Source organism: Streptomyces sp. AB3(2024) (assembly GCF_041862025.1).
In the GTDB taxonomy this organism is placed as follows: Bacteria; Actinomycetota; Actinomycetes; order Streptomycetales; family Streptomycetaceae; genus Streptomyces.
Genome location: NZ_JBGWAB010000008.1, coordinates 56,525 through 114,195, shown reverse-complemented (window position 1 = coordinate 114,195; position 57,671 = coordinate 56,525). Strand labels below are relative to the sequence as shown.

Genomic DNA, 57,671 nt, shown 5'->3' with positions numbered 1-57,671 from the left:
TGCGCAATCTCCTCTGACCACCCTCCTCTGACCACCCTCCTCTGACCGCCCTCCTCTGACCGTCCTCCTGCGACTGTCCTTCTTCGGCCGTCCTTCTCCACCAGTCCTTCCCCGATCACCGCGCCGCGTCCGGTGGTTCAACGCCTCTCCCTTCGAAAACTCTGCGTCACGCAGCAAAGTTCCCGATCCCGAGGAGTCCCGTGCCGAGTTTCCCCGCAGCCTCCGACTCCGCCGAGCCCGTCCTGCCCCCGTCGCCGCAACATCCCTGTACGCCGCCCGAAATCAACCGTCCGACCTGGGACTTCGCCGCCCGCCGCCTGCTCGCCAAGATGATCGGCGAGTTCGCGTACGAGGAGATCGTCAGCCCCGTCCCCGCCCAGGCCGCCGCCGGGGACGCCTGGACGCTGGCCCTCGACGACGGAAGTGCCCTCGGCTTCCGGGCCCGCCGCCGCGCCTACGGAAGCTGGAACGTCACCCCGGACACCATCACCCTCACCCCGGCGCCCCCCTCCACGGAGCCCCCGGCCGCCTACGGGGACCCGTACGACTTCCTCGTCCGGGCCCGCACCCTCCTGCGCCTCGACGGCCCCACCCTCGGCCACCTCGTTCACGAGCTCAGCGCCACCCTCGCCGCCGACGCGCGCCTCGACCACCACGCGCTCACCGCCGACGTCCTCGCCGACCTGGACTACGCCGACCTCGAAGGCCACCAGACCGGCCACCCCTGGCTCGTCCTGAACAAGGGCCGCGTCGGATGGTCCGCAGCCGACGCCGCGGCCTGGGCGCCCGAGGCCCGCAACCGTCAGCGCCTGCCGTGGCTGGCGGCCCACACCTCCCTCGCCGAGTACCGCGGCACCGCCGGCCTCGAAGACCCGGCACGCCTGTACTCGGCCGAACTGGACCCCGTCACCCGCACAGCCTTCGACCAGGCCCTCCGCGACCGGGGCCTCGACCCCCGCGGCTACCTCTACCTCCCGGTCCATCCCTGGCAGTGGGACGAGATCGTGCTCCCCCTCTTCGCCCCCGCCCTCGCCTCGGGTGCACTGGTCCCACTCCCCGCCGACCTCGACACACGGCTCCCGCAGCAGTCCATCCGTACGTTCCTGAACCTCACCCGCCCCGACCGCCACAGCGTCAAACTGCCGCTGTCCGTCTTCAACACCATGGTCTGGCGCGGCCTGCCCAGCGACCTCACCCTCGCCGCACCCGCCGTCACCGCCTGGATCCACTCCCTCCGCGACGCCGACCCCTTCCTCAGCCGCGAGTGCGGGGTCGTCCTGCTCGGCGAGGTCGCCTCCGTCACCGTCCGCCACCCCGTCTACGACCGGCTCCCCGAGGTGCCCTACCAGTACAAGGAACTCCTCGGAGCGATCTGGCGCGAACCCCTGACCGGCCACCTCGCCCCCGGCGAACGCGCCCGTACCCTCGCCTCGCTCCTCCACATCGATCCCCGCGGCCGCGCCTTCACCGCCGAACTCGTCGCCCGGTCCGGACTCACGCCCACCGCCTGGCTGCGACACCTCTTAGCCGCCCTGCTGCCCCCGCTCCTGCACTTCCTCTACCGCTACGGCACCGTGTTCTCCCCGCACGGCGAGAACACCATCGTGATCTTCGACGAGCAGGACGTGCCGGTCCGCCTCGCGGTCAAGGACTTCGTCGACGACATCAACATCAGCAGCGAGCCGCTGCCGGAGCACGCCTCCATGCCCGACGAGGTCCGGGCGGCCCTCCTCACCGAGCCCCCCGGCTACCTCACCCAGTTCATCCACTCGGGACTGTTCGTCGGCGTCTTCCGCTACCTCTCCGCCCTCTGCGAGGACAGGCTCGGCCTCCCGGAGAGCGACTTCTGGTCCCTCGTACGGGCGGAGATCCTGCGCCACCAGAGCCGCTTCCCGGAGCTCAAGGACCGCTACGAGCTGTTCGACCTGCTCACCGAGCGGATCGACCGGCTCTGCCTCAACCGGAACCGACTGCACGAGGACGGCTACCGCGACCGCCCCGACCGCCCGCACGCCGTCACGCACGGCACGGTCGCCAACCCCCTGCACCACCCGTGAGTGATGATCGATGCGTCCGCTGTCGGTGGCGCCCCGTAGGGTTGGCACTGCTATGACGAAGCCCTCCCTCCCCGACCTGCTGCACGCCGCCGTCTCCGCCGTCGGCGGCACGGAGCGGCCCGGCCAGGTGGCCATGGCCGAAGCCGTCGCCGAAGCGATCGACGACAACTCCCACCGGCTGATCCAGGCCGGCACCGGCACCGGCAAGTCCCTCGGCTACCTGGTGCCGGCCCTCGCCCACGGCGAGCGCGTGGTCGTGGCCACCGCGACGCTGGCCCTGCAGCGCCAGCTCGTCGAGCGCGACCTGCCGCGCACGGTGGAGGCCCTCCACCCGCAGCTGCGCCGGCGACCGCAGTTCGCCATGCTCAAGGGCCGGTCGAACTACCTGTGCCTGCACCGCCTGCACGAGGGGGCGCCGCAGGACGAGGAGGAGGGCCTCTTCGACCAGTTCGAGGCGGCCACCCCCACCAGCAAACTCGGCCAGGACCTGCTGCGCCTGCGCGACTGGGCGGACGAAACGGAGACCGGCGACCGCGACGACCTCACGCCCGGAGTCTCGGACAAGGCCTGGAGCCAGATCTCCGTCTCCTCCCGGGAGTGCCTGGGCGCCACGAAGTGCGCGTACGGCGCCGAATGCTTCGCGGAGGCGGCCCGGGAGCGGGCCAAGCTGGCCGACGTGGTCGTCACCAACCACGCGCTGCTCGCGATCGACGCCATCGAAGGTGCCCCCGTCCTGCCGCAGCACGAGGTGCTGATCGTGGACGAGGCCCACGAGCTGGTCTCCCGCGTGACGGGGGTGGCCACCGGCGAACTCACCCCCGGTCAGGTCAACCGGGCCGTGAAGCGTGCCGCCAAGCTGGTCGACGAGAAGACGGCGGACTCCCTCCAGACCGCCTCCGAGACCTTCGAACGGGTCATGGAGCTGGCGCTCCCGGGCCGCCTGGAGGAGATTCCCGAGGACCTCGGCTACGCGCTGATGTCTCTGCGGGACTCCGCCCGCAGCGTGATCTCCGCGATCGGCGCCACCCGCGACAAGTCCGTCCACGACGAGGACGCCGTCCGCAAGCAGGCACTGGCCGCGGTCGAGAACGTCCACACTGTGGCGGAGCGGATCATGAACGGCTCCGAGTACGACGTCGTCTGGTACGAGCGTCACGACCGCTTCGGCGCCACCCTCCGGGTCGCACCGCTCTCGGTGTCCGGGCTGCTGCGCGAGAAGCTTTTCGAGGACCGCTCGGTGGTCCTCACCTCGGCCACCCTCAAGCTGGGCGGCGACTTCAACGGGGTCGCGGCCTCCTTGGGCCTCTCCCCGGAGGGCGTCGAGGGGGACGACGTACCCGTGTGGCGGGGCCTGGACGTCGGATCGCCCTTCGACTACCCCAAGCAGGGCATCCTCTACGTCGCCAAGCACCTCGCCACCCCGGGCCGCGAAGGCACCCGCGGCGACATGATGGACGAGCTGGCGGAACTCATCGAGGCGGCCGGCGGTCGCACCCTCGGTCTCTTCTCCTCCATGCGCGGTGCCAAGGCGGCCGCCGAGGAGCTGCGCGGCCGGCTGGAGAACCCGATCCTGCTCCAGGGCGAGGAGACGCTGGGCGAGCTCATCAAGTCCTTCGCCGCCGACCCGAAGACCTGCCTGTTCGGAACGCTGTCGCTCTGGCAGGGCGTGGACGTCCCCGGACCCAGTTGCCAGCTCGTGATCATGGACCGGATCCCGTTCCCGCGTCCCGACGACCCGTTGATGAGCGCCCGCCAGAAGTCGGTGGAGGAGCACGGGGGCAATGGCTTCATGGCGGTCGCGGCCACCCACGCCGCCCTGCTCATGGCGCAGGGAGCGGGACGCCTCGTACGGGCTTCCGGAGACCGGGGCGTCGTCGCGGTGCTGGACCCCCGGCTGGCCACCGCCCGCTACGGGAGCTTCCTGAGGGCCACCCTGCCGGACTTCTGGTACACCACGGACCGCAACCAGGTCCGCCGCTCGCTGGCCGCGATCGACGCGACCGCCAAGGCCGACGGGAAGTAGTACGCGCGGCACCGGGCGTACCGGCACCTGGGCATGGAACAGCTCCGGGACCGGCGCAGTGGGTCCCGGAGCTGGCTGAGGGGCGGCCGGGTCTCAGACCCGGCGCAGTACCGCGACGACCTTGCCGAGGATGGTGGCCTCGTCGCCGGGGATCGGCTGGTAGGCGGCGTTGTGCGGGAGCAGCCAGACGTGGCCGTCTTCGCGCCGGAAGCGCTTGACGGTGGCCTCGCCGTCGAGCATCGCGGCGACGATGTCGCCGTTCTCCGCGACGGGCTGGCGGCGGACGGTGACCCAGTCGCCGTCACAGATGGCGGCTTCGATCATCGAGTCGCCGACGACCTTGAGGACGAACAGTTCGCCGTCGCCGACGAGCTGGCGGGGGAGCGGGAAGACGTCCTCGACCGATTCCTCGGCGAGGATCGGGCCGCCGGCCGCGATCCGGCCGACCAGGGGAACGTAGGAGGCGGCGGGCTTGCCGGTGGTGTCGGTGGGCTGCGAGCTCGGCTGGTCCGAGCCGCGCACCTCGTAGGCGCGGGGACGGTGCGGGTCGCGGCGCAGGAAGCCCTTCCGCTCCAGGGCCATCAGCTGGTGCGCCACGGAGGAGGTGCTGGAGAGGCCCACGGCCTGGCCGATCTCGCGCATCGACGGCGGGTAGCCGCGCCGCTGCACGGAGTCCCGGATGACCTCGATGACCCTCCGCTGCCGGTCGGTGAGCCCGGAGCTGTCGGCGCGGATGCCTGGAGGTCGCCCTGGCAGCGAGCGTGCGGGGCGTACGGGCTCCGCCTCCGGGTTCAGGCTTGCGTCGTTCATGGCATGCACCGGCTCGAGTCGGCTCTGGGAGCGGTTCTGGGCAGTGATGGTGGCACTGTCTGCGGTGGTGGTCACGTCGGCCCCTCTCGAAATGTTCTCCCTAGCTGGACAACGGTAGTAGCTTTCGAAAGGTTGCGCCAAACACACGTTCGAGTGAAAAATTGCGGATCCCCCACCTGGGCTAGATCGGTGGGTGTATGGACGGTCGTCCCGGAGGTCGGTCACAGGGGTGTCCCGCCGGCCGGTTTCCCGAACGCGGGTTCGGCTCCGCACCTGCTGCTTACGGTACCCTTCCCGGTCGGACCGCCACCTCTCGGGCCCGCGTCCAGTGTGGCAGCGGGAGGCCCCTTCTCCGGTCATCGGACACCGCGACACGCGGAGCGGCGTAAATCCGCCGCAACCCAAGATCTAGTGGTTGGATGAGCGGCGCCGCCCAGAAGTTGTGGTCCTCGGTCCGCTGGGGGTCTCGACATCGCATATGCTTGTGGCTGCTTCACGAGCCCCCGGCAGCGCCTGGCCCCTGTCGTTCAGGGGCTCCGTGAGGTGATCCAGCCGTGCCAAAACGAAGGGTGAGGGAACCATGCACTGCCCCTTCTGCAGGCACCCCGACAGTCGCGTCGTCGACAGCCGCACCACGGACGACGGGACGTCGATCCGTCGGCGCCGTCAGTGCCCCGACTGCTCCCGTCGCTTCACGACGGTGGAGACGGCCTCCCTGATGGTGATCAAGCGCAGTGGAGTGACCGAACCCTTCAGTCGCACCAAGGTCATCTCTGGCGTCCGCAAGGCGTGCCAGGGGCGGCCGGTCACCGAGGACGCCCTCGCCAAGCTCGGCCAGCGGGTCGAAGAGGCGGTGCGCGCCACCGGCAGCGCCGAGCTGACCACCCACGACGTGGGTCTGGCCATACTCGGCCCGTTGCAGGAGCTCGACCTGGTCGCGTACCTGCGCTTCGCGTCCGTTTACAAAGCGTTCGACACCCTTGAAGACTTCGAGACCGCCATCGCGGAACTGCGCGAGCCGCGGCCTCACCCCCATGAGCGCGAGCCCGGAGGGACCGCTCCGGTCGTCCCCGTGCCCGCCTCCGCCGCCGACTGACCGGCGGGGCCGCGTCCCGGCGCGGTCCGGCCTGCCTCGGCAGGGCGACATTCGCAGAACAAGACACACAGCACCGTGCCGCGGAATATCGCTGGCACTTTAGGGCGTTTTTGCCCGCATATGGGAGGAAGCGGCATGACAGAGACGGCGAGCGGCTCGGCACGAGGTTCCCGCGCCAAGGGGACCAAGACTGCCAAGAGCGGCCTTCGGATCGAGCGCATCCACACCACGCCCGGCGTGCACCCGTACGACGAGGTGAGCTGGGAGCGCCGTGACGTCGTCATGACCAACTGGCGCGACGGCTCGGTCAACTTCGAGCAGCGTGGCGTCGAGTTCCCCGACTTCTGGTCGGTGAACGCGGTCAACATCGTCACCAGCAAGTACTTCCGCGGCGCGGTCGGCACCCCGCAGCGCGAGACCGGCCTGAAGCAGCTCATCGACCGGATCGTGAAGACGTACACGAAGGCCGGCGAGGACAACGACTACTTCGCGTCCCCGGCCGACGTGGAGATCTTCGAGCACGAGCTGACCTACGCCCTCCTGCACCAGGTCTTCAGCTTCAACTCGCCGGTGTGGTTCAACGTCGGTACGCCCCAGCCGCAGCAGGTCTCCGCCTGCTTCATCCTGGCCGTCGACGACTCCATGGAGTCGATCCTCGACTGGTACAAGGAAGAGGGCATGATCTTCAAGGGCGGCTCCGGCGCCGGCCTGAACCTCTCCCGCATCCGCTCCTCCAAGGAGCTCCTTTCCTCCGGCGGCAACGCCTCCGGTCCGGTCTCCTTCATGCGCGGCGCCGACGCGTCCGCCGGAACGATCAAGTCGGGCGGCGCCACCCGCCGCGCGGCCAAGATGGTCGTCCTGGACGTGGACCACCCGGACGTCGAGGCCTTCATCGAGACCAAGGTGAAGGAAGAGGAGAAGATCCGCGCCCTGCGCGACGCGGGCTTCGACATGGACCTGGGCGGCGACGACATCACGTCCGTCCAGTACCAGAACGCCAACAACTCCGTCCGCGTGAACGACGAGTTCATGACGGCCGTCGAGAACGGCACCGAGTTCGGCCTCCGGGCCCGCATGACCGGCGAGGTCATCGAGAAGGTCGACGCCAAGGCGCTCTTCCGCAAGCTCGCCGAGGCCGCGTGGGCCTGCGCCGACCCGGGCATCCAGTACGACGGTGTGATCAACAACTGGCACACCTGCCCCGAGTCCGGCCGCATCACCGCGTCCAACCCGTGCAGCGAGTACATGCACCTGGACAACACGTCCTGCAACCTCGCCTCGCTCAACCTGATGAAGTTCCTCGACGACGACGGCAAGGGCAACCAGTCCTTCGACGCCGAGCGCTTCGCCAAGGTCGTCGAGCTGGTCATCACCGCGATGGACATCTCCATCTGCTTCGCGGACTTCCCGACGCAGAAGATCGGCGAGAACACCCGCGCCTTCCGTCAGCTGGGCATCGGCTACGCCAACCTCGGCGCCCTCCTGATGGCGACCGGCCACGCGTACGACTCCGATGGCGGCCGCACCCTCGCCGCCTCGATCACCTCGCTGATGACCGGCACCGCGTACAAGCGCTCCGCCGAGCTGGCCGACATCGTCGGCCCGTACGACGGTTACGCCCGCAACGCCGACTCGCACAAGCGCGTCATGAAGCAGCACGCCGACGCCAACGCCGTCGCGCCGCGCACCGACGACCTCGACAACGTGATCTGGGCCGCGGCCACCGAGGCCTGGCAGGACGTCCTGCGCCTCGGGGAGAAGAACGGCTTCCGCAACTCCCAGGCCTCCGTCCTCGCGCCGACCGGCACCATCGGTCTCGCGATGTCCTGTGACACCACCGGTGTCGAGCCGGACCTGGCCCTGGTCAAGTTCAAGAAGCTCGTCGGCGGCGGCTCGATGCAGATCGTCAACGGCACCGTCCCGCAGGCCCTGCGCCGCCTGGGCTACCAGGAGGAGCAGATCGAGGCGATCGTCGCGCACATCGCCGAGCACGGCGTGGTCGTCGACGCCCCGGGCCTGAAGACCGAGCACTACGAGGTCTTCGACTGCGCCATGGGCGAGCGTTCCATTTCCGCGATGGGCCACGTCCGCATGATGGCCGCGATCCAGCCCTGGATCTCCGGCGCGATCTCCAAGACGGTCAACATGCCGGAGACGGCGACCGTCGAGGAGATCGAGGAGATCTACTTCGAGGCGTGGAAGATGGGCGTCAAGGCGCTCGCGATCTACCGCGACAACTGCAAGGTCGGCCAGCCCCTCTCCGCCAAGAAGAAGGAGGAGGAGGAGAAGGCCGAGGTCACCGAGAAGGCCGAGGAGACCATCCGCGCGGCGGTCGAGAAGGTCATCGAGTACCGCCCGGTCCGCAAGCGCCTTCCCAAGGGCCGCCCGGGGATCACCACCTCCTTCACGGTCGGTGGCGCCGAGGGCTACATGACGGCGAACTCCTACCCGGACGACGGTCTGGGCGAGGTCTTCCTGAAGATGTCCAAGCAGGGTTCGACCCTCGCGGGCATGATGGACGCCTTCTCCATCGCCGTCTCCGTCGGTCTGCAGTACGGCGTCCCGCTGGAGACGTACGTCGCGAAGTTCACCAACATGCGCTTCGAGCCGGCCGGTATGACGGACGACCCGGACGTGCGGATGGCGCAGTCGATCGTCGACTACATCTTCCGTCGCGTGGCGCTGGACTTCCTGCCCTTCGAGACCCGCTCGGCCCTCGGCATCCACTCCGCCGAGGAGCGTCAGCGCCACCTCGACACCGGCTCCTACGAGCCGCTGGAGGACGAGGAGCTCGACACCGAGGCCCTCGCCCAGTCGGCGCCGCTCGCGGCGGTTCCGGCGGCTTCCGCCCCGAAGCCGGTCGAGATCGTCTCCGTCCCGGCCCCGAAGACGGCGCACTCCAACGCCGAACTGGTCGAGATGCAGCTCGGCGTCTCCGCCGACGCCCCGCTCTGCTTCTCCTGCGGTACGAAGATGCAGCGCGCCGGCTCCTGCTACATCTGCGAGGGCTGCGGCTCCACCAGCGGTTGCAGCTGAAACGGAGCGGAACCGCGTCCGGCGCGACAGTGAGCAGCTGCCGCCGAGGGCGTTGATCCGCGCTTGAGAGAGGGTGCCGGCCATGGGCCGGCACCCTCTCCGGCGTTGTGGGTGCGCGCGGGACGGGCGCCCCGCGGCTGGTGGGCCGACGGGCTCCGTCCCGGGAAACCGCGTGGCGTTCCCGTGCTGCGGCTCCGAGAATCGTCCGATGACGGACGAGAAGAACCGCCTCATCCTCCGGGTCGTCGTGCCCGATTCTCCCGAGCCCGGCGCCAGAGTGGAGGTGCGGCCGGTGGTCGACGGCGTGGACATTCTGGCGGAGGCGTTCGCGGAAGAACCGGGCCAGGATCCCAAGTACCTCCTGCCGCCGGACGGACCCCTCACGGCCGGCGCAGAGCCGCGCGAGGTGCGGCTGGCCGAGGCACAGTGCACCGAAAGGTGCTGCGGGGCCCTCTACGTGACCGTTCGGCGTGACGGCGACGAGGTGATCTGGGGCGGGTGGCGCAATCCCGACGAGAACGAGGTCGACCTGCCCGAGTTCCGCTTCGACGCGGGGGAGTACCGGGCGGAGGTCGAGCGGGCCGCCGCGGACCACAGCTGGGAGTGGCCCGCGCGCACGGTCGCCCGCCTGCTGACGCGGCACCTCGCAGCGCGCACCGACTGGCTCCCGGCATGGGACTGCGAACTCGGCAGCGTGTCCGCCTGGCTGTGGGAACCCGACCGGATCAACCTCTTCTTCTTCCATCCGAGCAGCTCGGCCATCGGGGAGGACCGGCCCTGGCTGCAATTCCGGATGACGCTCGCCCTCTCCGGAGACGACCCCGCCGAGCAGGCGGAGGGACTCGCCGTACGGCTCACGGCCGGTGACCCGAGGCCGAGCGCCGAAGTGTGCGGCGGGTCACCCGAGTTCGCCCGGCAGCTCGGGTACGCCTGGCCGCGGCGGGGGTGACTCCGACTGCGCGCCGTCGGGGAGGGTGCAGGTCAGAGGGGTATGGGCCGGGGCGGAAATCGCTTCCCGTCAAAACGATCACCGGCTAGTCTCCCCCGGCGCGCATCGGACGCGTACGGGGAGGGGCGGGGACATGGGCGGCACAGCGGCCGGACCGGGCAAGGGCATGAACGCGGCGGCGCAGGCCGTCGCGGCGGTGGTGTTGGTCGGTGGCCTCGGCGGCGCGGCATGGGCGCTGGGGAAGACCGGCGGGCAGACGGTCGACCGGGGGCCCGCCACGTGCTCAGACTCGCGGGAGGACCTTCCGGCGGAGTACGTCTCCGGGGCGCGGCTGTGCGAGGCGCTGAACAGGCCCGATCTCCCGGTGCTCCTGGGAACGCCCGGGGAACGCGCGGAGACCGCCTCGGGCAGCGGGGACCGGGCGACCCGTGCCGGCGGCGACCGGACCGCCTCCTCCCAGGCGACCGTCACGCTCAAGAGCCACTCGGTGAAGGTCACCGCCTCGTACGACCGGCTCCCCGTCGCCGGCATGGCCGGGCTGCTGGGGGACACCGCGCGGGAGCAGACGGTCCTCGGGCATCCGGCCGTCCTGTACTCCGACCACACCATCGCCCTCCGGATCAACCTCGGCGGCGCCGGCGGCGGCAGCGGGGGGCCCGGCGGGATCGCCCGCCACCTGCTGGTCGCCCGGGACGCCAAGGACGGCGGTGGCTCCTACGAGTTGGTCATCTGGCGCCAGGACGGCATGGTCCCGGACGAGGCCGCGTTGCTGCGGGTGGCCGAGCAGGTGCTGCCGACGATCCCGGGCTGGACCTCGGGCTGATCCGGCCGGTCCGCGTGGCGGACGCCGCGATCATTGCGAGGGGCCGGGTGATCCCGGACCCTGGACCTGGACTTCACGGTGGGGGAGTGGGAGAGCCATGTGGAACGGTGACGAGCTGGACCTGGACGCTTACCTGGCGCGCATCGGGATCGGCGCGGGAGACGGCGCTGCAGACGGAGAAGGAGGGGGAGACGGAGACGCGGACGGGAGCGGGGCGCGGCCCCGGGAACTCCGGCCGGACCTGAAGACGTTGTACGCGGTACACCGTGCCCACACCGCGGCCATCCCCTTCGAGAGCCTGGACGTCCTGCTCGGCCGCCCCGTCGCGCTGGAGGTCAAGGCCATCGAGGACAAGCTCGTGCACGCCCGCCGCGGCGGATACTGCTACGAGCAGAACACACTGCTGGCCGCCGCCCTGGAGCGGATCGGCTTCGAGGTCTCCGGGCGCGGCGCCCGCAACCGCACCCGGGGTGACTCCCTGCTGCCCGTGACCCACGCGGTCCTGGTCGTCACCGTCGAGGGCGAACCGTGGCTCTGCGACGCCGGATTCGGCTACGTGGGCCCGCGTGAGCCCGTCCCGCTCGCACGCCCCGGCGCAGAGGTGCGCCAGGGGGCGTGGACGTACGCCGTCCACGCTGAGGAGGAGGGCGTCCTCGTGCTGCGGGCCCTGCGCGGGGACGTCTGGCGGGACCTGTACGCCTTCTCCCCGCAGCGCTACCACCCCGTCGACTACGTCCTGCTCAACCACTACAGCTCTTCGCACCCGCGCTCCGCCTTCCTGGGGCAGACCATCGTCCAGTACCCCGGCGAGGACGTCCGTGTCGCACTCGTGGGCCGGGAGCTGACCCGCCTGTACCCCGACGGCCGGACCGAGCGCGCGTCCGTGGCCACGGAGGACCTGCTCCCACTGCTGGAGCGGGAGTTCGGCATTCGGCTGTCCGAGCGGGATGCGGCGGAACTGGTGCGGATCCACCGCTCCGGGGACTGACCCCGGCCCCGCCCGGCCCGTACGATGGCGCGGTGCTGGTCAAGTGGATTCGCTGCACGGTGACGGACCGACGCGGGTTCGAGCGTGGACAGCGCAAATGGGCGGGGCTGCCCGGCGAACCGGGATTCCGGGGGCAGGGCGGCGGCTGGAGCAGGGGCCGGCAGGGGGTCGCGCACGTCTTCGCGTTCTGGGAGAGCCGATCCTTCTACGACTCGTTCATGGCCCGCTCGCACGACAGGCTCGCGGCCTCCCAGAACGGCACCTTCACCGACGCGCGGGTCACGCTCTTCGACCACCGCTTCGACGTGAAGACCGGCTTCGAGCCGCGCTTCAGCGACGCCGACGTGGTCCGGGTCGCCCACACCCGGGTGCGGGAGGGCCGTGACGAACACTTCGCCCGCATGCAGGAGAAGGTGTGGAATCCGGCCATGGCGGGCTCCCCCGGAATGATCCGCGGCCTCTTCGGGGAGGCGCCCGGCCGGGAGTTCCTCGTCCTGTCGATGTGGCTCGCCGCGGCCGAGCACGGCAAGTACCGGCAGGAGCGGGTGGAGCGGCTCTCGCTGCGCGCCCAGACCGAAGCCGACGTCGAGGCGCTCACCGGGGACGTCGTGGACCTCGAACCCGCCTGGACGGTATGACCGTACGACGAGCGGCGCCCCGACCGGCGTGCCCGTGACGTGCGCCGGTCGGCGGCCGAATAGGGTCGTGGAATGGTACGACCACGGCGCATCGTCCTTGTCCGCCACGGGGAATCGGAGGGGAACGTCGACGACACGGTGTACGAGCGGGAACCCGACCACGCCCTGCGGCTCACCCCGTCCGGTCGCGAGCAGGCCGGCGCGGCCGGGATCCGGCTGCGCGAGCTCTTCGGGGACGAGCACATCAGCGCGTACGTCTCCCCGTACCGCCGGACCCTGCAGACCTTCCGCGAACTGCGGCTGGACCCCGCCCGGGTGCGCATGCGCGAGGAGCCCCGGCTGCGCGAGCAGGACTGGGGCAACTGGCAGGACCGGGACGACGTACGGCTCCAGAAGGCGTACCGGGACGCGTACGGGCACTTCTTCTACCGGTTCGCCCAGGGGGAGTCGGGCGCGGACGTCTACGACCGCGTCGGCTCCTTCCTGGAAAGCCTCTACCGCAGCTTCGAGGCCGCCGACCACCCGGAGAACGTCCTGCTGGTGACGCACGGGCTGACGATGCGGCTCTTCTGCATGCGCTGGTTCCACTGGTCGGTCGCCGAGTTCGAGGCCCTCTCCAACCCCGGGAACGGCGAATTCCGGGTACTGATGCTGGGGCCGGACGGCCGGTACCGGATGGACCGCCCATTTGAGCGGTGGACCACACCCGAGCCTTACGACCTGGACGGCTAAAGTGGCGCGGGATGACCGCTGACTCCACTTCCGAGACGCGCTACGCACGCGCCACGTCCAGCCTCCGAGGGCTGGCCCTGGGGGACGCCCTGGGCTCCCAGTACTTCGTTCCCGTGAACTACCCGCTGCTGAAGCGGCGCGAGCTGCCGCCCGGCAGCGAGCCGTGGCAGTGGACCGACGACACCGAGATGGCCTGCTCGGTGGTGGCCGTGCTCGCCGCGCACGGACGCATCGACCAGGACGCGCTGGCGGCCTCGTTCGCGGACCACCACGACTTCGACCGCGGCTACGGTCCCGCCGTCAACCGCATGCTGCGCCTCGTCCGGGAGGGCGAGGACTGGCGCACGCTGGCGGCCGAGCTGTTCAACGGCCAGGGCTCCTGGGGCAACGGCGCCGCCATGCGGATCGCGCCCCTGGGCGCCTGGTACGCGGACGACCCCGAGCAGGCCACCCACCAGGCGGAGATCTCCGCCTACACCACCCACCAGCACCGTGAGGCGGTGTGCGGGGCGATGGCCGTAGCCGCCGCGGCCGCGCTGGCGGCCTCGCCGGCCGGCCCGCCGACCCCCGAGGAGCTGCTGGACGGGGTCATCGCGCTGGTGCCGCGCAGCGCCGTGGGAGCGGGCGTGCGCCGGGCCCGGGACATGCTGGACTACGGCGACGCGACCACCGTGGCCGCGGTGCTCGGCTGCGGGCGGCGCACCAGCGCCCACGACACGGTGCCGTTCGCACTGTGGTCGGCGGCGCGGTCGCTCGACGACTACGAGCGGGCGTTCTGGACCACCGCGCAGGTGGGCGGGGACGTGGACACCACGTGCGCGATCGTCGGCGGGGTACTCGGCGCGCGCGGCGAGGCGGCGCTGCCGCAGGCCTGGCTGGCCCGCACCGAGCCCCTCCCGGAGTGGCTGCCCGGGTCGGCGGTCTGAGCCGGCGGTCCGAGCCGCAGGGCGTGCCGTCAAGGGGCATCGCGGACGACGCACGAAGCCCCGGGTGCGGGGTGGACCCCCGGCCCGGGCCTTCGTACGTACGGTCCTTCGCGCTCAGGCCGCCGGACCGGCTTCGGCGGCGGCCCCGTTGAGGGCTTCCAGGTCGCTCTTGCGGACCCGGATCACCAGCAGCGCGGTGGCCAGCGCCAGACCCGCCATGGCCACGGCGGCGGCGAAGGCGGTGGAGATGCCCTGGGCGAGGACGAAGTCGCCCCAGGGGTCGGGCAGCCGCCCGGTCTCCTTGAACGCGGCCAGCTGCGCCGGATCGGCCTGCGCCATGAAGGCCGGCACCTGCTTCTCGGCCTCCTCGCGGCCGGCCGTGCCGAAGACGGTGACCAGGATGGAAAGGCCGAGTGAACCGCCCACCTGCTGGCTGGCGTTGAGCAGCCCGGAGGCGGCACCCGCCTCCTTCGGAGCCACTCCGGAGACGGCGGTGAGGGTGAGCGTCACGAAGTTGAGGCCCATGCCGAAGCCGAAGAGCAGCATCGGGCCGAGCACCCCGGACACGTACGAGCTGTCGGTCCGGATGAAGCTGAGCCAGGCCAGCCCGGTCCCGGTGAGCGCGGACCCGGCGACCATGAAGGGCTTGGGTCCGAAGCGCGGCAGGAAGCGCTGGGAGAGCCCCGCGGCGCTGATGATGGCGGCGGTCACGGGCAGGAAGCCGACGCCGGACCGGATCGGTGAGAAGTCCAGCACGTTCTGTACGAACTGGACGATGAAGAAGAACATGCCGAACATGGCCGCGGCCAGCCCGAGCATGATCGCGTAGGTGCCGGCCCGGTTGCGGTCGGCGAACATCCGGAGCGGGATGATCGGATCCGCGGCCCGCGACTCGATCACCACGAAGGCGCCGAGCAGCACGACGGCGGCGATGAAGGAACCGATGGTCAGGGTGTCCCGCCAGCCTTCCTCGGAGGCCCTGATGAACCCGTAGACGAGCGCCGTCATGCCTCCGGTGGAGGTGAGGGCGCCGGCGGCGTCGAAACGGCCGGGGTGGCGCTCGGACTCGTTGATGAAGAGCGGCGCGAGGACGGCGATGAGCACGCCGATCGGCACGTTGACGAAGAGGACCCACCGCCAGTCGAGCCATTCCGTGAGCATGCCGCCGGCCAGCAGGCCGATCGCGCCGCCGCCCGCGGAGACGGCGGCGAAGACGCCGAAGGCGCGGTTGCGGTCGGGGCCCTCGGCGAAGGTGGTGGTGATCAGGGCGAGCGCGGTCGGCGAGGCGATGGCTCCGCCGACGCCCTGGAGTGCGCGGGCGGCCAGCAGCTGCCAGGGCTCCTGGGCGAATCCGCCGAGCAGGGACGCCAGGGTGAAGAGCAGGATGCCGGTCATGAAGACGCGGCGGCGGCCGAGGATGTCGCCCGCGCGGCCGCCGAGCAGCAGCAGGCCGCCGAAGGCCAGCGTGTAGGCGCTGATCACCCAGGAGAGGTCGGTGGTGGAGAAGGAGAGGGCGGTCTGGATGTGCGGGAGCGCGATGTTCACGATCGTCGCGTCGAGGACGACCATGAGCTGGCAGGCCGCGATGACGGCGAGTGCCACGCCCGGACGCCCGGGCCGTCGGGCGGCCCCCGGTATCCGTGGAGCGTCGAGTCGGGTGCTTGTCACTGTGGATCCCCCCGAAGTGAAATAGTGAACGCATTCGTTCACTGCGGGTCCAAGGTAGGAGGCCCTCAGTAGGGAACGCAAGCGTTCACTAGGGTGGGAAATCCGTGCGAGCCGCGCGGGTCGGTCGGAGGTATGGAGCATGACGGGTTCGGGTCGGCCGCAGGGCGTGGCGCCGGGGCGCAGGCGGGGGCCGGAGCTCGAACGGGCGATCCTCGACGCGGCGCTGGAGCGGCTCGGCACGGCCGGCTGGGCCTCCCTCACCATGGAGGGCGTCGCGGCCGGGGCACGCACCGGCAAGGCGGCGCTCTATCGGCGCTGGTCCTCCAAGGCGGACCTCGTCGCCGACGCGCTGCGGGAGGGCCTGCCCGAGCTGGGCCGCATCGAGGACCACGGATCGGTGCGCGAGGACCTGTACCGGCTGTGTGTGCGGATGCGGGACGTCATGCGTTCGCCGGCCGGTGAAGCCCTTCGTGCGATGCTTCACGAATGCGACCATGCCCATGCTGACCGGTTCCGTGCGGTCATCTGGGAGGGACTGCACGAGCCGGCGCACCGGCTGATCCGCGAGCTGGTGGACCGTGGAATCAAGCGGGGAGACGTCCGACCGGATGCCACAAGTCCGCTGATCACCGATGTGATTCCGGCGATGCTGATGTACCGGACCAAGCTGTGCGGGAGCGAATGGCCGGATGCGGAAATCGCCGAGATGATCGACGGGCTGATGGTGCCGATGCTCCGGGGCTGAGGTCCGGCGCGGGCCCGCGAGGGGCGTGCGCGCGGGCTCACCGGGGGCGTGCGTCCGGCCCCGGGGGTTCGGTCCGGTGCGGCTTGCCGCAGGCCGGGGTGTGCAGGCGGCCCGGGGCGGCGTACCCTTGCTGGCGCCATGCCGTACGAAGCACCCACCCACACCGTCGAGCGCTCCCTCCGTGCAACCACCGGCGCCAAGGTCATCGCCGGGGTCGACGAGGTCGGACGAGGGGCCTGGGCCGGTCCCGTCACCGTCTGCGCAGCGATCACCGGTCTGCGCCGGCCGCCCGCGGGGCTCACCGACTCCAAACTGCTCACCCCCAAGCGACGCGACGCGCTGCTCGACGTCCTGGAGGACTGGGTCACCGCACACGCCCTGGGGCACGCCTCCCCGGAGGAGATCGACGAACTGGGGATGACCGCCGCCCTGCGGTTGGCGGCGGTGCGCGCGCTGGAGGGCCTGCCGGTGCGGCCCGACGCGGTGATCCTCGACGGCAAGCACGACTATCTCGGCCCGCCCTGGCGGGTTCGTACGGTGATCAAGGGCGATCAGTCCTGCGTGGCCGTTGCCGCGGCCTCGGTGATCGCCAAGGTCCGGCGCGACCGGATGATGGCCGAACTGGGCGAACGGGGCGACGGAATAGAGGACTTCGCCTTCGCCGCCAACGCCGGCTATCCCTCGCCCGTGCACCGGGCCGCACTTGAGGTGCGGGGGCCCACCGTGTACCACCGGCTCTCGTGGTCGTACCTCGACGCGCTGCCCCAGTGGCGCCACTTGAAGAAGGTGCGCCGGAGCGAGGAATCGGTGGAGCTGGAAAACGGAGGCCAACTCGGCTTCGATTTCTGATCGCACCCACGTGCCACCCGCCGGTACGTTTCGTACCGGTGTTTGATAGATATCAACTCATGCCTCTCACCCCCGCCATCGAGGAGCCTCAGATTCACGAGAGTGCCCAGGGTCCCCGCGTCACGCCGGCCGCGAGCCGCACCGCGCAGACCCCCCGCCCCGTACCTGGTCCGCGTCCCGCAGCCGTACCCCGGCCCGGGCGCCCCGGTCCCGTCCGGCCCGCCCCGCCCGCGCAGCGCGCGGCACAGGCCACCCCCGGACCCGTTCCCGCAGCCCCCACCGCGCCGTCCGTCTCGGCGGCCGTGCCCCAGGTCCAGCTGATCCCGGCCTCCGCCGAGGGTGCGCTGGACGCGGCCGAGGAGGCCGTGGACCTGCTGCTCGACACCGGGCGCGCGCCCGGCGACATCCTGGTGTTCACCACCGGCGACCCGCACCCGTGGGCCGCGCACGAGCTGTCCTTCGGCGAGGCCTCCTACTGGGCCCAGCACGACGCCAAGGACGACATCTTCTACGCGGACGCGGCGCAGGTGCAGCGTGCCGCGGGCCGTCCCGTCGTGGTCTTCGCGGCCAACGGCGGACCGGCCGGTGCCATCGCCGCCGCGCTGCCGGTCGCGCTGACGCGCGCCGGGGCCCTGCTGATCGTGTGCGGCGACGCACAGCAGATCAACTCCGTGCTGGGTGCGGGCGTCTGACGCCCTGCACCCCATGCGGGCGGGGGCGGGGCGGGCCGGGTGCCGGCCCCGCTGAAGTCCTGGGCCTGACCAGCCGTACGCCCTTCCGGGGGTACGGCCGTCCGGCCTGCCCGCCCCGGTGTGGCGGGAACGTCATGAGGGTCCCGGCGTCCGGGTGTTCCGACGCCGGGACCGGCCGTGCCGCCGGGAACACCTGTGTTGCCGGGACCGGCCGTCCGCTCAGCGGGCGGCCGTACGGCGCAGCGGCTCGGCCGCCCCGCCGGCGGTGCTGAGGGTCAGCGGTGCCGCCTCGGCCGCCAGCGATCCCAGGCGCCCGGGTCTGGTGTCCGAACCGGGGCTTCGCCCGCCGCGGCCTTCGCCCAGCACCTGCCAGCCCCCTCGGGTCAGCGTGATGTAGGCCCCGCAGCGCAGTCCGTGCAAGGTGCAGGCGTCCCGCAGGCCCCACATCCAGGCGCCGTCCTCCTCGGTCCACCGCTCGTCGCCGTCGCGGCAGTACATCAGCACCGCCGTCCTGGACGGGGTCCGCCGCCGCAGGTCGTGCGGGATGACCCGGCGCAGCCGGGACAACAGGGCGTTGCGGTACTCCCAGCCGTCCGCCGAATTGGACCGCTGCACGAAGGAGGCGCTCGCCACCAGCCGGTCCTCGGGTCCGAGGACCGCGATGACGGCGGTGGAGGGCGCGGGGCTGTGCCGGGAGTGCAGCCCGCTGACCAGCTCACGCGGATTGCCGAGCAGGGGGATCCCGGCCGCCGTCCATTCGGCGGGTTCGAGCAGCCGGCCGTGACGGCTGGCGCCGCCGGTCGCCGTTGCCAGGGACGTGGTCGAGGGCGGGGCGAATCCGAAGGTCACGGTCCTCCCTTCGGGTACACGCCCGCGAGCGGGCACGGCTGGGCTGTGGGCGCGCCGCGGCGCGGCCCTGGAGAGTGCCGTCGAGCCGAGCGGGAGCACTCCGATTCTCGCGTGGTGCGCGAGGGTGGGGCAATGAGCATTTGAAGCAGCAGACCGGAATTCGCCGGTATGCCGTTCATATCCTTGCCCCGCCACGCCGGAGATGACTCATTCGGCTACGGCTGGAGCGCGAGCACCAGCGGAAACACCCCCTTCGCACCCGCCCGGCGGAGCAGCCGGGCGGCTACCGCGAGGGTCCACCCGCTCTCCGCCCGGTCGTCGACGAGGAACACCGGACCCGATGCCTCGGACAGGCTGGCCGTCAGGGCCTGTGGGACGGTCAAGGCCTGGTGGAGCCCCCGGACCCGCTGGGCGCTGTTCGAGGACGGCAGCCCGAACTCCGGTGCCTGATCGGTGTACTCCAGGGCTCCGAGCAGTGGGATCCGTCCGACCTCGGCGATCCGGGCGGCGAGGGAGCCGACCAGCAGGGGACGGCTCCGCGAGGGCAGCGCGACCACGCCCACGGGCCGGGCGGGGGCGTCCGCCGCGCCGGAAGCCCAACCCCCCGGGCCTCGAGCCCAGTCGGCGAGTACGGCGACCACGGCCTGGGCGACATCGTCCGGAACCGGCTGGTCGGCCGTCTGCGGGGCCAGCATCGGGCGCAGTCGGTTGCCCCAGCCGATGTCGGAGAGTCGGCCCAGGGCCCGGCCGGTCGAGGCCTGTTCCCCGGCCGGGATCCGGCCCTTGAGGTCGACTCCGACCGAGGCGAGCCCGGTCGGCCACATCTTGCGGGGCTCCAGTTCCACACCCGGGCGGCTCAGTTCGCCCCGGGCGGTGTCCAGGGCGGTGCCGGAGACGTCCGGGGTGAAGCGGGGTCCCGCACAGTTGTCGCAGCGGCCGCAGGGCGCGGCCTCCTCGTCGTCCAGCTGGCGGCGCAGGAACTCCATGCGGCAGTCGGTGGAGGCGGCGTAGTTCCGCATCGCCTGCTGCTCGGCGGACCTCTGCCGGGCGACCCAGGCGTAGCGCTCGGCGTCGTACACCCACGGTTCGCCCGTGGAGGTCCAGCCGCCCTTGACGCGGTGGACGGCGCCGTCGACGTCGAGGACCTTCAGCATCGTCTCCAGGCGGGTGCGGCGCAGGTCGACGAGCGGTTCCAGCGCGGGCAGGGAGAGGGGGCGGCCCGCCTGGGCCAGGACGTCCAGGGTGCGGCGGACCTGCTCCTCCGGCGGGAAGGCGACCGAGGCGAAGTACTGCCAGATCGCCTCGTCCTCGCGGCCGGGCAGCAGGAGCACCTCGGCGTGCTCCACACCGCGGCCCGCACGGCCGACCTGCTGGTAGTAGGCGATGGGGGAGGAGGGGGATCCCAGGTGGACGACGAAGCCGAGGTCGGGCTTGTCGAATCCCATCCCGAGGGCGGAGGTGGCCACGAGGGCCTTGACGCGGTTGGCCTGGAGGTCGTTCTCCGCCTGCTCGCGGTCGGCGTTCTCGGTCTTTCCGGTGTACGAGGAGACGGTGTGGCCCCGGTGGCGGAGGTAGGCGGTGACCTCCTCGGCGGCGGCCACCGTCAGCGTGTAGATGATTCCGGAGCCCGGCAGGTCGGTGAGGTGGTCGGCGAGCCAGGCGAGCCGGTGAGCGGCGTCGGGGAGGGTCAGCACGGCCAGGCTCAGGCTCTCGCGGTCCAGCGGGCCGCGCAGTACGAGGGCGTCCGTGTCGGCTCCGGTACCGAGCTGTTCGGCGACGTCCGCCGTCACCCGGGCGTTGGCGGTGGCGGTCGTCGCGAGGACCGGGACCCCCGGCGGGAGATCGGCGAGCATGGTGCGCAGCCGGCGGTAGTCGGGGCGGAAGTCGTGCCCCCAGTCGGAGATGCAGTGGGCCTCGTCGACCACCAGGAGGCCGGTGGCGGCCGCGAGCTTGGGGAGCACCTGGTCGCGGAAGTCGGGGTTGTTGAGGCGTTCGGGGCTGACGAGGAGGACGTCGACCTCGCCCGCCGCGACCTCGGCCTGGATGCCCTCCCACTCCTCCGGATTGGCGGAGTTGATGGTGCGGGCGCGGATCCCGGCCCGGGCGGCGGCTTCGACCTGATTGCGCATCAGTGCGAGCAGTGGGGAGACGATGACGGTGGGTCCGGCGCCGCCCGCCCGCAGCAGGGAGGTGGCCACGAAGTACACGGCGGATTTGCCCCACCCCGTGCGCTGGACGACCAGGGCCCGCCGCTTGTGCGCGACGAGGGCCTCGATCGCCCGCCACTGGTCCTCGCGCAGCCGTGCGGTGCCCGTGGGGTCGCCCACGAGGCGGGCGAGTACGGAATCTGCGGAGGACCTCAGGTCTGCGTTCATACCCCCATGCAACCTGATGGTTCTGACATCGCGCCAATGACGCTCTCGACCTGTGGATATTGAAGGTTCAAGCGAGTTATCCACAGGGGTTTCGCGATCGGTCTGCACACGGGACCGTCGAGCCATGACGACGAACCACGAATCCCGCAGTCAGTCCGACCGATCCTCCATCAGCCCCTCCGGAACCCCCGAGGCGTCCCGGATCACCTTGCGCAGCCCCGCCGAACTGGCCGACGCCCTGCCCTACATGCTCGGATTCCACCCGACCGACTCCCTCGTCATGGTCGCCGTGCACGGCGAGGGCGGACGCTTCGGCGGACGTCTGCGCGTCGGAATCCCCTCCACCCCCGCCGAATGGGAGGACACCTCCCGGCAGGTCGCCGAATGCCTCGTGCGGGGCAGCGAGCGACGCGGCGGCAAGCCGGACGGCATCGTGGTCTTCCTGTGCCAGGACCCACGGGCAGGGGAGAGCGGACAGCGGGTGATGACCCGGCTGCGGCCGCTCGCCCAGCGGGTGCGCCTCGCCTGCGGCGGCCTGGACGTACCCGTCCTGGAGGCCCTGTGCCTCTCCGGAGGCCGCTACTGGTCCTACACCTGCGACGACTCCGGCTGCTGCCCGGCCGAGGGCAACCCGCTCGCCCTGCCGGGCACCTCGGTCATGGCCGCGGCGGCGACCTTCGCAGGACTCCAGGTCCGGGGCTCGCTGAAGGAGATCGAAAGCCGGCTCACGCCCCTTGCCGGAGCCGGGGCCGCGGAACAGGAGGAGGCCCTCGACCGGGCGGCCGTCGCCCTCGTCCCGAAGATCCTCGACGGGGTCACCCGCCAGGAGGTCGGAGCGGAGACCATCACCCTCGCCAAGACCCTGATGCGCCGCCTGACCCTCGCGCCGCCCGTCGAAGGCGGCCCACGCGCCGACGACTGGGACGATGCCCTCCTCGGGCACGACGAGGCCGCCGCCGTGATCCTCGGCCTCCAGGACCGCGAGATCCGCGACATCGCCGCCGAGTGGATGGAAGGCGACGAAGCCGCCCCCGCCCTGCGCCTGTGGCGGGCCCTGGCCCGGCGCTGCGTCGGCGCGTACGCAGAACACGCGGCGGCGCCGCTCACCCTGGTCGGCTGGGTCTCCTGGTCTGGCGGGGACGAGCCGACCGCACGCATCGCCCTCGGGCTCGCCCTGCGGGCCGATTCCGAGTACCGCTTCGCCCAGCTGCTCCACCACGCGTGCAACGAGGGCATCGACCCAGAAGGGCTGCGGCAGTGCCTGCGGGAGGAACGCCGACGCCGCGAACCCCGCCGCAAGCGCTCCGCCGCCACCACCCGTCCGCCCGGCCGCCGGGACGGAAAGCGCCGCCGTCCGACCCGCCGCCCCGAGGGGAGCGACCAGTGAGCCCGCACCGGACCCCCGACGGCCGGAGTCCCGTATGGCGGCACCGGGACCACGGTCCCGTACGGCGCCTCTGGAGGGCCGCGGGCGCGGCACTGCGCCGTCGGGGCGACACCCCGTGCGGGCAGCCGCCACCGGGGCCCGTGACCCGGGCGGGGGTGAGGGCGTTCAGCTGGGGGGAGGTGGGCGCCCGGCCGCGCCGCCGCCCAGCGGAACCGGCCGGAGCGCAGACAAGGCGGCACATGGCTCCCCCCGTACCTGAAACCGACCCGCCCGGGCCCCCTTCGCCCACCACTCCGGGGCATTGCACCGCAGTGGCCACCGAGGCCGGACCCGATTCCCCCTCCAGGGGCTACGGGAGCGGGCCGAGCGGACCGCCCTACGGCCCGTCGGCGGTGGAGGCGGTGGTGGAGCGGGTGCCCGCAGGGTCCACGGACCGCCAGGCCGGCGCCCCGCACGGTCCCGAGCCGGAGACACGGCCGACAGGACCGCCCCCGCCCCGGCAATCCGCTGTGGGGCCGGTGCGCCGGCCCGAGTTGCCGCCGGTGCACGGCGCCGTCATCTGCGTCGCCGCCCCCTGCCTGGTCATCTCCCCCGAGCACGGCCAGCTGACCGGGCGGGGCATCGACGGCATCTACCGCGCGGGGCGGCGCCTGCTGTCACGCTGCGTCCTGCGCGTCGGCGGACGGGACCCGGTCGCCGTCCAAGCGCGCAGCCTCTCCGCCGACCGGGCCTCCTTCACCGCGACCGTCCGCACCGGCATCGAGGCAGGCCCCGACCCCGACATCGGAGTCGAGCGCGTCCGCCACGCCGACGGCACCGAGCGCATCACCCTGCGAAGCTTCGCCGCCCGCCCGCTGCGCCTCCCCGTGGAGGTCTCCCTCGGCACCGACCTGGCCGAGCTCGCCGCCGTGGCGGCCGGCCGGGCCGGACCGGAACTCGCCGCCGGGGTGCACGCCGCCGGACTGCGCTGGAGCACCGGTGATGCCCTCGCCGTCATCACCGCCGAACCGGCCCCGGACGACGCCCTCGCCTCGGCCGGACTGCTGCGCTGGCAGCTCGACCTGGGGCCGGGGGAGTCCCGCAGCATCGAACTGCGCACCACGCGCGACCGCTCGACCCGGGCCCCCGCCGGACAGGTCGCGAACCCGTTCTCCGCGGCTCGCGCAGAGGGGGACGACCCGAGGGCCGACGCCTGGTTCCGGACCAGCCTCGACGACCTGCGCGCACTGCTCCTGAGGGATCCCGAGGCACCCGCGGACGCCTTCGCGGCGGCCGGAGTGCCCTGGCGGCTCGGGCTGGCCCCGGCCGAGTCGCTGTGGGCCGCGCGGATGGCGCTCCCGCTCGGCACCGGGCTGGCCGCCGCCACCCTGCGGACCCTGGCCCGGAGCCAGACCGGGGGCCGCGGCCCGGAAGCGGGGAAGATCCCGGGACCGCTGCGCGCCGCGGGACCGCAGCTCCCGCCGGGGTGCACCGGCACCGAGGCCACCCTCGGCTTCCCGGCGGTGCTCGCCGAGGCGCGCAGATGGGGGCTGCCGGAGGAGGAAGTAGCCCGGCTGCTGCCCGCGGCGGAGAACTGCCTGGGCTGGCTGCGCGGCTCGCTCGGGGAGGACGGCTTCCTGGCCGACCCCGATCCCGGGCCGCGGCGCTGCGAGACCCAGGCCCACGCGCACCGGGCCGCGCTGCTCGGTGCCGATCTGCTCGCCGACTGCGGGCGGCCCGGAGCCGCGGAATGGCGGGAGTGGGCCGCCGCCCTGCGGGAGCGGTTCCGGGCCCGGTTCTGGATCGACGGCCCGGACGGAGGCCGTCCCGCCGCGGCACTGCACCCCGACGGCCGTCCGCTGCCCCGGCTGACCGGGGCCGCCGCACACCTGCTGGACACCGGCCTGCTGGGTGGCGGGGAGTTCGCACCCGGCCTGCTGGACCCCGTCCGGACCGAACACCTCGCCCGGCTGCTCGGGGCCCCGGCCATGGATTCCGGATGGGGGCTGCGCAGCATGGCCGCGCGCGAACCGGGACACAACCCCTTCGGGCACCGGTCCGGAGCGGTGCGGGCCCACGAGAGCGCCCTCGCCGTGGCCGGGCTCGCCCAGGCCGGCTTCGACAAGGAGGCCGCCGGGTTGCTGCGGGGGCTGCTCGACGCGGCGGAGTCCTTCGGCTACCGCCTGCCCGAGATGTACGCGGCCGAGCAGCGCACCGCCGGCAGCGCCCCGCTCCCGCACCCCGCGGCCTGCAGGCCCGCGGCGGTGGCCGCCGCCGCGGGGATCCACGCCCTCACCGCGCTCGCGGGCATCCGCCCGGACGCCCCGGCGGCGACCGTCGCCGTCACTCCACGGGCGGGCGCTCCCCTCGGCGCACTGCGCCTGTCCGGCCTGAGGGTGTCGGAGGAACCGTTCGCCGTCCGGATCAGCCGCCTCGGTGTCGGCATGGTGGAGGAGGCGGCCGATGGGCTCCAACTGCGGGGCTAGCCCGGCGCGGCCGTCCGGGGTGGTCGTGAAGATCCGGTCCGGGTTCCAGATCACCGTCTCCGGGATCACCAAAGCTCTGTTTATCGTCAGGCAGACGACTATGATCGCGGCATGTCGCCCTACGACCCGTCGGCCTTTCCGCCCTTCGCCGTCACTGTCGACCTGGTCGTGCTCACCGTGCGGCGCCACGCGCTCTGCGCGTTGGTCGTCCGACGGGGTGAGCAGCCGTTCCAGGGCCGCTGGGCGCTGCCCGGCGGATTCGTCCGCGGGGACGAGGACCTGGGGGCGGCCGCCGCCAGGGAACTCGCCGAGGAGACCGGGCTGTGTGCGCACGATCCGGCCGCGCCCGGCGTGGACAACGGCGCCCATCTCGAACAGCTCGCCACCTACGGGGACCCGCAGCGCGATCCCCGGATGCGGGTCGTCAGCGTGGCCCACCTGGTCCTGGCCCCCGACCTGCCCGCGCCCCGGGCCGGCGGGGACGCCAACGGCGCCCGCTGGGCGCCCGTCGACGAACTGCTGGAGGGCGCCGACCAGGCCTCCGCCGGGCTGGCCTTCGACCACGCGCGGATCCTCGCCGACGGTGTGGAGCGGGCCCGCTCGAAGATCGAGTACTCCTCCCTGGCCACCGCCTTCTGCCCGCCGGAGTTCACCGTCGGAGAGCTGCGCCGGGTGTACGAGGCGGTGTGGGGGGTGGCGCTTGACCCCCGCAACTTCCACCGCAAGGTCACCGGCACCCCCGGTTTCCTGGTGCCGGCCGGAGGGACGACGACCCGTCAGGGCGGCAGGCCGGCCCAGCTGTTCAGGGCGGGCGGGGCGACCCTGCTCAACCCGCCGATGCTGCGGCCGGAAGTCTGATCCTCCCCGGGGAGGCCTCCGTCGCGCGCCGGGGCGATTCCGGGTGGCGATCGCGGCACCGGCACGGACCGGTTGCATAGAAAATCGGATATATCGCGCTATCTTGCTTGCGGTACTCACCCTGCCGCAGAGCGGTCTCACCCCCCGCGAGAGAAGCGATGCTCCAGGCCATCGGACTCACCAGCACACCCCGTCGAGAACTCCCGCCCGCCGTGAACGACCTCACCTTCGAGGCCCGCTCGGGGTACGTGACCGCCCTGCTCGGCGAGCCGGGTTCGGGCAAGACCACCACGCTGCGGCTCATGCTCGAACTCGAACCGGGCCGGGGCGTCACCTACTTCCGCGGCCGCCCGCTGCACCGGATCCCGCATCCGGGCCGCGAGGTCGGCGTACTCCTCGGAGACGTTCCCGGGCACCCGTCGAGGACGGTCCGCAACCAACTGCGGATGCTCAGTGCCGCCGTCGGGGTCCCCGCGTCCCGGGCGGACGCCCTGATGGAGGTCGCCGGCATCGGCGGCCTGCGCGACCAGCGGCTCGGCTCGCTCTCGACCGGCATGGAGCGTCGCGTCGCCCTCGCCGCAGCGCTGCTCGCCGATCCCTGCACCCTGCTCCTCGACGAACCCGCCGCCGGGCTGCACTCCCGTGAGCGGGCCTGGCTCCACGGGCTGCTGCGCGGTCACGCCTCCCTCGGCGGGGCCGTGCTCTTCACCACCGACGACGCGAAGGAGGCCGCCCGGCACGCCGACCGGGTCGTGTCCATCGCCTCGGGCCGCCTCGTCGCGGACCAGGACGCCGCGGACTTCGCCCGCACCCGGCTGCGACCGCGGGTCGCCGTGCGGACCCCGCACGCCGCCCGGCTCGCCGACGTGCTGGGGCGTGAGGCCCGCTCCGCCCACAGGGTGGTGGAGATCGTCGAGGAGAGCGGCAGTCGCCTGTCGGTGTACGGCAGCAACTGCGCCGAGATCGGCGAGGCGGCGTTCAGGCACGGAGTGCTCGTCCATCAACTCGCGGACGAGACCGGGGACGCGGGTGCGCCCGTCCCGCCGGTACCGCAGGCCCGGACCCGCGGCGGGAGCACGGCCCGGGTGGACGTCCGGGCGGAGGCGCGCGCGGAGGTTCGGGCAGAGGTCCGGGCAGAAGCGCAGGCCCGACAGGTGCCGGGCTCTGTGGCGGGCCTCGTGACCGGAGCGCAGGCCCCGGTCCACGGGGGTCCCCGCCCGGACCCGCGCGCCGCGCTCCTCACCGGGCCGGGGTGCGCCGACCCCGGTGCCGGATCCGGCCCCGGGGCCGAACCCGGTGTGACCCCCGTCCGCGCCGCGCCCCCTGCCCGGGAGGCGGCACCTGACCAGGGTCCGCCCCCGGAACCGGCCCGGTCCTCGGGGCAGGGTCCGGCCGCGGCTCCGGTCCCGGACCGGCTCCCCGCCGCGGTCGTCGATCCCGCGGCGGCCGGGTATCCCGACGTGTCCGGGTACCCCGGCCCGGGAGGGGGCGGTGAGCCGCGTCATGCCCGTTCCGGGCGGGGCTCCTCGGGGCTGCGGCGGGTACGACGGGTGGGCGGCCCGCTGTGGCCGCTGCGCTACGAGCTCCGCCGGGTGTTCGGCACGGCCGCCCCACTGCTGACCGCCGCCCTCGTCGTCACCGTCTCCGTGCTCACCTCCCTGGTACTGGCACGCGCGGGCCACACCCCTCAGAGCCGGCTGCTCGCCGCCTGGCCGGAGCTCTTCCCGCTGCCGCCCGCCGCGCTCGGGGCCGGGCTGCTCGGCTCCCTGGCCTTCGGCGAGGAGTACCGCTACCCCGCCCTCGCCGCCGACCGGGGCACCGTGCCCCGGCGGCTGGGGCTGCTCACCGCAAAACTCGCCGTCTGCGCCGCCCTCGCCCTGGCCCTCGGCGCCCTCACGGTCGCCGCCGACACCGCGGCGCTCCGGCTCGTCTTCGGAGGCTCCGGGCCGCTGAGCCCGCCCGCGGAATGGGTCTTCCCCGGGGTGAGTTGGGCCGGGCTGCTCGTCGGCTGCGCCTGGGCCGGGGTCCTCGCCGCCGGGGTGTTCCGCGCCGCGTCCGTGGGCTTCGCGGCGGTGCTCGCCGTGCCGGTGGCCGTCGTACCGCTGGTGCGCAAGGTCCTCGACGGGCCGTCCGCGTACCCGGTGACCGGCATCGCCTCCCGCCTGCGCGGCCCGGCCTGGTCGCCGTGGCCGCCGGAGGCGGACCGGCTCGTGCTGGGGGCCCTTCGGGTGATGGTCCAACCCGTCGGCACCGCAATGGTGTTGTCGCTGATGGTCCTGTTGTGCGCCTATGCGTTCACAGGACTGCGCGGGAGGGTCCGTTGGTGATCGTTCCGGTGCGCGAGGCGACTTCGCCGGGACCATAGAAGTCCAGATCGGGCCGGATCACTCGAAGCGGACCGCAACTCCCCGCAAAAGGCCCGGTTCTTTACGATAAGTCGTCAATTGCGTAGGTGGCACCGATCACCCTTTCGTGTGCTTTTCACCAAAGACCTCAAGGGTGATGGAGGCGAGGCCGACAAAGGATTCGTGAGTACCCTTGCGCACGCCATGATGACCGCCGCCCGCCATGCCGACACCGGCCTCGCCGGCTCGGGCGAACTCGACCGCTACCCCTACCCGGAGGCCTCCGGGTCCGACCGGGTCGGACCGCCCCACTGGGACGGGGGCGACGTCGAGCTGAGCCGCGTCGGCCGCCGGGCTGCGGGCAGCCGCGGGCGCGGTCTGCACGGCCAACTCGTCCAGCAGCTCGGCCAGATGATCGTCTCGGGCGACCTCGGCGCGGACCGGCCCCTGGTCCCGGAGGAGATCGGCCAGCGCTTCGAGGTCTCCCGTACGGTCGTCCGTGAATCCCTGCGGGTCCTGGAGGCCAAGGGCCTCGTCAGCGCCCGTCCCAACGTGGGCACCCGCGTCCGGCCCGTCGCCGACTGGAACCTGCTCGACCCCGACATCATCGAATGGCGCGCCTTCGGACCCCAGCGCGACGACCAGCGCCGCGAGCTCAACGAGCTCCGCTGGACCATCGAGCCGCTGGCTGCCCGCCTCGCGGCCGGCCACGGCCGCCCGGACGTCCAGCAGCGCCTCGCCGACATGGTCGAGATCATGGGGCATGCCCTCGGGCAGGGCGATGCGATCACCTTCGCGCGCGCCGACAACGAGTTCCACGCACTGCTGATCCAGGTCGCCGGCAACCGCATGCTGGAGCACCTGTCGGGCATCGTCTCCGCCGCCCTCCAGGTCTCCGGCAGCCCCGTCACCGCCTGCGACCGTCCCGGCGAGACCTGCGTCGCGCACCACGCGCGGATGGTCGAGGCGCTCGCGGCCGGTGACGCGACGGGTGCCGAGAACGCCATGCGTCAGCTCCTGATGGTGCATCCGGAGGTCGAGCGCGTGGTCCCCGCCCCGCGCGAGCACTGAGGCGCCGACGCGCGGGGGCGTGGGGGTGCACACCGGTCGCCGGGCCCGTTTCGGATCCGGCGACTCCGGCGTGCGGGGGCCTTCCCGGGGCCTCCGGAGGCGCGCGTACGGCCACGGGACGGGCACGGACGGGAACCGGATGTGATTCGGGCCACGAAGATTGGGCGTAACGCTCCGCGACGTCACGCGATGACGTAAGAGGTGATGGCCGACGGAGGGAAGACAGCAGCCCTTGGGGGTGCTGTGCAGCTCCCCGGCCCCTGCCCGCGCCCCCGGCCCATCCCCAGTCGGTGGTCGTCGGCTCCGGTCCAGCACCAGGCCGGGGTCGGAAGCCGTTCCCATCGTTCCGAGAGGTTGTTCGTGTCGGCCAGCACATCCCGTACGCTCCCGCCGGAGATCGCCGATTCCGAGTCTGTGATGGCGCTCATCGAGCGGGGCAAGGCCGAGGGGCAGATCGCCGGCGATGACGTGCGTCGGGCCTTCGAGGCTGACCAGATTCCTGCGACCCAGTGGAAGAATGTTCTGCGCAGCCTCAACCAGATCCTTGAGGAAGAGGGTGTGACACTGATGGTCAGTGCCGCGGAGTCGCCCAAGCGCACCCCCCGCAAGAGCGTCGCGGCGAAGAGCCCCGCCAAGCGGACGGCGACCAAGACCGTCGCGGCGAAGACGGCGGCCCCTCCGGCCGCGGCCGGCATCGTCGCGAACACCGGAACGGCGGAGCCGGACACCACCGACGCCCTGGCCGAAGAGACCGTGGCCGAACCCGTCGCGAAGAAGACCGCCGCCCGGAAGTCGGCCGCGAAGAAGGCCGCTCCCGCGAAGAAGACCGCGGCGAAGAAGACCACGGCGAAGAAGACCGCCGCCAAGAAGGACGCGGACGAGGACGGCGAGGAGACCGCGGACGAGGGCCCCGACGCCCCGAAGGCCGAGGCCGAGGAGGAAGAGGAGGGCGGGGAGAACAAGGGCTTCGTCATCTCGGACGACGAGGACGACGCCCCTGCCCAGCAGGTCGTCGTGGCCGGCGCCACCGCCGACCCCGTCAAGGACTACCTCAAGCAGATCGGCAAGGTCCCGCTGCTCAACGCCGAGCAGGAGGTCGAGCTCGCCAAGCGCATCGAGGCGGGCCTGTTCGCCGAGGACAAGCTGGCCAACTCCGACAAGCTGGCGCCCAAGCTCAAGCGCGAGCTGGAGATCATCGCCGAGGACGGCCGGCGCGCCAAGAACCACCTGCTGGAGGCCAACCTCCGACTCGTGGTCTCCCTGGCCAAGCGCTACACCGGCCGCGGCATGCTCTTCCTGGACCTGATCCAGGAGGGCAACCTGGGTCTGATCCGCGCCGTGGAGAAGTTCGACTACACCAAGGGCTACAAGTTCTCCACGTACGCGACCTGGTGGATCCGGCAGGCGATCACCCGCGCCATGGCCGACCAGGCCCGCACCATCCGCATCCCCGTGCACATGGTCGAAGTGATCAACAAGCTCGCCCGCGTGCAGCGCCAGATGCTCCAGGACCTCGGCCGCGAGCCCACGCCGGAGGAGCTGGCCAAGGAACTCGACATGACCCCCGAGAAGGTCATCGAGGTCCAGAAGTACGGCCGCGAGCCGATCTCCCTGCACACCCCGCTCGGCGAGGACGGCGACAGCGAGTTCGGTGACCTCATCGAGGACTCCGAGGCGGTCGTCCCGGCCGACGCCGTCAGCTTCACGCTCCTGCAGGAGCAGCTGCACTCGGTCCTCGACACGCTGAGCGAGCGCGAGGCCGGCGTGGTCTCGATGCGGTTCGGCCTCACCGACGGCCAGCCCAAGACCCTCGACGAGATCGGCAAGGTCTACGGGGTCACCCGCGAGCGCATCCGCCAGATCGAGTCCAAGACCATGTCGAAGCTGCGCCACCCGTCCCGGTCCCAGGTCCTGCGCGACTACCTGGACTGACCGGAACGGCCGAAGGGCCCGAGACGGCCGGTCCGGGCCCGGTACGGGTGTGCCCCGGGCCGGCCGGACCGGACGGCCGAGCGGATCCGGAGCGGATCCGGACCGGTCCCGTACCGGATCTCCACCGGCCGGTGGCGCGGAGGCCGTGACGGTGGACGCGCGGGTGCGCCCGGCCACCGGGCGACCCACTCTGGGTGTAGTCATGCACACTCAGAGTCAGGAGGCCTCATGCGTCGTCCCTTTGCCCGTGCTCTGGCGGGCGCGCTGACCCTGGTGGCGGGAGCGGCCGTGCTGCCGCTGGCCCAGGCCCCCGGGGTGGCCGCGGACAGCGTGGTCATAGGCGGGAAGCCGGTGAACGTGGCCGACAGCCCGTGGGTCGTGGCCCTCGCCAGCCGTGACCGGTTCGGGGGTACCCGGGACGGGCAGTTCTGCGGGGGCGTCGTCGTCGCCCCGACCACGGTGGTGACCGCGGCCCACTGCCTGGGTCGGCAGGTGCTGGGCGGGACGGTCGAATCCGTCACCGACTTCCGCGTGATCACCGGACGTACGGAGCTGCGCGCCGACGAGGGCCGCGAGATCGCGGTACGCGCCGCCCGCGTGAACCCGGCCTACGACCCCGGGAGCAATGCCGGGGACCTGGCCGTGCTGGAACTGGCCGAGGCCCTTCCGGCGCAGTACGTGCTCCCCATGGCCGAGGACGGCCATCCCGCGTACGCCGCGGGCACCGACGCGGCCGTGTACGGCTGGGGCGACACGAGCGGCTTCGGGGACTACGCGTACGGGCTGCGGGCGGCCCAGGTCACCGTGCTGGCCGACGACGTCTGCCGGCGGGCGTACCCGGGGGACTCGGACGGCCAGTACCGGGCTGACTCCATGGTGTGCGCCGGGGACCGGGACGGTGGCAAGGACGCCTGCCAGGGGGACAGCGGGGGTCCGCTGGTGGCCCGGGGGCGGCTGATCGGGCTGGTGTCGTGGGGGCGGGGCTGCGGGCGCGCCGACAGTCCGGGCGTGTACACCCGGATCGCCCCGTTGGTCGGGTTCGTGAGCGGCGCCGAGAGGGCCGCGCGGCCCGGCGGGGCGTAGGAGGCCGCGCCGGGTGTCCGGAGGGGCTCCAGGTGGCCCGTACGGCCCTGCACGGGGCTGCGGGGCCGTACGGGCCGGCCCGTACACGCGGGAAGTGCCTCGGATATGAGGACGGGCGGCGTCCCTGGGTCTCAGAGATGCCGCCCGTCGACCGGCCTGGCCGGTCCTGGCTCGTCGGATGCGAGGTTAGGCCTTGTGTCAGCGGTCCTCGGTGTCGGCAGCATCAGCGGCCGGAGCGGACGTGAGCCGCTCGGTCTCATCCTGTATTTCCGCGGCGATCTTCTTGAGTTCCGGCTCGAACTTACGCCCGTGGTGGGCGCAGAAGAGCAGTTCACCACCGCTCAGGAGGACGACGCGCAGATATGCCTGGGCGCCGCAACGGTCGCATCGGTCAGCGGCCGTCAGCGGGGTCGCGGGTGTCAGAACAGTAGTCACGTCGCCTCTTCTCTAGCTCGACGAGCTGTCGTACCAGGGTCAACATCCAACCAGGCCGAAAACGTTCCCGCTCGCGGCTTTTCCTCGAAACTTCCTTCCGAAGCTGGCCGGCTGCTGCCGGTTGGCGGCGAAGGAGCCGTATTGCGTTGCTTTACGGTTTCGCGTTGTCAGTCGTTCGCTTGTAGCAGTTCCCGTCCTCCCCGGCGTGAGTGCCGGTTGTGCATGAGGACGTGCCCGAACCCTAAATGGTTCATGCCTGGAAGGGAACGTGATGTTTGCTTCACCCTCACGGGGGATCGAACACCCGTGCGGATCTGCACTAGGCTGAGGAAACGACGAGGGTGGCGTTGCATCGGCTCTACCAGGCCTCGGTACCCTCTGACCGGCAGCCGAGCCACCCCTGCGCCCGACCGGGCCAGAAAAGAAATTCAGCGAGGAGCGAACTGCGTGACCGCCGACACGTCCGTGCCTTCCAGCGCGCTGCTGTCCGGAGCAGACCGGGACGGTTCCAACTACACCGCGCGGCACCTGCTCGTCCTCGAAGGCCTTGAGGCCGTTCGCAAGCGCCCCGGCATGTATATCGGCTCCACCGACAGCCGAGGCCTGATGCACTGCCTCTGGGAGATCATCGACAATTCCGTCGACGAGGCCCTGGGCGGCTACTGCGACCACATCGAGGTGATCCTCCACGAGGACGCCTCGGTCGAGGTACGCGACAACGGCCGCGGCATCCCGGTGGACGTCGAGCCCAAGACCGGCCTCTCCGGGGTCGAGGTCGTCATGACCAAGCTGCACGCGGGCGGAAAGTTCGGCGGCGGCTCGTACGCCGCCTCCGGCGGTCTGCACGGCGTCGGCGCTTCCGTGGTCAACGCCCTCTCGGCCCGCCTCGACGTCGAGGTCGACCGGGGCAGCTCCACCCACGCCGTCAGCTTCCGCCGCGGCGTCCCCGGGTTCTTCACCGAGCAGGGCCCCGACAGCCCCTTCGACCCGGCCGGCGGCCTGCGCAAGGTCAAGCGCATCCCCAAGGGCCGCACCGGCACCCGGGTCCGCTACTGGGCGGACCGGCAGATCTTCCTGAAGGACGCCCGCCTCGGCCTGGATACGCTGTACCAGCGCGCCCGCCAGACGGCCTTCCTCGTCCCCGGCCTGACCATCGTGGTCCGCGACGAGCGGGCCATCGACGGCGCCGGCAAGACCGAGGAGACGTTCCGCTTCGACGGGGGCATCAGCGAGTTCTGCGAGTACCTCGCCCAGGACAAGGCCGTCTGCGACGTGCTGCGCCTGACCGGCACGGGCACCTTCAAGGAGACCGTCCCCGTCCTCGACGACCGCGGCCACATGACCCCCACCGAGGTCACCCGCGAACTGGCCGTGGACATCGCCCTGCGCTGGGGCACGGGGTACGAGACCAACCTCAAGTCCTTCGTGAACATCATCGCCACCCCCAAGGGCGGTACCCACGTCTCCGGCTTCGAGCGCTCGGTCGCCAAGACCGTCAACGAGGTCCTGCGCTCGGCGAAGCTGCTGCGCGTCGCCGAGGACGACGTGGTCAAGGACGACGCGATGGAGGGCCTGACGGCCGTCGTCACCGTGCGCCTCGCCGAGCCGCAGTTCGAGGGCCAGACCAAGGAGGTCCTCGGCACCTCCGCCGCGACGCGCATCGTCGCCGCCGTCGTCGCCAAGGAGCTCAAGGCCTTCCTGACCTCCACCAAGCGCGACGACAAGCAGCAGGCCCGCGCCGTGATGGAGAAGATCGTCGCGGCCGCGCGGACCCGTATCGCGGCCCGCCAGCACAAGGAGGCGCAGCGCCGCAAGACCGCGCTGGAGTCCTCCTCGCTGCCCGCCAAGCTGGCCGACTGCCGCAGCGACGACGTGGACCGCAGCGAGCTCTTCATCGTCGAGGGGGACTCGGCCCTCGGTACGGCCAAGCTCGCCCGGAACTCCGAGTTCCAGGCCCTGCTGCCGATCCGCGGCAAGATCCTCAACGTCCAGAAGTCCTCGGTCTCGGACATGCTCAAGAACGCCGAGTGCGGAGCGATCATCCAGGTCATAGGGGCCGGCTCGGGCCGCACCTTCGACCTCGACGCCGCCCGCTACGGCAAGATCGTCCTGCTCGTCGACGCCGATGTGGACGGCGCGCACATCCGCTGCCTGCTGCTGACGCTCTTCCAGCGGTACATGCGGCCCATGGTCGAGGCGGGCCGGGTCTTCGCGGCCGTCCCGCCGCTGCACCGCATCGAGCTGGTCCAGCCCAAGCGGGGCCAGGACAAGTACGTGTACACGTACTCGGACAACGAGCTGCGCCAGACCCTGCTGGAGTACCAGCGCAAGAACATCCGGTACAAGGACGCCATCCAGCGCTACAAGGGCCTCGGCGAGATGGATGCGGACCAGCTCGCGGAGACCACCATGGATCCCCGCTTCCGCACCCTGCGCCGGATCAACATCGGCGATCTGGACTCCGCCGAGCAGGTCTTCGACCTGCTCATGGGCAACGAGGTGGCCCCGCGCAAGGAGTTCATCACCAGCTCGGCGGCCACCCTGGACCGCTCGCGCATCGACGCCTGACCGGACGCGGTTCCGGCACACCGGCGCTCTTCACCCCCCATCACCTGAAGGAGTGAAGAGCGCCGGACATCAGTCCTGAAAACGACCATCGAGCACATCCTTGTGGGCACGCGGCCAATGCGGCGGCGGACAAGGAGAGTTCGGTGGACAAGCACGACGGTCGCGATGCCGGAACGATCCGGCTGGACGACCCCTGGTACGACGCGCTGGCCGTGGGCTGGGGCGAGGGCGGGGAGACGGTCCCGCCCCGCCCGGCCGCCGGTGGCCGGACCGCGTCCGGCGCATCCGACATCTACCTCGAAGTCCAGCGGAGCGCCGCCTTCCAGGAGGTCCGCGGCCGCTACCGCAGGTTCGTCGTCCCCGCGACCGCCGGGTTCTTCCTCTGGTACGTCGCCTACGTGGTCGCCGCCACCACGGCGCCCGGGCTGATGGCCCGCCCCGTCTTCGGCCCGGTGAACGTGGCCCTGCTCGCGGGTCTCGGGCAGTTCCTGAGCACCTTCCTGCTGACCTGGGCCTACGCCCGCCACGCCCGCCTCAGGCGGGACCGGGCCGCACTCGACCTGCGCTGGACGGTCTTCGAGCAGGAACGCGACCAGGAGCGGACCGGGGCCCGGGGGGAGGGCCGGTGAACAGCGAGCACCAGACCCTCGCGCTGATCCTTTTCAGCCTCTTCATCGCCGTCACGCTCGGCATCACCACCTGGGTCAGCCGCAACCGGCACGGCTCGGCCGAGGAGTTCTACGCGGGCGGGCGACTCTTCTCCCCCATGGAGAACGGTTTCGCCATCGCAGGCGACTACATGTCCGCCGCCTCCTTCCTCGGGATCTCCGGCTTGATCGCCCTGTTCGGCTACGACGGCCTGCTGTACTCCGTCGGCTTCCTCGTGGCCTGGCTCCTGGTCCTCTTCCTCGTCGCCGAGCTGGTACGCAACTGCGGCCGCTTCACCCTCGCCGACGTGGTCGCCGCCCGGATGAGCGAGCGGCCCGTACGGATCGCCGCGGGGATCTCCTCCGTCGTGGTCTCGGTGCTCTACCTGGTCGCGCAGATGGTCGGGGCGGGCAGCCTGGTGGGCCTGCTGCTCGGCGGCTCGGGCGCCGCGGCGCGGACGCTCACCGTGATCGGCGTGGGCGCCCTGATGGTGGTCTACGTGTCCTTCGGCGGGATGCGGGCCACCACCTGGATCCAGATCGTGAAGGCCGTCCTCCTGATGGGCGGGGCGATCACCCTGACCGTGCTGGTCCTGCTGCGCTTCCACGGGGACGTCGGTCGGCTGCTCACCAGCGCCGCCGATCGCAGCGGGTACGGCGCGCGCTTCCTGGGCCCAGGCCTCCGGTACGGGGGCGACTGGACCGCCCGTGTCGACTTCATGAGCCTCGGGCTCGCCCTGGTCCTGGGCACGGCGGGGCTGCCGCACATCCTGTCCCGCTTCTACACCGTGCCCACGGCGCGGGCGGCCCGCCGGTCCGTCGTCTGGGCGATCGCGCTGATCGGCGGCTTCTACCTGATGACCATCGTGCTGGGCTTCGGGGCCGCGGCGCTGCTCGGGCCGGATCAGGTACGGGCCTCCAACGCCTCCGGGAACACGGCCGTACCGCTGCTGGCGGCCTTCCTCGGCGGGGGCGCGGAGTCCACCGGGGGCGCGGTGCTGTTCGCGTTCGTGGCCGCCATCGCCTTCGCGACCATCCTCGCCGTGGTCGCCGGGATCACCCTCGCCTCGTCCGCCTCCGTCGCGCACGACCTCTACGCCTCCCTCAAGCGGCGGCACGCCCGGCAGCGCAGCGAGGTCGCCGTGGCGCGCGTCGCGGCCGCGGGGATCGGGGCGGTGGCGATCGGCCTTGGGCTGGTCGCCCAGGACCTGAACGTCGCCTTCCTGGTGGGGCTGGCCTTCGCGGTGGCGGCCTCCGCGAACCTGCCCGTGCTGCTGTACTCGCTGTTCTGGCGGGGGTTCACCACGCGGGGGGCGGTCTGGTCGGTGTACGGGGGGCTGGTCCCGGCGGTGCTGCTGGTCGTCCTGTCGCCCGTGGTCTCGGGGAGCCCCGAATCGCTGTTCCCCGGTGTGGACTTCCAGTACTTCCCGCTGCAGAACCCGGGGATCGTCTCCATCCCGCTCGGGTTCCTCGCGGGCTGGCTGGGGACGGTCACCTCGGGTGAGGAGCCGGACGAGCGAAGGTACGCGGAGACGGAGGTCCGCTCCCTGACGGGGGCCGGCGCCGTGTGAGTCCTCAGGGGCCCGCCGAGGGGACCCACGCGTAGCGGTGCTCCGGGCGGCCCGTCTCGCCGTAGCGCAGGGCCAGGGTGACGCGGCCGGCGCGGTCCAGGAGCTTCAGGTAGCGCTGGGCGGTCTGGCGGCTGATGCCGGCGCGGTCGGCGACCTGCTGGGTGGACAGGGGGCCTTCGGCGGTGCGCAGGACCTGGCGCACCAGCTCGGCGGTGGTGGGGGAGTGGCCCTTGGGGAGCTCGTTCGGGGTGCCCGCCGCGGCCAGGGCGCCGAAGATCCGGTCCACCTCGGCCTGCTCGGCCTCGCCGCCGCCGGAGAGGGAGCGGCGCAGCGCGGCGTAGGCCTCCAGCCTGGCGCGCAGTCCGGTGAAGGTGAACGGCTTGACCAGGTACTGGAGGGCGCCGAGCCGCATGGCCGCCTGGACGGTGGCCAGGTCCCGGGCGGCCGTGACCATGATCACGTCGGTGTGGTGGCCCAGCTGGCGCATGCGGCGCACCAGGTCGAGGCCGTTCTCGTCCGGCAGGTAGTGGTCCAGGAGGACGAGGTCCACGGGCCGGGTGGTGAGGAACTCCAGGGCCTCGGCCGCCGAGTGGGCCCGGCCGGCCACACGGAACCCGGGAACCTTGGCCACGTACGCCTCGTTGATCCGGGCGACGCGCACGTCGTCGTCGACGACCAGTACGGCCAGCTCACCGCTAGGGGTCCCGTTCACCGCAGGGCCTCCGGGAGCACGACGGAGAACTCCGCCCCTCCGTCCGAGGCTTCCCCGGCCCGCGCGCTGCCGCCCTGCCGCTCCGCGAGGCGGCGTACGAGGGCGAGTCCGAGGCCGCGTTCGCGGTGGGCCTCGGGCTGCTTGGTCGACCAGCCCTCGGTGAAGATCTCCTCGTGGCGCCCGGCGGGGACGCCCGGGCCGCTGTCGCGCACCCGCAGCACGGCGGTGCGGCCCGCGGCGTGGAGGCCGCCCCCCACCACGGGCGCGGCCGAGCCCGCCGTCGCGTCCAGGGCGTTGTCCACCAGATTGCCGAGGATCGTGACGAGGCCTCCCGGGTCCACCAGGCGGTCGGGGAGGAAGGCGGTCGGAGCCAGCCGCAGCGAGGCGCCCCGTTCCGCGGCGACGGTGGCCTTGCCGACCAGCAGGGCGGCCAGCAGGGGGTCGTGGACCTTCTCGGTGACCTGCTCGGCGGTGCTGCGGTGCACCCCCGCGACCTCGTTCACGAAGGCGACGGCCTCCTCGTGCAGTCCCAGTTCGAGCAGGCCGAGGAGGGTGTGGAGGCGGTTGGCGTGCTCGTGGTCCTGGGCGCGCAGGGCATCGATCAGGCCCTTCGTGGAGTCCAGCTCGCGGCTCAGGTGCTCCACCTCGGTACGGTCGCGCAGGGTGGCGACCGCGCCGCCGTCGGCGGTCGGCATCCGGTTGGCGACCAGGACCCGCGGGCCCTGGACGGTGAGCAGGTCGCGTCCGCTGACGCGGCCGGCGAGGACGTCGCTGGTGCGGCCCGGGCCGAGGAGCTCGTCGAGCGGGCGCCCGGCGAGGGTGCGGGCCGCGTCCGGGGAGAGCCCCAGCAGCCGGGCGGCCTCGTCATTGACGAGCCGTACGCGGTCGTCGCCGTCGAGTGCGATCACGCCCTCGCGGATGGAGTGCAGCATGGCCTCGCGTTCCGCGAGGAGAGCGGCGATGTCGGAGAACGCGAGGTCGCGGGTCTGCCGCTGGATCCGGCGGGACAGCAGGTAGGCGGCGAGCGCACCGGCGGCCAGGGCTCCGCCGGCGTAGGCGAGCAGTCCGGGGATGGCGCCGAGGAGCCGGTCGCGCACGCTGTCGTAGGGGATGCCGACGGAGACGGCGCCGACGATCTCTCCGTCGGCGGCGACCAGGGGGACCTTGCCGCGGGCCGAGCGGCCGAGGGTGCCCTCGTCGATCTCCATGACGTCGTGTCCGGCCAGGGCGTCGCCGGGGTCGGTGGAGACGGGCAGCCCGATGCGGTCGGGGCTGGGGTGGGAGCGGCGGATGCCCTTCAGGTCCATGACGACCACGTACTCGGCTCCGGTGGCGCTGCGGATCCGCTCCGCCGCCGCCTGTACGGGGGTGTCCGGGGACGTTCCCGACCTCAGGAGGTCGGAGGCCAGGGACGGGTCCGCCGCCGCGCTCTGGGCGATGGCCAGCGCGCGGCGCATGGCCTGGTCGTCCAGCTGGGCGCTGAGCGGGGCGAGGAAGAGCCCGGTGGCCAGCACGAGGACCCCGGCGGCGATGGCCAGCTGGGTGAGCAGGATCTGCGAGACGGCCCGTCGGGGCAGCCCGAGGCGTCGGGCACTCGCGGGAAGGAACCGCATGACCAGTAACCGTAGGTCGGTGACGGCGTAAGCGGAATGCCTGGGTCTCCCTGTGCGGGTGGCGGCGGGTACGGGGGCCGTCAGGCGCGGGCCCGCTCCCGCGGTTCGCCGCGGCCCCCGCCACCCGTCACGGCAGTGGCCTGGGCGGCCGGGGGCCGTCGTAATGGCCGCTCGGCCGCATGCGCAGGGGCCGTTCCTGGTACTCCTCCAGCGCGTGTGCGATCCAGCCCGCCGTCCGGGCCACCGCGAACACCGTTTCCCCCGCCTCGGCGGGCATGGCGCAGGACACCGTCAGCACCGCGAGGGCCAGGTCCACGTTCGGGTGCAGTCCGTGCCGGGCCATCACGGCGGCCACGTCCCGGGCCGCGCCCAGCGCGGGACCGGCCTGGGGGAGTCCCTCCAGCCGGCCGAACAGGGCCCGCGCCCGCGGATCCTCCCCCCGGTACAGGCGGTGGCCGAGGCCGGGTACCCGCCGCCCGGCGCGCAGGTACTCCGCCACCACGGGCGCGGCGCCGCCCCGTTCCAGGACCTCCGTCAGCATGCGGTGCGCGAGCCGCCCGGCCGCTCCGTGCAGGGGGCCCTCCAGTGCGCCCAGCCCGGCCGAGACCACCGCGTAGGGATGGGCCCGCGCCGAGGCGGCCACCCGCACCGCGAGCGTGGAGGCGGCCAGGTCGTGGTCGACCAGCAGCGCCAGCGCCAGGTCCAGCACGTCCAGGGCCGCCGGGTCGGGGTCCACTGCCGTCAGCCGGGACCACAGTTCCCAGGCGAGCCGCCCGTCCCCGACGCGGGCCGGGGCGGCTTCCGGCAGGGCGCCGACCAGCGTCGGCACCAGGCTGCGCGCCGAACCGAGCACGGCCTCCCCGGACAGGTCGAAGCGCAGCGGGTCCGCCACCGCCGCCGCCGTGACGGCGACCCGCAGCCGGTCCAGGGGGCCGCTGTGCTCCGGCAGGGCCGCCACCGCCCGCCGGGCCGCGGCGAGCGCCTCCGGGGGAGCGGCGAACCGGGCCCCGTGCGGCAGGCTCCCCGTCCACAGCCACTCGGCGACCTCCTCGTAGGCGTACCGCGAGGCCAGCTCGACGGCGTCCACGCCCCGGAAGAAGTACCGGTCGGCCTCGATGAGGGTGAGCGAGGTGCGGACGGAGAGTTCCCCGGGCGGGCCCGCCGCCTCACGGCGGCTCCGCCGGGCCAGCGCCTCCACCTCGCGCGCGTCGAAGCTGCTGCCACGGCCCACCGGATCGCGGCGGCTGCCGAGCTGGCCGCGGCTGACGTAGGCGTACACGGTGGCCGGCTTCACCCCCAGGAGGCGGGCGGCCTCCTGGGTCGTGAGCCGCCGCGTCCCCTCGGCGCCGGGAGGGTCGTCGGGTGCACGATCAGACATGACACACAGCCTACATACATGGATTTAATCAACATTGACAAGGATCCAGTCAAGGATGGATGGTCGATTCATGAACACCACCTTCGAAGTACCCCGCGGTCTCGCGGGAGTCGTGGTCACCGAGACCCAGCTCGGTGACGTCCGGGGCCTGGAAGGCTTCTACCACTACCGCCAGTACTCGGCCGTCGAGCTCGCCGAGAGCCGCACCTTCGAGGACGTCTGGCACCTGATGTTCCGCGGCGCGCTGCCCGCCGACCGCTCCGGGCGGGACGCCTTCGCCGCCGAGATCGCACCGCTGCGCCACCTGCCCGCCGACGTCCGGGACGCCCTGCCTGCCCTCGCCCGCGCCACCGCCGCCTCCGGGCCGCTCGCCGGGCTGCGCACCGCCCTCTCGCTGCTCGGCGCCACCGCCGGATTCCGCCCGGTCTACGACCTCACCCCCGAGGCCCGCGCCGCCGACGCGCTCGCCGCCTGCGCCGCCGTCCCGACGCTGCTCACGGCCCTGCACCGGCTGGGCCGCGGCCTGGAGCCCGTGGAGCCGCGCGACGACCTCCCGTACGCCGCCAACCACCTCTGGATGCTCACCGGCGAGGAGCCCGACCCGGTCCGGGCACGCGCCGTCGAGCGGTACCTCGTCTCCACGGTCGACCACGGCTTCAACGCCTCCACCTTCACCGCCCGCGTGATCGCCTCCACCGGCGCGGACGTCGCGGCCTGCCTGACCGGTGCGATCGGCGCGCTCTCCGGACCCCTCCACGGGGGCGCGCCCAGCCGGGCCCTGGACACCCTCGACGCCATCGGCACGGTGGAACGGATCGGGCCGTGGATCCGGGAACGGGTGCTCGCCGGGGACCGGATCATGGGCTTCGGGCACCCCGTCTACCGCACCGAGGACCCGCGCTCCCGGATGCTGCGGGGGATCGCCCGGGACTTCGGCGGGCCGCTCGTGGACTTCGCCGTGGAGGTCGAGCGGCAGGTGGAGGAGATCCTCGCCGAACTCAAGCCGGGCCGCGAGCTGCACACCAACGTGGAGTTCTACGCGGGCGTGGTCATGGAGCTGTGCGGGCTGCCGCGCGAGATGTTCACCCCCACCTTCTGCGCGGCCCGGGTGGTCGGCTGGAGCGCGAACATCCTCGAACAGGCCGCCGACCCGAAGATCATCCGGCCGGCCGCGCGCTACGCCGGCCCGACCCCGCCCCGGCCGGTCCCCCCGCTGGGCTGACTACGATCGTCCGGGTGAACAGCAGGCAGCCCGCTCCCCCCGCCCGGACCGTTCCGGTCGTCGTCCTCTCCGGATTCCTAGGTTCCGGCAAGACCACCGTGCTCAACCACCTGCTCGCCCACCGCGCGGGGACCCGGATCGGGGTCGTCGTCAACGACTTCGGGTCGATCGAGATCGACGCGATGTCCGTGGCCGGACAGGTCGGCGACTCGATGGTCTCGCTCGGCGGCGGTTGCCTGTGCTGCGCGGTCGACGGCAGCGAACTGGACGCGTACCTGGACAAGCTCGCCGCACCCGTCCACCGGATCGACGTGATCGTCATCGAGGCCAGCGGACTCGCCGAGCCGCAGGAGATGGTCCGGATGCTCGTGGCCAACGAGAATCCGTCCGTCCGCTACGGCGGCCTGGTGCAGGTCGTCGACGCGGCCGAGTTCGACGCGACCCGGGCCGCGCACCCCGAGACCGACCGTCACCTGGCCGTCGCCGACCTCGTGGTGCTGAACAAGACCGACCGCGTGGACGCCGCCGAACGGGCCCGCGTCGAGGGCGAACTCGCCGCGCTCTGCGCCCCGGGCATCCCCGTGGTCGGTGCCGAACACGGGCGGATCGACCCGGAACTGCTCTTCGACCGCCGGCCCTGGTCGCGGACCCGGGGGCAGCTGTCCTTCGAGGACCTGCTCGTGGAGGCCGCGGAACACGGGCACACCGACGGGCAGGACCACGACGGGCACCTGCACGCGGCCTACGAGGCGGTCGAGTTCACCTCACACGAGGCGCTCTCCCCGCGCCGCCTCATCGACTTCCTCGACCGCCGCCCGGCCGGCCTCTACCGGATCAAGGGCTTCGTCTGGTTCGGCGTCCCCGGCCACCAGGAGCGCTACGAGGTCCACTCGGTCGGCCGCTTCCTGCGCTTCGCCCCCGGTCCCTGGGGGCGGGGGGAGCCGCGCAGGACGCAGCTGGTCCTGATCGGCTCCGCCCTCGACGGCCCCGGGCTGCTGCACGAACTGGCCGGCTGCGAAGAGGAGGACCCGCGGAACACGCCGCCCGAGAGCATGTGGGGCGTGCTGCGCTACGTGGACCGGGCGGACCGTACCGGGGAGGAGACCGACGGGCTCGCCGGGCCGGACGGGGGCGCCGGCCCCGGCGAGTGAGCCCGCCCGACGGCCGGGGCGGTCCGCGCCCTTACGCCCGCCGGATGTTGCTGGGACGCTGGGGGGATGGGCGCGGACGGGGAACACCGGCGGCTCGCGGGCCGGGCGGGGACATGGACCGGGATCTGGGCGGGCGCGTGGGCGGTGGCCCTCACCGGCGTCTTCACCGGGCTGGCACGGCTGTTCATGCTGTGGGACCTGCACACCAGGGCCGACTCCGGCCTGTCGCGCCTCCAGGGACTGGCCTGGATGTACCTCGCGCTGGCCGCGATCGTCGGCTTCGGCCTCCTCGCGGCCTCCCCGGGGCTGAGCCCGCGCGGGGTCCGGACGGCCGGGGTCGCCGCCGGGGTCCTCTACGTCGGGACGGTCACGCTGGCGTACGGCTGGTCGGCGCGGGCCGCCGACGAGATCCTGCGCGACCGGGGGGTGGCGTACCCGGCCGCGGTCACCGCCGCCTGGACCCGCGGGAACCCCGACACGGGGGAGGTGTACCTGGCGGACGTGCGGCTGGAGGACGGCCGGACCCTCACCCTCGCCGCGTCGCCGAGCTTCTTCCGCGGGGCCGAGTGGGCCCGGGAACACCCGGTGGGCGCCGCGTCGCAGGTGACCCTGGACCCGGAGGGCGTGGCCCAGCCGCGGTTCGGGCCGCCGCCGACGGGCGCCGCCGTGGGCTGGCCGGCCGCCGGGGCCGGGACGGTGGCCGCGGCCTCCCTGGCGGCGGCCCTCCCCCTGGGCGCCCGTACCGCGGCCCGCCGCGCCCCGCGGGCCGCGGGACCGGAGCCCCGGGACGCGGTTCCCCACGGCCGTGGCCACCGGGGCGTACCGGGCCCCGGCGGGGCCTGACGTCCGCACCGGGCGACGGTGCCGGTCAGGCCACCTCGACCCCGTACTCCCGCAACAGGTCCTCCAGGCCACCGCGGTAGCCCTTGCCGCCGATCACGAACTTCCAGTCGCCGTTCGGGCGGCGCCGGAAGGAGCCGAGGACCAGGGCCGTCTCGCCCGCCCTGCCGTCAGAGACCTCCAGCTGGTCGATCTCCCCTCCGGCCGCGTCCAGCAGCCGGATCCGGGCGTCGGTGAACCCCGCGAGGTCAGCGTCCGGATCGGCCTCCGGGTCGATGGCGGCGACCAGGACCAGGCGGTCGGCACGCTGCGGCAGGGCGTCGAAGCCGACCTCCACGGCGGCCTTGTCGGGCGCCGTGTGCGGACGGGAACGCACCGAACCGTCCGGGGTCCGCGGGTTGTTGAAGAACACGAAGTGGTCCTCGCTCAGCACCCGGTCGCCCTCGCAGACCAGCGCGCACACGTCGAGCGCGACCCGGCCGGACCAGTACATCCCCAGCACGTTGCGGTCGGCCGCCACGGGCGGCGGTTCCAGGGGCAGGGCCGGGACGGTGTCGGCGGCCGGATCCGCCCCCCGCGCAGCCGCCCCCGCGTCCCGCCGCGTTCCCCGCGGAGCCGGTACGGCGGCCTCCCGGGTGCTCCCGCCCAGCCGCCCCCGCAGTCCGTACCGGTGCAGCAGCTCGACCAGTTCGGCCCCGGGAACCAACTCCAGCGGCTTGCCGTTGGCAAAGGTGTACGACCCGGGCCCGAAGGACGCGGTGGTGACCAGCACCCCCTTGTTCGCCCCCTTGTCCTGGACCGTGCCGTACAGATCACGCACGGCCGTCGGAGGCACCGTGTTCCGGTAGCGCTTGACCTGCACCACGATCCGCCCGCCCCGGATAGGGGCCGGGTCCAGCGCCTCGACGTCCACACCGCCGTCGCCCGACCGCTGCGTGGTCACCGCCTCCATGCCCATCGCCCGAAACAGCTCCGCCACCAGGTTCTCGAAGGCGATCGGGTCCATTACGAAGAGGTCGGGTTCCTCCCCGCCGTCCGCGTGCCCGCCGTGGCTGACGACCCCGCCGGCGCCGCCGACCTCGCCCGGCCTGCGGCTCGCCCGTACGGCCGTCAGCTGGTCCGGCCGCGCCGACAACTGCCCGCGCAGGCCGTCCGTCAGACAGTCCACCGCGCTCACCTGCTCCAGCCGCAGTCCGGAGAAGGCGGAGTGCGGGGCCTGCACGGTCGTCAGGACGAGCTGTGCCTCCCGGCCGGTCACCGGATCGTGGTCGTCCACGAACCCGTTGACGACCACCGACTCCAGCGCCCCGAACTCGTCCGCCGCGTACACCTCGCGCAGCACCAGCAACACGCACTGGGCCAGCAGGTCCCGGTACAGCGCCCGGCGCTGCGTCGCCGGCCGGGCGGTCTCCTTGTCCTGGTCCGTGCCCGCCACGTACCGCACGGACTTCGTCTCCGGCACGGCCTCGTACCGGGGCAGCTCCCAGTCCAGCACGAGCTGCCGCGCCGCCGGGTCGTACGCCGCCGAGACCTGGCGGGGCAGCTCCTCGGGCCAGGCCGTGGAGGCGTACAGCGCCGCCGAGAAGTACTCCACCGCCGCCTCGGGATCACCCGCGCGCAGCGCGTCGGCCAGTTCGGTGAGACCGCCGTTGTGGCGGCGGATCCCGGCGAGCTGCTCCGCCGCCCACCGGTCGTACTGCTGCCGGTACGCGGCCAGCTGCCGCAGCCGCTCCTGCTCCGCGGCGTGCGCGGCCTGCCACGCCTGCGTGTACCGGTCGTGGGCCTCCCGCTCGGCCTGGGCGCGACGCCCCGAGCCGAGGGTCCAGCCGCTGCTCTGCTGCTGGAACTGGTGCAGCTGGGGCATCGGCACCGGGTGGGCGAGGGTGCCGGGGTTGAAGGCTTCGAGCCGCTCGTCGCGGACCAGGGAGGCCATCCGGAACGCCGGTGCCCGGCAGCCGGCGGCCAGCAGCCCCTGCAGGGCGGCGACCTCGGCTTCGAGCTGCTCGGTGCGCCGCCGGGCCTCGGCCTCGCGGTGCTGTTTGTAGGCGGCCTGCTGCTCACGCCGGTCCCGGGCGACGTCCCGCTCGTAGGCCCGCTGCCGGCGCTCGGCCTCGCGCTGCTGGATCAACTGCGTCCGCTGCTGCTGCCGCTGGGCCTCCGCCCAGACCCCGATCAATCCGCTCGACCGACGACTCATCGGCTCTGTTCTCCCCCCACCCGCGTGTACGGGGAAAACAGTAGTCGGGTCGTGGGGGGGGGGGGGGGGGGGGGGGGGGGGGGCCGGGCCCCCCCCCCCCCCCCCCCCCCCCCCCGCACCCGCCGCTACAGCGCGCCGCCCGCCAGTGCCCGGACATCGGCCGGCAGTGCGGTGCCCGAGCCGTCGCGGCGCGGGTCCACCGCCGGCAGTGCGGCCGGAGTGCCGTTCGCCGAGGCGGCGCGGACCGGGGCGTTGCCGGCCCAGGCCAGCACCAGCAGGTCCTCGCCCTTCAGGAACCGCTGGCAGCGCACACCACCGGTGGCGCGCCCCTTGCGCGGGTACTGGTCGAACGGGGTGAGCTTGCCGGAGCGCACCGAGTCGTCCAGGGTGGCGTGCGATCCCGCCACGCTGAACACCACGGCGTCCCGCGCCGGGTCCACCGCCGAGAAGTGGATCACCTTGGCGTTCTCGGAGAGCTTGATGCCCGCCATGCCGCCCGCCGGGCGGCCCTGCGGGCGCACCTGGCCCGCCGGGTAGCGCAGCAGCTGGGCGTCGTCGGTGATGAAGACCAGGTCCTCCTCGCCGGTGCGCAGTTCGACCGCGCCGACGATCCGGTCGCCGTCCTTGAGGGTGATGACCTCCAGCTCGTCCTTGTTGGCCGGGTAGTCCGGCACGACCCGCTTGACCACGCCCTGCTCGGTGCCCAGGGCCAGACCCTGCGAGGACTCGTCCAGCGAGATCAGGCAGATCACCGTCTCGTCGGCCTCCAGCCCGGAGACGAACTCCGCGACCGGGGCACCGCCCGCCAGGTTCGGCGCGGCGTGGGTGTCCGGGAGCTGCGGCAGGTCGATCACCGACAGCCGCAGCAGGCGCCCGTAGGAGGTCACCACGCCCACGTCGGCCCGCGCGGTGGCGGCCACCTGCGAGACGATCAGGTCGTGCTTGGCGCGGGAGCCGCCCTCCTCCTCGGGCAGCGGCTCGGCGTTGGCCGTACGGGCCAGCAGACCGGTGGACGACAGCAGCACGCGGCAGGGGTCGTCGGCGACCTCCAGCGGGACCGCGGCGACCGCCGTGCCCGCCGACTCCAGCAGCACGGTGCGGCGCTCGGTGCCGAACTTCTTCGCGACGGCGGCGAGTTCGCTGGAGACCAGCTTGCGCAGCTCGCTGTCCGAGTCCAGGATCCCGGTCAGCTCGTCGATCTCGCCCGTCAGCCGGTCGCGCTCGGACTCCAGCTCGATCCGGTCGAAGCGGGTGAGGCGGCGCAGCGGGGTGTCGAGGATGTACTGGGTCTGGATCTCGCTCAGGGAGAAGCGCTCCATCAGGCGCTCCTTGGCCTGTGCGGAGTTGTCGCTGTCCCGGATGATCCGGATGACCTCGTCGATGTCGACCAGGGCCACCAGCAGGCCCTCGACCAGGTGCAGGCGGTCGCGCCGCTTGCCGCGGCGGAACTCGCTGCGGCGCCGCACGACCTCGAAGCGGTGGTCGAGGTAGACCTCCAGCAGTTCCTTGAGGCCCAGCGTCAGCGGCTGGCCGTCGACCAGCGCGACGTTGTTGATGCCGAAGGACTCCTCCATCGGCGTCAGCTTGTACAGCTGCTCCAGTACGGCCTCCGGGTGGAAGCCGTTCTTGATCTCGATGACCAGGCGCAGGCCGTGCGAGCGGTCGGTGAGGTCCTTGACGTCGGCGATGCCCTGGAGCTTCTTCGAGCCGACCAGGTCCTTGATCTTCGCGATGACCTTCTCGGGACCGACCGTGAAGGGCAGTTCGGTGACGACCAGGCCCTTGCGGCGCGGGGTCACGTCCTCCACGGCCACGGTGGCGCGGATCTTGAACGTGCCGCGACCGTTCTCGTAGGCGTCCTTGATCCCGGAGAGACCCACGATCCGTCCGCCCGTGGGCAGGTCGGGGCCCGGAACGAAGCGCATCAGCGCCTCCAGGTCGGCCTCCGGGTAGCGGATCAGGTGGCGGGCGGCCGCGATGACCTCGCCCAGGTTGTGCGGGGCCATGTTGGTGGCCATGCCGACGGCGATCCCGGAGGCGCCGTTGACCAGCAGGTTCGGGTAGGCGGCGGGGAGGGCGACGGGCTCGCGCTCCTGGCCGTCGTAGTTGGCGGTGAAGTCGACGGTGTCCTCGTCGATCGACTCCGTCATCAGCGACGTCGCGTCGGCCATCTTGCACTCGGTGTAACGCATCGCGGCCGGCGGGTCGTCGTTGCCGAGCGAGCCGAAGTTGCCGTGGCCGTCGACCAGCGGCAGCCGCATCGAGAAGGGCTGGGCCATGCGCACGAGGGCGTCGTAGATCGAGGCGTCACCGTGCGGGTGCAGCTTGCCCATGACCTCGCCGACGACACGGGCGCACTTGACGTACCCGCGGTCGGGGCGCAGGCCCATCTCGTTCATCTGGTAGACGATGCGCCGGTGCACCGGCTTCATGCCGTCCCGGGCGTCGGGCAGGGCCCGGGAGTAGATCACGGAATACGCGTACTCAAGGAAGGAGCCCTGCATCTCATCGACGACGTCGATGTCGAGGATCTTCTCCTCGAAGTCCTCCGGCGGCGGGGTCTTCGTGCTGCGGCGGGCCATCGCTGCGCGGCTCCTTAACCAAGGTTCGGGGTGTACGGGTGCCCGGACGGGTCCGTCCGGGCGGGTGTCGACGCGGACCATTGTGGCCCGAGGCACCGACAACGCCGACTCCGACCCCGGGGACACCCCGGACGGAGTCCGGGGGCGGGACCCGGGAACTTCTCCGGTGGCCGACGCGCTTGCATACAGTGGCAGGTCTGACAGAAATCTCTGCATCGCGATCGAAGGGACCACATGCCCATGGGTCACACGGCCACAGCTCAGGCCGGCTCCGGCGGCCTGACAGCGACCGAGCACCGGCTGGCCAACGGCCTGCGCGTGGTGCTGTCCGAGGACCACCTCACCCCGGTCGCCGCCGTCTGCCTCTGGTACGACGTCGGCTCGCGCCACGAAGTCAAGGGCCGGACCGGTCTGGCTCACCTCTTCGAGCACCTGATGTTCCAGGGCTCGGCGAGCGTGGCGGGCAACGGGCACTTCGAGCTGGTCCAGGGCGCCGGCGGCTCCCTGAACGGCACCACCAGCTTCGAGCGCACCAACTACTTCGAGACGATGCCGGCCCACCAGCTGGAGCTCGCCCTGTGGCTGGAGGCGGACCGCATGGGTTCGCTGCTGGCCGCCCTGGACGAGGAGTCCATGGAGAACCAGCGCGACGTCGTCAAGAACGAACGCCGCCAGCGCTACGACAACGTGCCGTACGGCACCGCCTTCGAGAAGCTGACCGCCCTCGCCTACCCCGAGGGCCACCCGTACCACCACACCCCGATCGGCTCGATGGCCGACCTGGACGCCGCGTCCCTGGAGGACGCGCGCAACTTCTTCCGTACGTACTACGCGCCCAACAACGCCGTCCTGTCGGTCGTGGGCGACATCGACCCCGAGACGACGCTCGCGTGGGTCGAGAAGTACTTCGGCACCATTCCGGCGCACGACGGCAAGCAGCCGCCGCGCGACGGCTCGCTCCCCGAGGTCATGGGCGGGCAGCTCCGTGAGGAGATCGTCGAGGAGGTCCCGGCCCGCGCGCTGATGGCCGCCTACCGGCTGCCGCACGACGGCACCCGCGAGTGCGACGCCGCCGACGTGGCGCTGACCGTACTGGGCGGCGGCGAGTCCTCCCGCCTGCACAACCGCCTGGTCCGCCGTGACCAGAGCGCCGTGGCGGCCGGTTTCGGCCTGCTGCGCCTGGCCGGCGCGCCCTCGCTGGGCTGGCTGGACGTCAAGACCTCCAGCGGCGTCGAGGTACCCGCCATCGAGGCGGCCGTCGACGAAGAGCTCGCGCGGTTCGCCGAGGAGGGCCCCACGGCCGAGGAGATGGAGCGCGCCCAGGCACAGCTGGAGCGGGAGTGGCTGGACCGGCTGAGCACCGTGGCCGGCCGGGCCGACGAACTGTGCCGCTTCGCAGTGCTGTTCGGCGACCCCCAGCTGGCGCTGACCGCCGTCCAGCGGGTCCTGGACATCACCGCCGAGGAAGTGCAGGCCGTGGCCGCGGCCCGGCTGCGCCCCGACAACCGCGCGGTGCTGGTCTACGAGCCGCTGCCCGGTTCCGACGAGTCCGACGAGAACGAGGGGGCGGAGCAGTGAGCGACACCGCAGCCGTCACGATGACCTTCCACCCGCGCCCGCAGGCCGGCGAGGCCAAGCCCTGGGCCTTCCCGGCCCCCGTGCGCGGCACCCTGGCCAACGGCCTGACCCTGCTGCGCTGCCACCGCCCGGGCCAGCAGGTCGTCGCGGTCGAGGTCAACCTCGCCGCCCCGCTGGACGCCGAGCCCGAGGGCCTCGACGGGGTGGCCACCATCATGGCCCGCGCCCTGTCGGAGGGCACCGACAAGCACTCCGCGGAGGAGTTCGCCGCCGAGCTGGAGCGCTGCGGCGCCACGCTCGACGCGCACGCCGACCACCCCGGCCTGCGGGTCTCGCTGGAGGTGCCCGCCTCCCGCCTGCACAAGGCCCTCGGCCTGCTCGCCGAGGCGCTGCGCGCACCCGCCTTCGCCGACAACGAGGTCGACCGCCTGGTGCGCAACCGGCTCGACGAGATCCCGCACGAGCTGGCCAACCCGCAGCGCCGTGCCGCCAAGCAGCTCTCCAAGGAGCTCTTTCCGGCCACCCTGCGCATGTCCCGCCCCCGCCAGGGCACCGAGGAGACCGTCGCGCGGATCGACTCCGCGGCCGTACGCGCCTTCTACGAGGCCCACGTGCGCCCCGCCACCGCCACCGCGGTGATCGTCGGCGACCTGACCGGCATCGACCTGGACGCCGTGCTGGCCGACACCCTGGGCACCTGGACGGGGAATTCCGCCGAGCCGCTGCCGGTTCCGCCCGTGACGGCCGACGACACCGGCCGCGTGGTCATCGTGGACCGGCCCGGAGCGGTCCAGACGCAGCTGCTGATCGGCCGGATCGGTCCCGACCGGCACGACATCGTCTGGGCGCCCCAGGTGCTCGGCACGTACTGCCTCGGCGGCACCCTCACCTCCCGCCTGGACAAGGTGCTGCGCGAGGAGAAGGGCTACACCTACGGGGTGCGGGCCTTCGGCCAGGTGCTGCGCTCCACCGCCGACGGCAAGGGCGCCTCGATGCTCGCCATCAGCGGGTCGGTGGACACCCCCAACACCGGCCCGGCGCTGGAGGACCTCTGGAAGGTGCTGCGCACGCTGGCCGCGGAGGGCCTGACCGACGCCGAACGCGACGTGGCCGTGCAGAACCTGGTGGGCGTGGCCCCGTTGAAGTTCGAGACGGCGGCGTCCGTCGCGGGCACCCTCGCCGACCAGGTGGAGCAGGAGCTGCCGGACGACTACCAGGCGCGGTTGTACGCCCGGCTGGCCGAAACCGGTACGGCGGAGGCCACTTCGGCGGTCGTGAGCGCGTTCCCGGTGGACCGGCTCGTCACGGTCCTGGTGGGCGATGCCGCGCAGATCGAGGAGCCCGTGCGGGCGCTCGGCATCGGTGAGGTCACCGTCGTCACCAACTGACTTCCGTGGCATCGGTGTTCGGGCTTCGGGGCCGCTCTGGCACCGGGGTGTGACAGGGGCCCCGGCGGTGACACCGTCGGGGCCCCTTTTGTCTGCTTTGCAGCCGTGGTTGCGGTTATGCGGTGTGGCGTACGCAACAAAAGCGCTCGTCTGTTTGGCGATCGACTGATGATCCGCCTAGCGTCGCCCTTGCTGTCCGTCAGTTGTGCGCGCCGCACCCGCGGCACCGGGCAGCGATCGCCGAGTCCCCGTCAGGCGCGAGCCTGGGGAGCCGGGGACCCACATGTGTCCCTGGGGTGAATCGGACCACCTCGCAAGAGGGGCCCGTAGGAGACCTTCCTGCTCCGAACCCGTCAGCTAACCCGGTAGGCGAGAGGGAAGGAAAGGACCAGCCCCTTCATGGCGTTTGGCAGTCGTACCGCCGCTCCCGGCAAGCACCGTGGTTCCAGCCGTCTGAGCCGCAAGACCGCCGGCTACGCCGGCATAGCCGCCCTCGCCACCACGGGTGTGGTCGCCGCCGTCGCAGCCCCGGCCTTCGCCGCGGACAACAGCGCGCCCTCCGTCGAGGACACCGGCCAGAGCGCGGTCGTCGTCGCCGACGGCCTCCAGGACGACATCGAGGTCCAGGCCGAGTCCCAGCAGGTCGCCGCCGAGGCCGTCGCAGCCCAGGCGCAGGCCGAGGCCGACGCCAAGCAGCGCGCCTCCGAGGCCAAGCGGACCGCCGAGGCCAAGGAGAAGTCCGAGCGCGAGGCCGCCGAGCGCGCCGCCCGCGAGGAGGCCCGCAAGCGCCTCAACACCTTCGTGGCTCCCGTCGACGGCTCCTACGTCAGCACCCAGTACGGCGCGGGTGGCGGCATGTGGTCCTCCGGCAGCCACACGGGCATCGACTTCCACGCGGACGAGGGCACCTCGGTCCACGCCGTCGGCGCGGGCACCATCGTCGAGGCGGGCTGGGGCGGCGCGTACGGCAACAACATCGTCATCAAGCACAACGACGGTACGTACACCCAGTACGGGCACCTGCTCTCGCTGAACGTCTCCGTCGGCGAGAGCGTCACCGCGGGCCAGCAGATCGGCCTGTCGGGCTCCACGGGCAACTCCAGCGGCCCGCACCTGCACTTCGAGGCCCGCACCGGCGCCACGTACGGCACGGACATCAACCCGCTGGCGTACCTGCGCCAGCACGGCGTCGGCGTCTGACCGCACGCACCGCGCACCTCCGCAGTACGAAGAAGGCCCCGGCTCTCCGAGCCGGGGCCTTCTTCGCGTCCCCCTCCGCAGTGAAATGTTTCGGATATCGGGCCGTCATCGGAAATTATCGTGTGCTGCAATAGAGTCGCAGCACGGTCAAGAATCCGGCGACGGTGCCGGCGGTGAATCCAGCGGAGGTCCGGCCTTGCGTATTCCTGCGCACGCGGTATGCACAGCGATCCGCGACGACATCGTCTCCGGTTTCTTCGGGCCGGGGGGCCGGCTGACCGAGGAGGTGCTCGCCCGCCGCTACGGCGTCTCCCGGGTCCCCGTCCGCGAGGCGCTGCGCACCCTGGAGTCCGAGGGCTTCGTCACCACCCGGCGCCACGCCGGCGCCTGCGTGGCCGAGCCGAGCATCCAGGAGGCCGCCGACCTCCTGGAGCTGCGGATGCTGCTGGAGCCGCTGGCGGCCTCACGGGCGGCCCGCCGGCGCACCGAGGCCCACCTGAAGGTCCTGCGCGGCCTGGTCAGGCTGGGCCGGGAGCGGGCCCGCAAGGCGCAGGGGGAGGACCTGCGGGCCCTGGGGGGCTGGTTCCACGAAACCCTGGCCCAGGCTTCGGGCAGCCCCGGGCTGATCGCCCTGCTGACCCAGACCCGGCGCAAGATCGCCTGGATGTACGTGGTGGAGCCCCCGGCGCGGCCCGTGGACTCCTGGGCGGAGCACGGGGCGATCGTCGACGCGGTGGCGCGCGGGGACGCGGAGCGGGCCGCGGCCCTCACCGCGCTGCACGCGGAGCGGGCGGCAGCGGCGCACCGGCCGAGGGTGAGGACTTCGCAACCTGCCGTACACACGGCGAGCGGCCGGCATTAACAAGCGCCGCGTATACAAAAGGGTATGCCGGGCCGGCGAATGCGGCATGCCCGCTTTTCCCGCCGTGCGCATTTCCGTCGGCCGTCGTGCTGTCCGAAAATTCCTCTGCCGCGCCCTGCCGAATTCCTGCGGCCGGAATTCGTCCGGCCGGAATTCGTGCGATCGGACGCGTGCGATCGGCCGGGACGGAAAAACACTGAAGCCGCAGTCCCCGGGGTGGGGGGACTGCGGCTTCACCGGCACCGGACCCGAAGGGTCAGACGGTCTCCGGGAGCTCCTCAAGGCCCTCGGCGACCAGCTTCGCGAGGCGGTCCAGCGCGACGTCCGCGCCATCGGCCTCGGAAGCGAGCACGATCTCCTCGCCGCCCTGGGCGCCCAGGCCCAGGACAGCCAGCATGGAAGCGGCGTTGACGGGGTCGCCGCCCGCCTTCGCGATGGTCACCGGGACGCCGGAAGCGGTCGTCGCGCGGACGAAGATCGAGGCGGGACGAGCGTGCAGGCCCTCGGCCCAGCCGACGTTGACGCGGCGCTCTGCCATGGTGATGCCCTTCAGGTTCTTACGGTTGTCTAGACCAGTCTCTCACGACACCCGGACTGCCCGGACCGACGTCCGACCCGGATCCACCGCCGTTCGACCCTCCCCAGCTTGCACTGGTTCGCCCTGGTGTGACGGATTCGCCGCGCGCACGCGGTCCCACCCGTCGGGCACGCCCGTCCACCGGCGCGCATCGCCCCTTAGGGTGGCTCCATGACCACTGCGTCGGACCCCTCGTACCCGGCCCACTGGGAAGCGGACGTCGTGCTGCGCGACGGCGGCACCGCCCGGATCCGCCCCATCACCACCGAGGACGCGGGCCGGCTGGTCAGCTTCTACGAGCAGGTCTCGGAGGAGTCGAAGTACTACAGGTTCTTCGCCCCCCATCCCCACCTCTCCGACCGCGACGTGCACCGCTTCACGCATCACGACTACGTCGACCGCGTGGGCCTCGCCGCGACCATCGGCGGGGAGTTCATCGGCACCGTCCGCTACGACCGCATCGGCCCCGACGGCCGTCCCGCCTCCGCGCCCGCCGACGAGGCCGAGGTGGCCTTCCTCGTACAGGACGCCCACCAGGGCCGCGGGGTGGCCTCCGTCCTGCTGGAGCACATCGGCGCGGTGGCCCGCGAACGCGGCATCCGCCGGTTCGCCGCCGAGGTGCTGCCCGCCAACACCAAGATGATCAAGGTCTTCACGGACGTCGGCTACCAGCAGAAGCGCAGCTTCGAGGACGGCTCCGTCCACCTCACCCTCGACCTCGAACCCACCGCCGAGTCCCTCGCCGTCCAGCGGGCCCGTGAGCAGCGCGCCGAGGCCCGGTCCGTCCAGCGCCTGCTGGCCCCCGGCTCCGTCGCGGTGGTCGGCGTCAGCCGCTCCGGATCCGGCGTGGGCTCCGCCGCCCTGCGCAACCTGCGCGACGGCGGCTTCCACGGACACCTCTACGCCGTCAACGAGGCCCGCGCCCCCGGCATGGAGGGGGACCTGCTGGACGGCGTGCGGGCCTACCGCACCGTCTCCGACATCAACGCCCCCGTCGACCTCGCCGTGATCGCCGTCCCCGCGGAGCGGGTCCCGGACGCGGTGGCCGCCTGCGGGGAGCACGGCGTACAGGGACTGGTGGTGCTGTCGGCCGGATACGGCGAGAGCGGCCCGGGCGGACTGGCCCGCCAGCGGGAACTCGTGCGCCAGGTCCGCTCCTACGGGATGCGCCTGATCGGACCCAACGCCTTCGGGGTGATCAACACCGCCCCCGCCGTGGAACTCAACGCCTCCCTGGCCCCGGCCCCCGCCACCGCCCGCGGACGGATCGGCCTGTTCACCCAGTCCGGAGCCATCGGGATCGCCCTGCTGTCCGGACTGCTGCGGCGCGGCGAGGGCCTGTCGTCCTTCGTCTCCGCCGGGAACCGGGCGGACGTCTCCGGCAACGACATCCTCCAGTACTGGTACGACGACGAGGCCACCGACGTGGCCCTCATGTACCTGGAGACCCTCGGGAACCCGCGCAAGTTCACCCGCCTCGCCCGCCGCACGGCCGCCGTCAAGCCGGTGGTCGTCGCCCGCGGCGGCAGGCACACCCCCGCCGGACACCTCGTCCCCGGCACCCGGCTCCCCGACACCACCGTCTCCGACCTGCTCCGCCAGGCCGGCGTCATCCGCGTCGACACCGTCACCGAGCTCGTGGACGTCGGCCTGCTGTTGGCCGGACAGCCCCTTCCGGCGGGCCCCCGCGTGGCGATCCTCGGCAACTCCGAGTCCCTCGGCGTGCTCACCTACGACGCCTGCCTGACCGAGGGGCTGCGCCCGCTGCCCCCGCTCGACCTGACCACCGCCGCCTCCCCGGCCGACTTCCGCGCCGCCCTGTCCGCGGCCCTGGCCTCGGACGACTGCGACACCGTCGTCGTCAACGCCATCCCGTGGGTGAGCGAGCGCACGCTCGCCGACGACCTCGCGGAGGCGCTGCGGCAGGCCGCGGCCGAGGTGCCCGGCAAGCCCGTGGCGGTGGTGCACGTGGAACTGGTCGAGCTGGTCGCGGCCCTCTCCGCAGTCCGGGCCGCGCCCCCCACCCCGCCAGGCCCCGCCGGGCCGGACCCGACGACCGCCCCCGCCCCGGCCGCCCCCGCCCCGGCGCGTGCCCAGGCCCCCGCGCCCGCCGCCACCCCGGCCGAAGCCGCCCGCCGGATCCCGGCCTACCCCGCGGCGGAGCGGGCCGTGAAGGCCGTCGCCGAGGCCGTCCGGTACGCCGAGTGGCGCCGGGCGAACGCCGAGGCCGGACAGGTCCCCGAGTACGAGGACATCGACGAGAGCGGCGCCGCCGCCCGCCTCGCCACCCTGCTGGACGGCGTCCCCGAGGGAGCCGTCCTGACCCTGGACGAGGCCGCCGCCCGCGACCTGCTCGGCCGCTACGGGATCCCCGTCAGGCCCGTCCTGCCCGCCCCGAGCCCCGACGCCGCCGTCCGCGCGGCCCGGATCCTCGGCTACCCGGTCGCCCTCAAGACCACCGCCCCGCACCTGCGCCACCGCGCGGACCTGGGCGGCGTACGCCTCGACCTGACCACCGAGGCCGAGCTGCGCCGCTCCTACGAGGAGCTCACCGAGGCCCTCGGCAAGCCCGGCGAGCTGCTCCCCGTCGTCCAGGCCATGGCCCCGCGCGGGGTGGACACCGTCGTCCGCGCCGTCGTCGACCCCGCGGCCGGCACCGTCCTGTCCTTCGGGCTCGCCGGGGTCGCCTTCGAGCTCCTCGGCGACACCGCGCACGGCCTGGTCCCCGCCACCGACCGCGACGTGGCCGCCCT

43 protein-coding genes and 1 riboswitch (2 of these 44 running past the window's edge) are annotated in these 57,671 nt (G+C 72.7%); of the genes, 32 read left to right on the top strand and 11 right to left on the bottom strand.

Annotated elements, in window-relative coordinates:
* From ACEPPI_RS05835 to ACEPPI_RS05825, 3 genes are all read left to right on the top strand, one after another.
* Positions 1 to 17: the 3' end of a GNAT family N-acetyltransferase gene (locus tag ACEPPI_RS05835; RefSeq protein WP_373914142.1), read on the top strand. 685 nt of this gene lie to the left of the window's left edge; 17 of the gene's 702 nt are visible here — the last part of the coding sequence; its start codon lies off the left edge, out of view; the stop codon is at positions 15 to 17.
* 183 nt (positions 18 to 200) lie between these two features.
* A complete protein-coding gene (locus tag ACEPPI_RS05830; RefSeq protein ID WP_373914141.1) occupies positions 201 to 2,057 on the top strand; it encodes an IucA/IucC family siderophore biosynthesis protein in 1,857 nt (618 codons plus the stop codon).
* 52 nt (positions 2,058 to 2,109) lie between these two features.
* Entirely contained in the window at positions 2,110 to 4,080 is a 1,971-nt protein-coding gene (locus ACEPPI_RS05825; RefSeq protein ID WP_373914140.1) for an ATP-dependent DNA helicase, read from the top strand.
* Between the two features lie 93 nt (positions 4,081 to 4,173).
* On the opposite strand, the gene lexA is transcribed toward ACEPPI_RS05825, so the two are convergent.
* Positions 4,174 to 4,965 (bottom strand): transcriptional repressor LexA, encoded by a 792-nt coding sequence (gene lexA, locus ACEPPI_RS05820; protein ID WP_030239576.1) that lies wholly within the window; start codon positions 4,963 to 4,965, stop codon positions 4,174 to 4,176.
* Positions 4,966 to 5,470: 505 nt separating this feature from the next.
* On the opposite strand from lexA, the gene nrdR reads away from it, so the two are divergent.
* From nrdR to ACEPPI_RS05780, 8 genes are all read left to right on the top strand, one after another.
* Positions 5,471 to 5,986, top strand: a complete 516-nt coding sequence (gene nrdR, locus ACEPPI_RS05815; RefSeq protein WP_373914139.1) for a transcriptional regulator NrdR — start codon at positions 5,471 to 5,473, stop codon at positions 5,984 to 5,986.
* A gap of 135 nt (positions 5,987 to 6,121) precedes the next feature.
* Positions 6,122 to 9,022 (top strand): vitamin B12-dependent ribonucleotide reductase, encoded by a 2,901-nt coding sequence (locus ACEPPI_RS05810; RefSeq protein ID WP_373914138.1) that lies wholly within the window; start codon positions 6,122 to 6,124, stop codon positions 9,020 to 9,022.
* 208 nt (positions 9,023 to 9,230) lie between these two features.
* On the top strand, positions 9,231 to 9,971 hold the full coding sequence (locus ACEPPI_RS05805; RefSeq protein ID WP_373914137.1) for a hypothetical protein: 741 nt from the start codon (positions 9,231 to 9,233) through the stop codon (positions 9,969 to 9,971).
* A 133-nt stretch (positions 9,972 to 10,104) separates the two neighbouring features.
* Positions 10,105 to 10,794 carry a DUF6215 domain-containing protein gene (locus tag ACEPPI_RS05800; RefSeq protein WP_373914136.1) on the top strand — a complete coding sequence of 230 codons (690 nt, stop codon included), beginning with the start codon at positions 10,105 to 10,107 and terminating at the stop codon, positions 10,792 to 10,794.
* A gap of 97 nt (positions 10,795 to 10,891) precedes the next feature.
* Positions 10,892 to 11,782, top strand: a complete 891-nt coding sequence (locus tag ACEPPI_RS05795; protein ID WP_373914135.1) for an arylamine N-acetyltransferase — start codon at positions 10,892 to 10,894, stop codon at positions 11,780 to 11,782.
* Positions 11,783 to 11,814: 32 nt separating this feature from the next.
* Positions 11,815 to 12,420: a YdbC family protein gene (locus tag ACEPPI_RS05790; RefSeq protein ID WP_030239584.1), complete on the top strand. Its 606-nt coding sequence runs from the start codon at positions 11,815 to 11,817 to the stop codon at positions 12,418 to 12,420.
* Between the two features lie 72 nt (positions 12,421 to 12,492).
* Positions 12,493 to 13,152, top strand: coding sequence for a histidine phosphatase family protein (locus tag ACEPPI_RS05785; protein ID WP_356219543.1), 660 nt, complete (start codon positions 12,493 to 12,495; stop codon positions 13,150 to 13,152).
* 11 nt (positions 13,153 to 13,163) lie between these two features.
* Positions 13,164 to 14,078, top strand: a complete 915-nt coding sequence (locus ACEPPI_RS05780; RefSeq protein ID WP_373914134.1) for an ADP-ribosylglycohydrolase family protein — start codon at positions 13,164 to 13,166, stop codon at positions 14,076 to 14,078.
* Between the two features lie 114 nt (positions 14,079 to 14,192).
* Here ACEPPI_RS05780 and ACEPPI_RS05775 read toward each other — a convergent pair whose 3' ends face one another.
* A complete protein-coding gene (locus tag ACEPPI_RS05775; RefSeq protein WP_373914133.1) occupies positions 14,193 to 15,746 on the bottom strand; it encodes an MFS transporter in 1,554 nt (517 codons plus the stop codon).
* A gap of 139 nt (positions 15,747 to 15,885) precedes the next feature.
* Here ACEPPI_RS05775 and ACEPPI_RS05770 point away from each other — a divergent pair, with 139 nt between their 5' ends.
* The 3 genes from ACEPPI_RS05770 to ACEPPI_RS05760 all read left to right on the top strand — a co-directional run bounded on the left by ACEPPI_RS05770 (position 15,886) and on the right by ACEPPI_RS05760 (position 18,032).
* The gene (locus ACEPPI_RS05770) at positions 15,886 to 16,491 is read left to right on the top strand and encodes a TetR/AcrR family transcriptional regulator (protein WP_373914132.1); all 606 of its coding nucleotides are present in this window, start codon (positions 15,886 to 15,888) and stop codon (positions 16,489 to 16,491) included.
* 138 nt (positions 16,492 to 16,629) lie between these two features.
* The gene (locus tag ACEPPI_RS05765; protein WP_373914131.1) at positions 16,630 to 17,340 is read left to right on the top strand and encodes a ribonuclease HII; all 711 of its coding nucleotides are present in this window, start codon (positions 16,630 to 16,632) and stop codon (positions 17,338 to 17,340) included.
* A 59-nt stretch (positions 17,341 to 17,399) separates the two neighbouring features.
* Positions 17,400 to 18,032 (top strand): hypothetical protein, encoded by a 633-nt coding sequence (locus tag ACEPPI_RS05760; RefSeq protein WP_373914130.1) that lies wholly within the window; start codon positions 17,400 to 17,402, stop codon positions 18,030 to 18,032.
* A 219-nt stretch (positions 18,033 to 18,251) separates the two neighbouring features.
* On the opposite strand, the gene ACEPPI_RS05755 is transcribed toward ACEPPI_RS05760, so the two are convergent.
* Both ACEPPI_RS05755 and ACEPPI_RS05750 read right to left on the bottom strand, forming a co-directional pair.
* A complete protein-coding gene (locus tag ACEPPI_RS05755; protein ID WP_373914129.1) occupies positions 18,252 to 18,881 on the bottom strand; it encodes a hypothetical protein in 630 nt (209 codons plus the stop codon).
* A 215-nt stretch (positions 18,882 to 19,096) separates the two neighbouring features.
* Positions 19,097 to 21,256: a RecQ family ATP-dependent DNA helicase gene (locus ACEPPI_RS05750; protein ID WP_373914128.1), complete on the bottom strand. Its 2,160-nt coding sequence runs from the start codon at positions 21,254 to 21,256 to the stop codon at positions 19,097 to 19,099.
* A gap of 124 nt (positions 21,257 to 21,380) precedes the next feature.
* Between ACEPPI_RS05750 and ACEPPI_RS05745 the strand changes: the two genes are divergently transcribed.
* The 7 genes from ACEPPI_RS05745 (at position 21,381) to ACEPPI_RS05715 (ending at position 32,397) form a co-directional block, all read left to right on the top strand.
* Complete coding sequence (locus ACEPPI_RS05745; RefSeq protein WP_373914127.1) at positions 21,381 to 22,643, top strand: DUF4192 domain-containing protein; 1,263 nt, start codon at positions 21,381 to 21,383, stop codon at positions 22,641 to 22,643.
* Positions 22,644 to 22,882: 239 nt separating this feature from the next.
* Positions 22,883 to 25,108, top strand: coding sequence for a glycogen debranching N-terminal domain-containing protein (locus tag ACEPPI_RS05740; RefSeq protein WP_373914126.1), 2,226 nt, complete (start codon positions 22,883 to 22,885; stop codon positions 25,106 to 25,108).
* Between the two features lie 111 nt (positions 25,109 to 25,219).
* Complete coding sequence (locus tag ACEPPI_RS05735) at positions 25,220 to 25,966, top strand: NUDIX domain-containing protein (RefSeq protein WP_356209512.1); 747 nt, start codon at positions 25,220 to 25,222, stop codon at positions 25,964 to 25,966.
* Between the two features lie 158 nt (positions 25,967 to 26,124).
* Entirely contained in the window at positions 26,125 to 28,293 is a 2,169-nt protein-coding gene (locus ACEPPI_RS05730; RefSeq protein ID WP_373914125.1) for an ATP-binding cassette domain-containing protein, read from the top strand.
* A gap of 147 nt (positions 28,294 to 28,440) precedes the next feature.
* Positions 28,441 to 29,382 carry a FadR/GntR family transcriptional regulator gene (locus ACEPPI_RS05725; protein ID WP_373914124.1) on the top strand — a complete coding sequence of 314 codons (942 nt, stop codon included), beginning with the start codon at positions 28,441 to 28,443 and terminating at the stop codon, positions 29,380 to 29,382.
* A 354-nt stretch (positions 29,383 to 29,736) separates the two neighbouring features.
* Positions 29,737 to 31,314, top strand: coding sequence for an RNA polymerase sigma factor (locus tag ACEPPI_RS05720; protein WP_373914123.1), 1,578 nt, complete (start codon positions 29,737 to 29,739; stop codon positions 31,312 to 31,314).
* Between the two features lie 228 nt (positions 31,315 to 31,542).
* Positions 31,543 to 32,397 (top strand): trypsin-like serine protease, encoded by an 855-nt coding sequence (locus ACEPPI_RS05715; protein WP_373914122.1) that lies wholly within the window; start codon positions 31,543 to 31,545, stop codon positions 32,395 to 32,397.
* Between the two features lie 198 nt (positions 32,398 to 32,595).
* Here ACEPPI_RS05715 and ACEPPI_RS05710 read toward each other — a convergent pair whose 3' ends face one another.
* Positions 32,596 to 32,832 (bottom strand): hypothetical protein, encoded by a 237-nt coding sequence (locus ACEPPI_RS05710; RefSeq protein WP_373914121.1) that lies wholly within the window; start codon positions 32,830 to 32,832, stop codon positions 32,596 to 32,598.
* Positions 32,833 to 33,279: 447 nt separating this feature from the next.
* On the opposite strand from ACEPPI_RS05710, the gene ACEPPI_RS05705 reads away from it, so the two are divergent.
* The 3 genes from ACEPPI_RS05705 (at position 33,280) to ACEPPI_RS05695 (ending at position 37,618) form a co-directional block, all read left to right on the top strand.
* The gene (locus ACEPPI_RS05705) at positions 33,280 to 35,400 is read left to right on the top strand and encodes a type IIA DNA topoisomerase subunit B (RefSeq protein ID WP_373914120.1); all 2,121 of its coding nucleotides are present in this window, start codon (positions 33,280 to 33,282) and stop codon (positions 35,398 to 35,400) included.
* A 143-nt stretch (positions 35,401 to 35,543) separates the two neighbouring features.
* Positions 35,544 to 36,029, top strand: coding sequence for a DUF485 domain-containing protein (locus ACEPPI_RS05700; protein WP_373914119.1), 486 nt, complete (start codon positions 35,544 to 35,546; stop codon positions 36,027 to 36,029).
* Positions 36,026 to 37,618, top strand: coding sequence for a cation acetate symporter (locus ACEPPI_RS05695; RefSeq protein WP_373914118.1), 1,593 nt, complete (start codon positions 36,026 to 36,028; stop codon positions 37,616 to 37,618). The genes ACEPPI_RS05700 and ACEPPI_RS05695 overlap by 4 nt, the downstream gene beginning before the upstream one ends.
* Before the next feature lie 4 nt (positions 37,619 to 37,622).
* Here the strand turns inward: ACEPPI_RS05695 and ACEPPI_RS05690 are convergent, their stop codons facing one another.
* The 3 genes from ACEPPI_RS05690 to ACEPPI_RS05680 form a co-directional block, all read right to left on the bottom strand.
* The gene (locus ACEPPI_RS05690; protein WP_373914117.1) at positions 37,623 to 38,330 is read right to left on the bottom strand and encodes a response regulator; all 708 of its coding nucleotides are present in this window, start codon (positions 38,328 to 38,330) and stop codon (positions 37,623 to 37,625) included.
* Positions 38,327 to 39,943, bottom strand: coding sequence for an ATP-binding protein (locus tag ACEPPI_RS05685; protein WP_373914116.1), 1,617 nt, complete (start codon positions 39,941 to 39,943; stop codon positions 38,327 to 38,329). The genes ACEPPI_RS05690 and ACEPPI_RS05685 overlap by 4 nt, the downstream gene beginning before the upstream one ends.
* A gap of 127 nt (positions 39,944 to 40,070) precedes the next feature.
* Positions 40,071 to 41,321 carry a citrate synthase gene (locus ACEPPI_RS05680; RefSeq protein WP_373914115.1) on the bottom strand — a complete coding sequence of 417 codons (1,251 nt, stop codon included), beginning with the start codon at positions 41,319 to 41,321 and terminating at the stop codon, positions 40,071 to 40,073.
* Between the two features lie 70 nt (positions 41,322 to 41,391).
* Between ACEPPI_RS05680 and ACEPPI_RS05675 the strand changes: the two genes are divergently transcribed.
* From ACEPPI_RS05675 to ACEPPI_RS05665, 3 genes are all read left to right on the top strand, one after another.
* Positions 41,392 to 42,543 carry a citrate synthase/methylcitrate synthase gene (locus ACEPPI_RS05675; protein WP_373914114.1) on the top strand — a complete coding sequence of 384 codons (1,152 nt, stop codon included), beginning with the start codon at positions 41,392 to 41,394 and terminating at the stop codon, positions 42,541 to 42,543.
* A 14-nt stretch (positions 42,544 to 42,557) separates the two neighbouring features.
* Positions 42,558 to 43,694, top strand: a complete 1,137-nt coding sequence (locus tag ACEPPI_RS05670) for a GTP-binding protein (RefSeq protein ID WP_373914113.1) — start codon at positions 42,558 to 42,560, stop codon at positions 43,692 to 43,694.
* A gap of 66 nt (positions 43,695 to 43,760) precedes the next feature.
* Entirely contained in the window at positions 43,761 to 44,537 is a 777-nt protein-coding gene (locus ACEPPI_RS05665; RefSeq protein WP_373914112.1) for a hypothetical protein, read from the top strand.
* 25 nt (positions 44,538 to 44,562) lie between these two features.
* Here the strand turns inward: ACEPPI_RS05665 and ACEPPI_RS05660 are convergent, their stop codons facing one another.
* Together ACEPPI_RS05660 and ACEPPI_RS05655 are read right to left on the bottom strand one after the other, a co-directional pair.
* The gene (locus tag ACEPPI_RS05660) at positions 44,563 to 46,731 is read right to left on the bottom strand and encodes a restriction endonuclease (protein WP_373914111.1); all 2,169 of its coding nucleotides are present in this window, start codon (positions 46,729 to 46,731) and stop codon (positions 44,563 to 44,565) included.
* Between the two features lie 125 nt (positions 46,732 to 46,856).
* Positions 46,857 to 49,313, bottom strand: coding sequence for a DNA topoisomerase (ATP-hydrolyzing) subunit A (locus ACEPPI_RS05655; protein WP_373914110.1), 2,457 nt, complete (start codon positions 49,311 to 49,313; stop codon positions 46,857 to 46,859).
* Between the two features lie 240 nt (positions 49,314 to 49,553).
* Between ACEPPI_RS05655 and ACEPPI_RS05650 the strand changes: the two genes are divergently transcribed.
* The 4 genes from ACEPPI_RS05650 (at position 49,554) to ACEPPI_RS05635 (ending at position 54,341) form a co-directional block, all read left to right on the top strand.
* The gene (locus ACEPPI_RS05650) at positions 49,554 to 50,891 is read left to right on the top strand and encodes a M16 family metallopeptidase (RefSeq protein ID WP_373914109.1); all 1,338 of its coding nucleotides are present in this window, start codon (positions 49,554 to 49,556) and stop codon (positions 50,889 to 50,891) included.
* Between the two features lie 20 nt (positions 50,892 to 50,911).
* Positions 50,912 to 52,279 (top strand): M16 family metallopeptidase, encoded by a 1,368-nt coding sequence (locus ACEPPI_RS05645; RefSeq protein WP_373914155.1) that lies wholly within the window; start codon positions 50,912 to 50,914, stop codon positions 52,277 to 52,279.
* Between the two features lie 228 nt (positions 52,280 to 52,507).
* Positions 52,508 to 52,666, top strand: a riboswitch (cyclic di-AMP (ydaO/yuaA leader).
* A gap of 12 nt (positions 52,667 to 52,678) precedes the next feature.
* Positions 52,679 to 53,479, top strand: coding sequence for a M23 family metallopeptidase (locus tag ACEPPI_RS05640; RefSeq protein ID WP_373914108.1), 801 nt, complete (start codon positions 52,679 to 52,681; stop codon positions 53,477 to 53,479).
* Between the two features lie 196 nt (positions 53,480 to 53,675).
* Positions 53,676 to 54,341 carry a GntR family transcriptional regulator gene (locus ACEPPI_RS05635; protein ID WP_373914107.1) on the top strand — a complete coding sequence of 222 codons (666 nt, stop codon included), beginning with the start codon at positions 53,676 to 53,678 and terminating at the stop codon, positions 54,339 to 54,341.
* A gap of 256 nt (positions 54,342 to 54,597) precedes the next feature.
* Here the strand turns inward: ACEPPI_RS05635 and ACEPPI_RS05630 are convergent, their stop codons facing one another.
* Complete coding sequence (locus ACEPPI_RS05630) at positions 54,598 to 54,879, bottom strand: HPr family phosphocarrier protein (RefSeq protein WP_356209454.1); 282 nt, start codon at positions 54,877 to 54,879, stop codon at positions 54,598 to 54,600.
* 210 nt (positions 54,880 to 55,089) lie between these two features.
* On the opposite strand from ACEPPI_RS05630, the gene ACEPPI_RS05625 reads away from it, so the two are divergent.
* Positions 55,090 to 57,671 carry the 5' portion of a GNAT family N-acetyltransferase gene (locus ACEPPI_RS05625; protein WP_373914106.1) on the top strand. It continues 250 nt past the right edge of the window, so only the first 2,582 of its 2,832 coding nucleotides appear in the window; its start codon is at positions 55,090 to 55,092; its stop codon lies off the right edge, out of view.

What these genes read in the sequence shown, in the direction of transcription:
- ACEPPI_RS05770 (WP_373914132.1), top strand. Translation starts at nt 15,886, where the DNA reads ATGACGGGTTCGGGTCGGCCGCAGGGCGTGGCGCCGGGGCGCAGGCGG.
- ACEPPI_RS05795 (WP_373914135.1), top strand. Translation starts at nt 10,892, where the DNA reads ATGTGGAACGGTGACGAGCTGGACCTGGACGCTTACCTGGCGCGCATC.
- ACEPPI_RS05655 (WP_373914110.1), bottom strand. Translation starts at nt 49,313, where the DNA reads ATGGCCCGCCGCAGCACGAAGACCCCGCCGCCGGAGGACTTCGAGGAG.
- ACEPPI_RS05810 (WP_373914138.1), top strand. Translation starts at nt 6,122, where the DNA reads ATGACAGAGACGGCGAGCGGCTCGGCACGAGGTTCCCGCGCCAAGGGG.
- ACEPPI_RS05660 (WP_373914111.1), bottom strand. Translation starts at nt 46,731, where the DNA reads ATGAGTCGTCGGTCGAGCGGATTGATCGGGGTCTGGGCGGAGGCCCAG.
- ACEPPI_RS05640 (WP_373914108.1), top strand. Translation starts at nt 52,679, where the DNA reads ATGGCGTTTGGCAGTCGTACCGCCGCTCCCGGCAAGCACCGTGGTTCC.
- ACEPPI_RS05675 (WP_373914114.1), top strand. Translation starts at nt 41,392, where the DNA reads ATGAACACCACCTTCGAAGTACCCCGCGGTCTCGCGGGAGTCGTGGTC.
- ACEPPI_RS05680 (WP_373914115.1), bottom strand. Translation starts at nt 41,321, where the DNA reads ATGTCTGATCGTGCACCCGACGACCCTCCCGGCGCCGAGGGGACGCGG.
- ACEPPI_RS05745 (WP_373914127.1), top strand. Translation starts at nt 21,381, where the DNA reads ATGACGACGAACCACGAATCCCGCAGTCAGTCCGACCGATCCTCCATC.
- ACEPPI_RS05735 (WP_356209512.1), top strand. Translation starts at nt 25,220, where the DNA reads ATGTCGCCCTACGACCCGTCGGCCTTTCCGCCCTTCGCCGTCACTGTC.
- ACEPPI_RS05740 (WP_373914126.1), top strand. Translation starts at nt 22,883, where the DNA reads ATGGCTCCCCCCGTACCTGAAACCGACCCGCCCGGGCCCCCTTCGCCC.
- ACEPPI_RS05730 (WP_373914125.1), top strand. Translation starts at nt 26,125, where the DNA reads ATGCTCCAGGCCATCGGACTCACCAGCACACCCCGTCGAGAACTCCCG.
- ACEPPI_RS05715 (WP_373914122.1), top strand. Translation starts at nt 31,543, where the DNA reads ATGCGTCGTCCCTTTGCCCGTGCTCTGGCGGGCGCGCTGACCCTGGTG.
- ACEPPI_RS05785 (WP_356219543.1), top strand. Translation starts at nt 12,493, where the DNA reads ATGGTACGACCACGGCGCATCGTCCTTGTCCGCCACGGGGAATCGGAG.
- nrdR (WP_373914139.1), top strand. Translation starts at nt 5,471, where the DNA reads ATGCACTGCCCCTTCTGCAGGCACCCCGACAGTCGCGTCGTCGACAGC.
- ACEPPI_RS05760 (WP_373914130.1), top strand. Translation starts at nt 17,400, where the DNA reads ATGCCTCTCACCCCCGCCATCGAGGAGCCTCAGATTCACGAGAGTGCC.
- ACEPPI_RS05665 (WP_373914112.1), top strand. Translation starts at nt 43,761, where the DNA reads ATGGGCGCGGACGGGGAACACCGGCGGCTCGCGGGCCGGGCGGGGACA.
- ACEPPI_RS05780 (WP_373914134.1), top strand. Translation starts at nt 13,164, where the DNA reads ATGACCGCTGACTCCACTTCCGAGACGCGCTACGCACGCGCCACGTCC.
- ACEPPI_RS05825 (WP_373914140.1), top strand. Translation starts at nt 2,110, where the DNA reads ATGACGAAGCCCTCCCTCCCCGACCTGCTGCACGCCGCCGTCTCCGCC.
- ACEPPI_RS05800 (WP_373914136.1), top strand. Translation starts at nt 10,105, where the DNA reads ATGGGCGGCACAGCGGCCGGACCGGGCAAGGGCATGAACGCGGCGGCG.
- ACEPPI_RS05685 (WP_373914116.1), bottom strand. Translation starts at nt 39,943, where the DNA reads ATGCGGTTCCTTCCCGCGAGTGCCCGACGCCTCGGGCTGCCCCGACGG.
- ACEPPI_RS05750 (WP_373914128.1), bottom strand. Translation starts at nt 21,256, where the DNA reads ATGAACGCAGACCTGAGGTCCTCCGCAGATTCCGTACTCGCCCGCCTC.
- ACEPPI_RS05765 (WP_373914131.1), top strand. Translation starts at nt 16,630, where the DNA reads ATGCCGTACGAAGCACCCACCCACACCGTCGAGCGCTCCCTCCGTGCA.
- ACEPPI_RS05805 (WP_373914137.1), top strand. Translation starts at nt 9,231, where the DNA reads ATGACGGACGAGAAGAACCGCCTCATCCTCCGGGTCGTCGTGCCCGAT.
- ACEPPI_RS05630 (WP_356209454.1), bottom strand. Translation starts at nt 54,879, where the DNA reads ATGGCAGAGCGCCGCGTCAACGTCGGCTGGGCCGAGGGCCTGCACGCT.
- ACEPPI_RS05650 (WP_373914109.1), top strand. Translation starts at nt 49,554, where the DNA reads ATGGGTCACACGGCCACAGCTCAGGCCGGCTCCGGCGGCCTGACAGCG.
- ACEPPI_RS05645 (WP_373914155.1), top strand. Translation starts at nt 50,912, where the DNA reads ATGACCTTCCACCCGCGCCCGCAGGCCGGCGAGGCCAAGCCCTGGGCC.